Source organism: Nocardioides luteus, from assembly GCF_014648595.1.
GTDB classification, from domain to species: domain Bacteria; phylum Actinomycetota; class Actinomycetes; order Propionibacteriales; family Nocardioidaceae; genus Nocardioides; species Nocardioides luteus.
In genome coordinates this window covers 1-54299 of the sequence record NZ_BMRK01000009.1, presented here as the reverse complement: position 1 = coordinate 54299, position 54299 = coordinate 1, and the positions used below count along the sequence as shown (strand labels likewise).

Sequence of the window (54299 nt, the reverse complement as noted above, 5' to 3'; positions counted from 1 at the left end):
GCCATGCCCTGGAGCACGCGGCCGACGAGCACCGGACCGACGGCGTCGGAGAGCGCCACGATGAGGGACCCGAGGACGAGCACGATGCCGGAGATCACCAGCACGGGCTTCTTGCCGTAGAGGTCGGCGAGACGGCCGGTGACCGGCATCGTCACACCGGCACCGAGCAGCGTCGCGGTGACCACCCAGGAGGAGGTGCTGGCGGTGGTGGAGAGCAGCTCGGGGAGCTCGCTCTGGATCGGGATGACCAGCGACTGCATCAGTGCGGCGCAGAGGCTGCCGAAGCAGAGCACCACGATGACGGCCACGGCGCCACTCGTCGAGCGCACGGTGGGCTCGTCGGCGGGGGAGGAGGAACTCAAGACATACCCCTGATGTGTAATCTACATATTGACTTATGTATGGTACACATCATGTGGTCTCAGCGACAGCGCCCGGAGATGTGATGCCGTCCACAACACCTTCGTCCGACGACCCGATCTTCAAGCCGGTCAGCCCCGACCTGTCCCCGGACCGCCGGGTCGCCTCGCTGGTCGGTCGGCTCGAGGTGCACCGACGGCTGGCCGAGGACCGTAGCGCGCTCAACCACGCCGACGGCCGGCTGCTGTGGTTCCTCTCCGACGGTCGGCCGCGCACGCTCCGGGAGATCGCCGAGGGGCTCAACCTCGAGCAGTCCACCGTGAACCGGCAGGTCAATGCGGCGCTCGCCGCCGGTCACCTGCGGAGGTTCTCCGAGCCGGGCCGCTCGGCGCGACTGATCGAGCCGACCGAGGTGGGGTTGGCGATCTATGAGTCGGCCTCTGCGCGAGCGCTCGGCGCCTATGCCGACGGGCTGGCCGCGCTCGGCGGTGAGTCCGAGAAGTTCCTCGAGCTGCTCGAGCGCTTCGTCGGCGCCTATGGCGAGGCCGTCCGGGAGTGAGCCTCGGTCGACGGCGGGAGCTCGTCGAGGAGGGGTGCTGCGGACGCTGCTGCAGCGACGATGTGACTCTCGGAAATGCCGCAGGCGCGTAGGCAGGTGGAAGCGATGGCGTCGGCAGCGGTTTCGTCGATCGGCAGGCCGATGCTTCGCATGGAGGTGGTGACCTCGACCAGGTGGATGAGCATCTCGCCGAGGTGGCGCGCCCCGGTGGTCGCGGCTACCCCGGGCGAGGCGACTCGGGCGGCGATGCGGGCGTAGGCGGAGGCGAGCTCGGCGCGGGTGCTGCGGAAGGCGTCGAAGGCCTCGCTGCTGGCCACGTCCGGATGAGTCGCCAGGGCGCCGATGTTGTCCGGGGCCTCGGCGAGCGTGCGGACGTCGATGACGGCGAGCAGGTAGAGCGTCACCTCCGGGCCGTCGGCGGCGGTGAGCTGCTCGACCTGCTCGATCCGATCCATGGTGGGACGCACGGAGCGCTCGAGGAGCTCGGCGAGGATCTCGTCCTTCCCTGCGAAGTGGTAGTAGAGGGAGGCCTGCCTGATCCCCACCTTCTCGGCGATCTCCCGGGTCGAGGTGGCTGCGAAACCTCGGGTCACGAACAGCTGCGCCGCCGCGTGCAGCACCTGCTCGCGGGGCGGCGCCGTGGTCTGTGAGGGGACGAGACGTGGTCGCCCGGGCCGGTTGTGTCGGATGCTCATCGGTCCTGCCTTCCTCTCGACGGCGACCCCGACATCAGTAGAGCATAATATCTTGAATCTGCCAATCATGATGTGCATCTGGACGTGAAGTATGCCCATGCGACACGATGGGGCTCGTCAGGTCCGTCGAAGGAGGTCGTTGTGTCCCGCGCCAACCGTCGAGCCCGTGAAGCACTCACCGAGGCGCTCCGGGAGGTCCGCCGCGCCGCCGGCCTGACCGGTGCTGGTCTCGCCGACGTGCTGGGCGGTGGCTGGTCGCAGCCGAAGGTGTCCAAGATCGAGTCCGGCCGCCAGTGGGTCTCCGAGGACGAGGTGCGTGCCTGGGCCGCCGCTGTGGGCGCCGACCGCGACATGCTGCTCGCGCTGTGGTCCCGTGCCGACCTGGAGCAGACGGCGCTGCGCGACGCGCACCCGACCGGCGGCGCGGAGCAGCAGCAGGAGATCTTCGCGGCGACGGAGGTGGCCGCGAAGGTGCTCACCAGCTTCCAGCCCCACAGCGTGCCCGAGCTGCTGCAGACCCCCGACTACGCCCGTGCCCTGCTCGCCCTGGCCGGCTCGCGTGATCAGGACGCCGACCCGGAGGAGATCGCCGGCATGATCGCCGCGCGACTGCGGCGGTCGGCGATCCTCTACGAGGCGGGCCGGTCGATCACCATCCTGGTCGGTGAGGCGGCGCTCCATCACCTGGTTGGCTCGCCGGACATCATGCGTGCCCAGATCGAGCACGTCGCCAAGCTGGCGACCACCACCGAGGCGACCATCGGGATCGTCCCCTTCGAGAGCTTCCCCGTGCTGGTCCAGCACGGCTGGGACCAGCGCGACCGGGTCGTCACCCTCGAGACCAGTGCCGGCGACCTCGAGATCGCCGACCCCGTGGAGGTCGCCCGCTACGAGCGCTGGGCCGAGCTCCTGCTCGAGCACGCCCTGACCGGGACCGCCGCCGCCGAGCGTTGCGAGCGGATCATCAGCGAGCGAGGCGGGTCGCCAACGCCGTCCGACGACCGCGAATAGGAGCAGGCGCCTGCTCCGGTAGACTCCCGGCGGGCCGTTAGCTCAGTTGGTAGAGCAGTGGACTTTTAATCCTTTCTACGGGGCGCTCCGTTGTGAGTGGTGACAGCGCCATCTGGTCATGTTATTCCAGGTCGCAATGCCTTTGATTCTGTCCGACTCGCTCTGGTGTTCGATGGCGTTCTACGGCTGACTGTCCCCTATTTCTCCCCTAAGATTCGGTCGACAAATGCTCCGAGGGAGCCGAGCCGTGCCCCGCCGACGCTGTCCGAAGGGCAGGGCGGGTCTGGACGGTGAGCACTACGACGAGAGGCCATGTGCCTTCGCCAGCAGGTCTGCTGCCCAGTCGTAGCCCCGTTGCCGAAGGATCGGGATGAACGTCTCTAGGGGCGGGATGTTGCTCGTGTGCCGGTGCTTAGACCGCCACCCGGGCCTGTTGAGAGGCCTCCTCCGGGGCCGGTGCTAAGGCCGCCACCCGGGCCTGTTGAGAGGCCTCCTCCGGGGCCAGTGCTTAGACCGCCACCCGGGCCCGTCGATGCTCCACCGCCGGGCCCGGTGCTCAGACCTCCGCCGGGACCTGTGCTTAGACCTCCGCCGGGTCCGGTCGATCGATCGCGAGGCCATCCCTTGTAAGTCATGCGAGCACGCTACTGCGGCGTGCACACCTCACGCCCTCCCTCAGAATGGGTACGTCGGGTCGCCAAACCGTCCCTGCTCGGCCAGCTCGCGGGGCAGACTTGTTGGTATGCCGACTACCCGGTTCGAGGACTTCGCCGAGGCCAACGAGGTCACCTACGCCCGGGGTCGGCTGACGACACGCACGTACGTGAGCAGGAGTTTCACAGCGGCGATCGGACAGGACGTTGGGCATCCATCGCGCTACATCTACCGCGTGTTCGACGAGGTCGAGGCCAAGGACAGCGAAGGCTGGGAATGGACGAACCACGTGGTGCTTGAGACGCATGGAGGGCGCAAGCAACTGCAGTTGCAGATCGCACGGTCACAGGGAGCGGTCCGACGACTGCGCATCCAGAGGGTGCCCGCCAATGGGGACGAGACCAAGTTAGAGAGAGTCCTTGATCTGAACCGAACGCAAGCCAGGTCCCTGATCGACCTGTTGCGGGCAGTCGACGATATTCCGATCGAGGGGGAGACCACCGTCCATGTCGACGACCAGTTGCTTCGGGATGTCTTTGAGGACCCTTGGGCGGTGGAGAGGATGTATTCAGGTGAGCCGGAACGATTCCGTGACCTGATCGAATCAGATGCGAATGCCGACGACGTTATTGCGCTCCAGCGACGTCGCGAGGTTGCAGCGATGATGCGCCGGTGGCTTGACGAGCCCGTGGCTTTCGACGCGGCTGCGGCTGACGCCGGAGGCCCTGAGAAGGCTTGGCAGCAGTTGTTGGAAGAGAATCCCTGGATCCTCGGGGTTGGACTCGGAGGACAAATCCTCACTTCCTGGGACGATGGCCGCCTTGAACAGACTGTCGTAGGCCCGAGTTTCACCAACGCAGGCAAACGAGCGGATGCCCTGATGAGGACTACGGGGGTTATTCAGTCCTTGGTGTTCGCCGAGATCAAGCACCACCGCACAGACCTTCTGAAGAAGGAGTACCGACCGGGATGCTGGAGTCCGTCCCCGGAGTTGGCGGGTGCGGTCGTGCAGGTGCAGCAGACCGTGCATCGAGCGTGTCAGGAAGTTGGTGACTATCTGCAAGACCAGACTGATGAGGGCGAGCTACTCACGTCTGGAACATTCCTCGTTCGGCCGCGATGCTTCGTGATCGTGGGATTACTCGACCAGTTGACTGGCGCGAGCGGTGGTCCTGTCCGGGACAAGGTTCGGAGCTTCGAGTTGTTCAGGCGCAACCTCAACGAGCCGGAGGTGCTCACGTTCGATGAACTCGTTGCGCGAGCCGAGTGGCATGTCGAGTTTGCCTCGACGACGTCGGCTGGTGCCGGTTATGTCGAAGAAGCGAGCGAAGAGGGTGAACCGGACCCTTGGAACCAGCCGAGCTGGGGACCGACAGACCCATGGGGTCCGCCGGCGCAGTCAGCCGCGAAGTGGGGGGAAGTTGGCGAGTCCGAGTAGAGGGGATGTGTCCGGTGTCGCCCGGGTTGGTCCTCGCGCTGAGCCTTGCGGCAGACTGTCCTTGGGCCGTTAGCTCAGTTGGTAGAGCAGGAGACTTTTAATCTTCGGGTCGTCGGTTCGAGCCCGACACGGCCTACCAATGTCCAGGGCTCCGAGTGCACGGTGTGCGCCCGGAGCCCTGGCTGTTTGGATGCTACTTCTCGTCGTTGAGGGCATCCTCGATGCGCTTCATCGCGGCTGGGCCTTGGCCGTCCACGGCGTGCGCGTAGACCTTCACCGCGTCCGGCAACGCGTACGACGACGGCGCAGAGCGCCGCGGCTGGCTCATCGGCCACTTCATCGACCCTGAGTCCAGCCCGCTGCACTCGACCGACGTCGAAATCAAGTGGGGCACGCACCAAGCGGGGGAGGAGCGTCACGAGTGGACTGTCGCCGAGGAGGAAGTCCGTACGACGATGGTCATGCTCCTCCGAGGTCACTTCGCTGTGCGTCTGCCGGATGGTGAGCAAGAGATGAAGCGAGAGGGCGACTTCGTGGTTTTCGGGCCGGGCACACCTCATTCTTGGCAGGCGTTCGATGACTCGGTCGTACTCACGGTGCGGTGGCCGTCGGTCGTCTGATTAGGGACGTGACCTCATTTGTTGGGTCCTCATTATTCGGTAAGCCACCGAGGCGGGAGTTGATTCGGCGTACACGCAGGGCACGCTGAGCGGGTGAGTCAACTCGATGACCGTCGCTTCTATCCGGTATCGCCTGATGTCGCCTATGCCGCTCTCGTGGAAGCGGTACGGGACGTGCGATTCACGCTCAAAGCGAAGGACGATTTCGGAAAAGCCGTCCGCGTCGGTACGCCGATGAGCGGCTTTTCATGGGGTGCGACGCTGTCCCTATCTGTGACGCCCGAGCCGTCGGGTTCGTCCATACAGGTCTCCGGGGGCGCCAACATGAAGGCGAACCTGACCGCGCGCGGACCTGAGGCCAAGAACGTAACCAGACTTCTCGCCGCGGTCTCCGCAAGGGTTCAAAAGTACGTTGAGTCCGGCGGCACTGTCGAGGCGAACGATGCGGCAGGCCCAAGGCGTTCAAGTTTGCCCGACGAATTGGCTCGGCTCGGTGACCTCAAGGCGCGAGGGCTCATCACTAACTCCGAGTTCCAGACTGCCAAGGCCAAGCTTTTGGCGGACTGATCGGGGGACCCGGCGCGCTAGTTGCCCTCGGAGTCTTGGCGCCATTTGCAGCGTGCTCGGGCTACGCCATGCAAGAACTTGCGAATAGGGCCAATTCGGCGCGGAGCTTCTGTGTTGGCTATGTCTTCCAGCGCACTGACGAGACGCGCCCGGCTCTCGGATAGTGATGCGTACGCATGCGCGCCGATGCTAGATGTTCTTCGCCTTCATCAGACCCGGACCCTGGTCCGACTAGGCCCCTGAGACCACGCTTGCGTCGCCGGTAGTCCAGACCGTGTGCAGTTCGCGGCGACGGATGCGCCAGCCGTCCTTGGTTCGAACGAAGTAGTCCGTGTATGTACCGCCGGTGTGGTAATGGCCCCCGCCACGATGGTGATGGGCGATGACCTGCGTACGCGTTCGTACGCCGTCGTCGGTGAGGTCGAACCACATGGCGCCCAAGAAGTGTTGGGTCGCGTCGATCCGCCCCATGAGGCCGCCGACAGACTCCGCGATGGCGTGCGCGCCGCGGGCGAGCACCCCAGTGAACGCGTCAGCGCCCGGGATGTATGCCTCGAAGGTGTTCTCGAGTTCTGCGGTGTCCGTGAACACGCTGGCGATCCGGTCGAAGTCCCGACCGTCGAGCGCCTCGACGTAGTCGAGGATCACTGACTTGATCTCGGCCTCGTCGTGAGTGTCCACCTGCTGAGTGCTGTCTGTCATTCTTCTTGTCCTTGCCGTGCTTCCGTTATCCGCCCGGTCTCAGTGGCCGGAGCGGGTTATGTATAGCGCGAGCGCGTTGTGGAGCACGTCCGCGACTGTGACTTTCTCCAGTTCCTCGCACAATGCGCGCTGCGCGTCGCGGTAGGTCTTGGTCAACACGTCGTGGATGCCGTAGCCCACGTAGCACTCGGGGTCAGGTGGCGCGGATGGGAGGGCAAAGATTTCGCCCTCTCCCACTGCGCGGTAGACGTCTAAGAGGGTGATGGTCGCCGCGTCGCGTGCGAGCTGCCAGCCGCCCGATCGTCCACGGCTTCCTTCCACGAGGCCTGCGGTCTTGAGTTGTCCGAGTGTCCGGCGGATCACCACGGCGTTGGTGTTCACGCTGGTGGCGATTCGTTCTGACGTGCCGACCTCCTTGTCGGTCCCACGGCGGTCGTAGGCGATCCATGCCAGGACGTGGACCGCAACACTCATCCGGCTGTTCGTACTCATAAGTGAGACCACCATCCTCGTTTGACGTAACTGCAACAGTTACATATGTTATCACGTAACAGTCGCAGTTACATTAGACCTTGCGGGGTCGATGGATGGGAGTTCCTCGTGGAAAGCAGGCTCAAGGAGAAGCGCGCACTGGTCACGGGAGGCGCGCGTGGGATCGGCGCCGCTGTGGTCGAGAATCTGGCGGCCGAAGGCGCGGACGTGACGTTTACCTACGCGACGTCGCACGCGGCCGCCGAGCGGCTGGTCAAGCGGGTGCAGGAGACTGGAGGGAGGGCCAGTGCAGTGGCCGTGGACAGCTCTGACCGGGATCAGCTGCGCCGCCTCGTGGAGGACGTCTCGTCCTCGGCTGGCCTAGATATCGTGGTGGCCAATGCGGGGGGTGGAACCATCAAGCCGCTGGCTGAGCTCGACGATGCGGCGATTGATCGCATGATCGATGTGAACGTTCGCGGCACGGTCGATCTCATTCGGTTCGCGAGCCCTCACCTTCGTCCCGGAGGCCGGGTCATCACAATCGGCAGTGCCAGCGCGCACTACATGCCAGACGACGGGACGTCCGTCTACGGCATGACCAAGGCTGCCGTGGCGGGTCTGGTTCAGGGTTTGGCGCGCGAGTTCGGGCCTCGGCAGATCACCGTGAACAACGTCCAGCCCGGACCGGTGAACACGGATGCGAACCCGGCCGACGGCCCAGTCTCAGACCGGCTGCGTTCACTGATTCCAATTGGGCGCTTCGGTCGCGTGGGTGAGGTCGCCTCCCTGGTGACCTACCTCGCCAGCGACGCGGCGACCCTCGTCAACGGAGCCTCTATCGACGTCGACGGCGGCTACAGCTCGTGACGGCCGGCACAGGCAGAAAGACACCCAAGATCGCACGGGAAGAAGAGAAGTGAACAAGCCAGTACTGATCTACGGTGCCACCGGATATACCGGCCAGCTCATAGCCGCCCACGCACGCGACCGCGGATTGGCTATCGTCGTCGCTGGGCGAAGCCACGACCGCGTCGATAAGCTTGCCGCTTCGCTGGGTGTACCTGGCCGAGTGTTCGACCTGCTCGACCCAGAACAGACCGTCGCGGGACTGGATGGGGTGGTCGCCGTCTTGAACGTGGCGGGGCCGTTTCGTGAGACCGCCGAGCCGCTTATGCGGGCCGCGGTAGCCGCGGGCGTGCACTACCTGGACACAACCGCAGAGTTCTCGGTGTACGCCTTGGCAGAGTCTATGGGACCCCGTGCCGCACGCGCTGGAGTCATGGTGATGTCCGGAGTCGGGTGGGACGTCGTGCCAACGGACTCTCTTGCCGTCCACACCGCGGCCCGGGTCACCAACCCTGACCGCATCGCGATAGCGCTGCGAATCACTGGTGGATTCTCGCGGGGGTCGCTCGCTAGCGCGGCGGGAATCGGCGACCTAGGAGCCCTGGTTCGCGAGGCCGGAGACCTCATCACACTGCCGGTTCCCGAGGCCCGAACGTTCGACCTGGGCAACGGCCAGGAGGACTACACGCTCGCACCGATGGGCGACTTGATTACCGCCCGGCGCTCGACCGGGATCGGAAACATTCGCGTTTACATGCGCACCGACGCGGGCTTTCCCTCCGTCGACGACGACGCGAGCGGGCCCACGCCCGAGGAACGCGCTCAGGGGCGCTATTCGGCCCTGGTCGAGGCGTTTGGGCAGCAGGGGGAGGTGGCTCGGTCGGTGATCAGCACGCCGACCGGCTACACCTTCACGCAGCACAGCTCCGTCGAGATAGCCAGCCGCGTCGCGGCCGGTGACTTCCAGCCGGGTTTTCAGAGCCCGGCCTCGGCGTACGGGCAGCTGGCGACAGCCATCGAGGGCACGCTCATCACCGACCTCTGAGGGCAGAGGATCCCGCGTTGTCCGGGCCGCCGGCCGCAGCCCGGACAACGCGGGGAGCGCAGACGACACGCTCGCGCCTACCGGCGCAGGTCGGCCCTCACGTGCTGGATCAGATGGTCGGCTGTCAGGGTGATGTCGAAGATCCCGCCGATACGCCGCTCAGGAAATGTGCCGGTGAACTCGACCTCGACGTGGAGGTAGCCGTCGCGCGGCTCGGTGCTGATTAGACGGGTCTGGGTGTTGTATCCGATGAAGTAAGACCGAAAGTATTCGCCGATCCCTGCATGCCCCTCGAAGACGTCCCCAACCGAGGGATCGTCGAGGACGGCATCGGCGGCAAAGAACGCCAGGTAACCGGTCGGATCATGTGCGTTGGTCGCGGCAATCCAGTCGGTGATGGTGGTGTTCTCAGGACTGCTCTGCATGTGTCGTCTCCTTGGGTGGTGGTGTGCCGATTGATCGGGAGATGGGTTGGACGCCAGAGGTGGGCCGTCGTCCCGACTCAGGTTTGTGTTGGGATGGACGAACTGGCGTTCGCGGCTATGAGGTGGCGTAGTCGACGTCTGTGGGCGCCTCTGTCAATGCCTCGGGGCGGACGAGACATTGCGGACGTGCGGAGTCCGGTGGCGACGGGTGGCCGACAGTGCGGCGGCGTTCATCGCTGGAAAGCTCTCGAGGTGAGGCCGTTGATGGTCGTGGGTCCGTACTGGAAGGGTAGGGCGATGCTGTCCATCACCGTCATCGGATAGTCGAGCGTTGGCGTGGTCATCGCGGACAGCCGGGCCAGATGCTCGGCGTTGAGGTCGATGTCGATCGAAGCGAGGTTGTCGTTCAGTTGGTCGACGGTGCGCGGCCCGATCAGTGTGGACGTGACGGCGTCCTGCTGTCGCACCCATGCCAGGGCGACGCCGGCAACCGTGCCGCCCGCGTCATCGGCGATCTCTTCCATGACCTCGACCAGGTCGAACAGCGCGTCGCCGACGTGGGGCGCAACATGCGCACCGCGACGACTGTCGCCGGCGGTCGGCGTCGCTCGCGTGTACTTACCGGATAGTGCCCCGCTAGCCAAGGGGCTCCATGGAACGATGGCGAGGCCGAGTTCCTTCGCGAGACCGAACTGTTCGCCCTCCGGAGTCCGGGCCAGCAGGGAGTACTCGTCCTGAAGCGCCGCGATCGGAGTCCGGTCTCGCCATTCAGCGAGTGTGACCGCGCGGGCGACCCACCAGGCGGGCGTGTTGGACACGCCGATCGCCCGAACCTTCCCGGCCCGGACGAGGTCGTCGAGCGTGGACAGTGTCTCCTCCATTGGGGTGTGCCGGTCCCACTGGTGCATCCAGTACAGGTCGACGTAGTCCGTTCGCAGGCGTCGCAAGGAAGCGTCGATCTCCTCGTGAATCGCCTTGCGGCTGGCCCCGCCCGCATTCGGGTCGTCTGGACGCATGGTCCCGCCGAACTTCGTGGCGAGCACTGCCCGCTGGCGGCGCTCTGGCCGCTCCGCGAAGTAGCGGCCCAGCACCTCCTCGGACTGGCCCCCGTTGTAGGCGTTAGCTGTGTCGACGAAGTTGCCGCCGAGGTCGAAGTAGCGGTCCAGGATGCTGAAGGCGTCCGCGGGTGCGGTGCCCCAGCTGCCGTCGTCGAAGTTCATGGCGCCGAGCGCTAGGGGACTGACCCGCAGTCCGCTGCGGCCCAGGGTGCGGTAGTGGTCAAGAGGCACGGTTGTTCACCTTCCTGGTCGGAGGAGTGGCCCCCGGTGGGGGCGACGCACGGCCAGCCTGCGCCGCTGCAGCCAGGCGAGGAAGGGTGCGCGAGGCAGGGAGCACTGCACCCCCTTTCGGCTCATGGTCGGCCGTGACAGGGCCGCGGCCCTGTGGCACAATATTTTGTACCAAGCGTTATGAAAACCAGAAGTGATGACGGAGTGTGACCATGGCTGGACCAGGAAGACCTCGCAGGTTCGACGCTGACGAGGTACTGGATGCCGCGGTGGAAGTTTTCTGGAGACGCGGCTTTGAAGGCGCCAGCCTGTCGGAGTTGTCGGCCACGATGGGCATCAACAAGCCGAGCATCTATGCAGCATTCGGCGACAAGGCCCAACTGTTCCAGTCTGCGCTACGCCGCTATGTCGAGCGCAACATGGAGTACGTCACTGAGGCCCTGCAGCAGCCGACGGCACGAACGTGCGCGGAGGCCTTCCTCACTGGCAATGCCCGTGCCGTGACCGTCCCCGGGCAGCCGGCAGGCTGCTTGTCCGTGCAGGCCGTCTCCGCCCCGGCCGAGTCGGGCGAGTACGCCGTGCTCGCCCAGAACCGCGCGACGGTCCAGCAGCTTTTCGCCGACCGGTTCCGTCGCGCGATCACCGACGGCGATCTGCCTGCGGACGAGGACCCTGACGATCTCGCCGCCTTTCTCATCACGCTCAGCAGCGGCTTCGCAATCCGTGCCGCCGACGGGACGCCGCGAAGGTCTCTGCTGGCCAGCGTCAACAGGGCGATGTCTGCCTTCCCGGCGCCCCCTGATAACCGACCCACCAACTCGAAGGAGAGCACCCATGCCTGAGCCCACCGCATCACTCGACACCGCCCGCGAGCAGGCGCTGGCCGTCCGCGCCCTCTATGAAGTACTGGAGGAGCGCTTCAACGGCAAGACCTGGTCGATGCACGAGTTGATGATCGGCTTCACCAACGACGTTGGGTACATCGGGCGCCTTTTGCTCGCCAACGAGGGCACCTGGGGCATCGACGGCGACCCGCGCGCGGAGCTTGAGCACAAGCTCGCTGAGTCGATGTGGTGGACGTTCGTCCTGGCCGACAAGCTCGGCATCGACCTCGATGAGGCCTACGCCCGGACCATGAATCGGATTGGGGCTGGGCTGAAGTCCACGATCGCGCGGACCGCCCCCGCCGGGCCCGAGTCCGACTGATTTCACACGGCACTACACCTCCCGCCACGCCTCCGCAACACCGGAAAGAGGATCCATGTCTGTCTCGCAGCCCACCCACCACCTGCACGCCGCCGACGAGCCCGAGCACGTCCTGGCGCCTGCGGCCACCTACGTCGCTGTCTTGGGCGCCGGGTCACCGGGAACCGACGAGTTCTACCGGAAGAAGACCCTGGTCACCGAAATCGCCCGACACCTAAACGAGTCCGGCACCGTGCCGGCCGAAGAGATTCAGTACTGGTATCCGCAGGATTCCGAGCCCGTCGAGATCGCCGACTTCTATAGTGTGAACCCGGTCCCCTCCCTGCTTTACCGAGTGCTGGCGCAGGTGCCCCCTGGAACCACTAGGCAGGACATCGAGGACGCCCGGGCCAGAGCGGCCAGCGCCGCGGACACGATGTCGGATGAAGTCGCCGTCTTCGCCATTCCCGAACAAGACGTCGTACAGGTCATGCACCACGGCCCCTTCGCCGAGGAGTTCACCACGCTCGGGCGACTTGGCGACTTCGCGCGGCAGCGCGGTCTTCACCGGAGTGGCCCTCATCACGAGATTCATCTGGACGCCTTCACCCGCGACACGCCCCAACACTCCTTGCGCACGATCCTGCGCGACCCGGTCACATGAACGGCCCGTTGCACGGACACTGCGGTGGCAAGGCCTCGCCGCGAGGCAGGGAGCGCCGCACCCTGCCTGTGCTGGATGAGTGCGGTTAGCGTGAAGCACATGGCGACATCACCTGGCCCGCTGGGCGAGTTCCTGAGCGCGCAGCGCGCCCGCATCACGCCCGCCGACGTCGGCTTGCCCGACGTCGGCGGGCGGCGGGTGGCCGGGCTGCGCCGCGAGGAGGTAGCCGTACTGGCCGGCGTCAGCGTCGACTACTACACCAGACTCGAACAGGGCCGGGAGCGGAGCCCGTCGGCCCAGGTGGTCGACGCCCTGTGCACCGCGTTGCGACTCAGCCCCGACGCGCGGGAGCACACCTTCCGCCTCGCAAGGCTCGCGCCCGCGATCCAACCTGAGCCAGGACCGGTCAGCCCCGAGTTGCTCCAGCTCATGGACGCCTTCCCTCATGCCGCGGCCTACGTCGTGGAGCCCGGATTCCAGATCCTGGCCGCCAATACCACGGCCAAGGCACTCCTCGGCCCGTCGCAGCTGTCCCTCGGTGCATTTGACTACCTCTTCGTCGACCCCGCTGCGCGAACCTACTTCGAACACTGGGACCAAGTCGCACGCTCGGCGGTCAGCGCTCTCCGCCTGGCTGCTGGCTTCACCAAGCCACATCCGGCCGTCCCTCCCCTCGTGTCCCGCATGCTCGTCGCGTCGTCGGAGTTCGCGTCGTTCTGGGCCGACCAGACAGTGGCGGGTCTCACTTTGACCGAGAAGATCATCAACCACCCCGACGTCGGCCGGTTGACCCTGAGCTACCAGACCCTTGACGTCCGCGACGCCCCCGGCCAGCAACTCACCGTCGCCACGGCGGCGGCTGGATCAACTAGCGCCGATGCCCTCGCGCTTCTCGGCACACTCGAGGCCACTCGAACGTCGCGCCCGGGAGGACACCATTGATGGCGCGAATGACCCGCGAAGGCGATGCGATCGATACGTCACACGCTGCGAGTCCGGTCGGGGCCCTCATCCCGATGACGGCCGTTAGCACTTAGGACCGCTAGTCGCGCTCCAAGATTGGCCGTTCGTAAGGGATGAGCATGGCACCCGGTGACCCAGGTTGGCTCGGGTTTTCCGTGGTCTGACCGGGGAGGGCCCTCCCTATTCCTCCCCGGGAACAAACATCTTGGGATGTTTGGGCTGGTCAGAGCCTGCGGGGCTGTCCACTTTTAATCCATGGGTCGTCGGTTCGAGACCGACACGGCCTACCGCGACAAGACCCTCGCCCGGGCTCCGGGTGAGGGTCTTCTGTCCTCGTCGTCGGCGTCCGATCCCTCCGGAAACACGCCCGGACGGAGGCGCGGCGAGAGGCTGCGTACGTGCCGCTGAGCGGCTCTTTCGCAGCTTTGTTGCGGAACCTTCACCGCTTCGCACGTAAAACGATCGGTCAAGGGGGGTTCCCCCAGGCGCGGGAGTTGCTAATGTCACTCCCGCAACAGGAGCAAGTTCCAGAAGGTCTGACGCCTGCGGAGTTTGTGATCCAACGGCGTTTCTGCTCTGTGCTCGCCCGGGCCCCGGTTCGGGAACACAGGTCGGAGCGACGTGTCACCCGCCCCTGATGCGGGGCTACCGAACCTGGTGGCCTCTCGCCCCGACTAAGGAGTAACGAGCAGATGGCTCAGGGCACCGTTAAGTGGTTCAACGCCGAGAAGGGTTTCGGCTTCATCGCGCAGGAGGACGGCGGCGACGACGTCTTCGTGCACTACTCGGCGATCCAGACGCAGGGCTACAAGTCCCTGGACGAGAACCAGAAGGTCGAGTTCGACGTCACTCAGGGCCCGAAGGGTCCGCAGGCGGAGAACGTTCGTCCTCTCTGATCAATCAAGGCGATCTCGGGTTCGGCGTCAGCCGACACTGATCATCTGCAACGAGGCCCCAGCCGTTCGGCTGGGGCCTCGTGGTCTGATTGGAGCCCTCTCAGGCTTCTGTGTCACGCTTGATGTGACAACTTTTGATGGTTCTTGACGGATCAGCGCGCAGATCGACCACAACTGGGCGATGATGGGACGACGAGCTTGTGGGTGACGTGAGGAGGCGGCGGGCGTGGCGGATCAGTTCGATGTGACGCTGGAAGATCCCGAGCTGCTCCTCGAGGTCGAGCTCACCACCAACCTCATCGTCGCGGCCAGCGAGTCCGAGGACCATCTCTCCCAGGAGGAGATCGACCGGATCCTCGGGATCCTTCCGTAGGGCGCCTCAGCAGGTCGCGAAGAGCAGCGGCCCGTTCGCCAGGTCGGAGAGCACGGCCGCGTCGTCCTTCGGCCGCAGCTGCATGGTGACGACCTCGTCCTCGGCGGCGACCTTGCCGAGCGCGAACCGCTCGTCGAAGGTGCCGCCCTGGCCCGGCGCGGGTCCGACGGCGAGCTTGGCCCGGGTGTCGGCATTCGTACGCGCCTGGTCGTCGTTCTCGAACGACATCGCGACGCGTACGTCGCCGCTCTTCTCGGCGGCCATCGCGAAGCCCGCGATCGGGTTGATGTCGCCGGCGGCGTCGACGAGACCGTCGGCCTGATCCTGGTCGGCGGCCGACGCGCTGCCCAGACCGATCTCGCCGCAGGTGAAGTCACCGTCGTAGACGTAGGCCGAGAGCGGGTCCTCGAGCCGCTCGGCCGCCTGCGTCATCGGGTCGTTCAGGTGGCCGTCACCGAGGGTCTCGACCTGGTCGCTGAGATAGCGCCGGCCGTCGGAGGCGAGGACGAGATCGTGCTCGGGCACGAACGCGATGTAGGTGACCTGCGGGGTGATCGTGGAGTCGATGCCGGAGTCGGTGAAGGTGGAGAACGGCACCAGCGAGCCGTCCCAGACGCCGCCGTCGGCGGGGTCGTCCTCCGGAGCGGTGAAGCCCATCGAGGTGAGCTGGTCGGCGAGGTGCTCGGCGTCCATGTCCGAGAGATGTCCCATCATGAGCGCGCCCTCGGTCGACTGGGTGTAGAGCTCCCAGTCGAGGGTCGCCGGCGACCAGCCGAAGTGCTGCTGGAGCAGCCCGGACGCGTCGGGCAGCACGGAGGTCGAGGTGAGGTCCTTGGTGTAGGCCTCGTCGATCATCTCGTGCACCTCCTCCGGGGAGGAGTCGGCGTCGAGGTCGGCCCCGAGGCTCTGTCGGATGCCCGACCAGTCGGTGAACGAGACACGGGTCGCCTCGTCCGGAGCCAGCCTCAACGCCTTGTCGAGATCGTCCCCGCGGGCCGCCCACGCCCGGGCCAGGAAGATGACGAGCGCGAGCACCACGACGCCCACCGCGACGGTGACGACGGGGTGGGCGCGTACGACTCGGGACGAGCGGTCTGCCCACATCCTGGGGCGTTCGAGAAGCTGGGGGGAGGGCGGCATCCCGACGAACCTTAGACGAACGGGTCGTCTTCTCGACATACCCTGTGTCCATGCCCGAGATCCCGGCCGCCGGCGTGGTGGTCTTTCGTGAGCACGGTGGCCGGGCCGAGGTGGCACTGGTCCACAGACCCAAGTACGACGACTGGTCCTTCCCCAAGGGCAAGGTCGACCCGGGGGAGAGCCTGCCGGTGACCGCGATCCGCGAGGCCTTGGAGGAGACCGGCCTGCGGGTCGCGCTCGGCCGTCCGCTGCGGCCGCAGCGGTATCCGGTCGAGGCCGGCACGAAGGTGGTCCACTACTGGGTGGCCCGCACCGCGGCCGGCACCAGCGACGTGGTCGACGACTACCCGGCCAACGACGAGATCGACCGGGTCGAGTGGCTCTCGGTGAAGAAGGCGCGCAAGCGGCTCAGCTATCTGCACGACCGCGAGACGCTGCAGCAGGCCGAGGACGTACGCCACCCCTCCACGCCCCTCATCGTCCTGCGCCACGCGGTGGCCGTCCGTCGTTCTGCCTGGGAGGGTGAGGACGCGGCGCGGCCGCTCGACGACTCCGGGCGCACCCAGGCGGTCACGCTGGCCGGGCTGCTGACGGCCTACGACGTGCGCCGGGTGATCACCTCGAGCAGCACCCGCTGCGTGCAGTCGGTGGCTCCCTACGCCGGGCTCGCCGAGATCGTGCCGGAGCAGACGAGCCTGCTGAGCGAGGAGGGCGCCGACAGGGAAAGCGCGTCCGCGCTGGCCGCGAAGGTCCTGGGCGACCTGACGGTCCCGACCGTGATCTGCACGCACCGTCCGGTGCTGCCGTGGCTCTTCGAAGGGCTGGGCGTGCGTGACCCGAAGCTGGCGAAGGGTGGACTGGCGGTGCTCCACGTCGCCGCCAGCGAGATCCGTGCGGTGGAGGAGCTCGAGGCCTGACCGGGCCTGAATCGAGCCTGTTCATCTTCTGTGTCTGCGACTGACACCGAGTTGCCATCGACTCTGCGCCCCGCGTTCAGGCTGTGTTCACCTACGCCGATCTTCCTGTCCACCTCGGCTCCCTACGGTCGTCACGACAACTCCGAATCGACTGTTTCATCAGGAGACTTGCGTGAACACCACCTCGCTGCGCCGGGCACTCGTCCCGGGCATCACGGCTGCGACTCTTGCTCTTGCGATCAGCGCCTGCGGCGCCGCCAACGAGCAGAACAGCGGCAGCGACGGGGAAGGCACCCTCTCGGGCACCATCAAGGGTGGCGGAGCCTCCTCGCAGGAGAAGGGCCAGGCGGCATGGGTCGCCGGCATCCAGGACGCGAACCCCGACCTCAGCGTCGTCTACGAGCCCGTCGGCTCGGGTTCGGGTCGTGAGGGCTTCGTCTCCGGCGGCTACCTCTTCGCCGGCACCGACTCCGCCCTCAACGACGACGAGGGCGAGCTGAGCAAGGCCAAGGAGAAGTGCGGCGCCGACCCGATCCAGGTCCCGGCGTACGTCTCGCCGATCGCCGTCGCCTTCAACGTCGAGGGTGTCGACGAGCTGAACCTCGACGCCGAGACGCTCAGTGCGATCTTCTCGGGAAAGATCACGAAGTGGAACGACGAGGCGATCACCGCGCTCAACTCGGAGGCCGACCTCCCGGACACCGCGATCACCCCGGTCCACCGCTCCGACGACTCGGGCACCCAGGAGAACTTCACCGACTACCTCTCCCAGGCCGGTGGCTGGTCCGAGAAGCCGGACGGTGAATGGCCTGCCGGCATCAAGGTTGGCGAGGGCGCCGACGGCACCGCCGGCGTCGTGACCGCGCTCCAGGGCGCCGGCTACATCGGCTTCCTGGACGAGTCCGCCGCGCGCGAGAACGACCTCACCACCGTCAAGGTCAAGGTCGGCGAGGACTTCGTCGAGCCGACCCCCGAGGCCGCCGCGAAGATCCTGGCCGCCTCGAAGCCGGCCGGGCTGAGCGACAACGACCTGGCCGTCGAGGTCGCCCGCACCACCACCGAGGCCGGCGTCTACCCGGTCGTGCTGGTCTCCTACCTGCTGGCCTGCCCGTCCTACGAGAACGCCGAGGACGCGGCCAACGTGAAGGGCTACCTCGAGTACGTCCTCTCCGAGGAGGGCCAGCAGGCCTCCGCCGACGAGGCCGGCTCTGCGCCGCTCGACCGGGAGATCGCCGACAAGGCCCTCGAGCTCGTCTCCGGGATCAAGTGAGTCTCCAGAGCTCTGAGATGGTAGCCGTCCGAGACGAAGCAGTGGGCGAAGCCGCGGACGGATCCGTGGCCGGAGCCGCGGTCGGGATCTCCGGCCGCGGCTCGGTCGGCGACATCGTCTTCCGCGGCTTCGCGGTCGCCGCTGCCGCGCTGATCCTGGTGGCCCTGGCCGCCGTCTTCATCTTCCTCGGCATCGAGGGCATCCCGGGCTTCGACGTGGACGAGCAGCACTATGCCGGCCAGGGCTCGTTCCTGGGGCTGGTCGTCCCGCTGCTGTTCGCCACGATGTACGCAGCCGTGCTGGCGCTGATCATCGCGGTGCCGTTCTCGGTGGCGATCGCGCTGTTCATCAGCCACTACGCGCCGAGGCGGATCGCCGTCCCGGTGGCGTACGTCATCGACCTGCTCGCGGCGGTGCCGTCGGTCGTCTTCGGGCTCTGGGGCGCGGTCGCGCTCGGTCCCTACCTGGTGCCGGCGCACGGGTGGCTGGCCGAGAACCTGGCCTGGCTGCCGTTCTTCGACGGCCAGCCCTCGGGCAACGGGCGCACGCTGTTCACCGCTGCGATCGTGCTGGCGGTGATGATCCTGCCGATCATCACCTCGATCTGCCGCGAGGTCTTCGCGCAGACGCCGCGGCTGCACGAGGAGGCGGCACTGGCGCTGGGCGCCACGCGCTGGGAGATGGTCCGCTACGCGGTCTTCCCCTACGCCCGCTCCGGCATGGTCTCCGCCGTCATGCTCGGTCTCGGCCGTGCGCTCGGCGAGACCATGGCGATCGCGATGATCGCCTCGCCGAAGGTGGTCGTCTCGCTGTTCGTCATCGGCACCCAGAACCCGCAGACCATCGCGGCCCACATCGCGCAGGGCTACAAGGAGAGCACGCCCGACCGGTTGTCCGTGCTGATCGCGACCGGCCTGGTGCTGTTCGCCTTCACGTTCCTGGTCAACGCGCTCGCCCGCTGGATCGTCGCCCGAGGGAGGGCCAAGTGACCGATATCGACCTCTCCGCGCAAGAGACGGAGCTGTCCCACGCCACGCTCCCGCGAGGAGCCCAGTGGCTGGTCGCGATCGCGGCAGCTGCGCTGGGCGGGTTGAGCCTGGTGCTCGGCGCCGGCATCGTGGGTGCCGTCGCCGTCGGGGGGCTCGCCTTCGTCCTCGGCTACCCGCTGTGGGCGCTGCTCGTGGAGAACCGGCGCTCGGCGACCGACAAGCTCGTCACCGGGCTCGTCTGGACGGCCTTCGGCGTCGCGGTGATCCCGCTGATCTGGCTGATCTACATGGTCGTCGCCCGCGGCACCGCCGCGATCAGCCCGGAGTTCCTCACCTACTCGATGCGCTCGGTCACCGGCGACGAGCAGGGCGGCCTCTACCACGCGCTGATGGGCACCCTGATCGTCACCGGCATCGCCGCGCTGATCTCGATCCCGATCGGCATCATGACCGCGATCTACCTGATCGAGTACGGCAAGGGCAGCCGCCTCGCCAAGGCGATCACCTTCCTGGTCGACGTGATGACCGGGATCCCGTCGATCGTCGCGGGCCTCTTCGCGTTCGCGCTCTTCACCCTGGTCGTCGGCCCCGGGACCCGCTTCGGGTTCGGCGGCGGAGTCGCGCTCTCGCTGCTGATGATCCCAACCGTCGTCCGCTCGACCGAGGAGATGCTCAAGCTGGTCCCCGACGACCTGCGGGAGGCGGCGTACGCCCTCGGGGTGCCGAAGTGGCGCACCATCACCAAGATGGTGCTCCCGACCGCCGTCGGCGGCATCGTCACCGGCGTCGTGCTCTCCATCTCGCGGGTGATCGGCGAGACCGCACCGCTGCTGGTCGCCTCCGGCTTCAACCCCAACATGAACACCAACGCCCTCGAGGACAGCCCGATGATGACCGTGCCGGTCTTCATCTACACCCAGCTGTCCGAGGCCACGGCGAAGGGCGTCGAGTACGCCTGGGGCGGGGCGCTGGTGCTCTTCGTCCTCGTCATGGCCCTCAACCTCATCGCCCGCATCGTCGGCACGATCTTCGCCCCCAAGACCGGGCGCTAGGAGAACCCCATGTCCATCAGCGTCAAGGACGCCAGCATCTTCTACGGCGACTTCAAGGCCGTCGAGGACGTCACCATGTCCATCAAGCCGAAGTCGGTCACCGCCTTCATCGGCCCCTCCGGCTGCGGCAAGTCGACCTTCCTGCGCACCCTCAACCGGATGCACGAGGTCATCCCCGGCGCGTACGTCGAGGGGAAGATCTCGATCGCCGGCCAGGACATCTACGGCTCCGGCGTGGACCCGGTGGCCGTACGCCGCAAGGTCGGCATGGTCTTCCAGCGGCCCAACCCGTTCCCGACGATGTCGATCTACGACAACGTGCTCGCCGGCAACAGGCTCAACTCCAAGCGGATCAAGAAGGCCGAGGCGGACGAGATCGTCGAGGACGCGCTGCGCGGCGCCAACCTCTGGAACGAGGTCAAGGACCGTCTGGGAAAGCCCGGCATGGGCCTCTCCGGCGGCCAGCAGCAGCGGCTCTGCATCGCCCGCGCGATCGCCGTCCAGCCCGAGGTGCTGCTGATGGACGAGCCGTGCTCGGCCCTCGACCCGATCTCCACCGCCGCGATCGAGGACCTCATCCATGAGCTGAAGTCCGACTACACGATCGTGATCGTCACCCACAACATGCAGCAGGCTGCCCGGGTCTCCGACGAGACCGGGTTCTTCAACCTGAAGGCTGCTGGTCAGCCTGGGCATCTGGTGGAGTTCAACCCCACCAAGCAGATGTTCACGAACCCGGACAACCCGGACACCGAGGCTTATATCTCGGGGCGGTTCGGGTGACTGGTCTTCGGCTGGTGTAGGTGATCACGCGCCGAGTCGGCGCATCCGACCCCTCTCGCTCGCTTCGCTTCGCGAGGCACGGGGTCAGATGCGCCGACTCGGCTGTACCAGGATCGCGCCGACTCGGGCTGTACCAGCACCGCGCCGACTCGGCTGTTTTACGGGAGCTGGAAGACGAAGTGGCAGATGAGGTAGGTCAGGGCCGCTACGCCGCCGGCGGCGGGGAAGGTGAAGACCCAGGCCGCGACGATCGACTTCGCGATGCCCCAGCGGACCGCTGAGAACCGCTTGGTCGCGCCGACACCCATGATCGCCGAGGTGATCGTGTGGGTGGTCGAGATCGGGGCCTCCCAGACGTACGCCGTGGTGTAGAGCACCGAGGCGGCGACCGACTCGGCGGCGAAGCCGCGCGAGGGGTCCAGGTGGATGATGCGGCGGCCGAGGGTGCGCATGATGCGCCAGCCGCCGGACATGGTGCCCAGCGAGATCGCGGTGGCGGCTGCGGCGATGACCCAGAACGGGAGACCGTCGCTCTCGGAGAGGAAGCCGCCGGTGACGAGGGCCAGGAAGATGACACCCATCGTCTTCTGGGCGTCCTGGAGGCCGTGGCCGAGGGCCATCGCGGCGGCCGAGATCGTCTGCGCGATCCGGAAGCCCTTCTGGGCCCGGTGCTGGTTGGTGCGGCGGAAGAGCCACATCACCGCGAGCATGACGCCGAAGCCGAGCCCGAAGGCGACCACCGGCGAGACGAACATCGGGATGACGACCTTCTCCAGCACCGTCCACCAGTTGACGAACGCGCCGGCGGCGATGGCCGAGCCGGCCAGGCCACCGATGAGCGCGTGCGAGGAGGACGAGGGGAGACCGAAGTACCAGGTGATCAGGTTCCAGGCGATCGCGCCGAGCAGACCTGCCATGACGACGGTCAGCCCGTGGGCGCCTGATGGTGGGGTGATGGTGTCGGAGACCGTGTGGGCGACCTTCTGGCCCAGGAAGGCACCGACGAAGTTCATCACCGCGGCGAGCAGGAGGGCGATGCGCGGAGTGAGTGCGCGTGTGGACACCGATGTCGCGATCGCGTTGGCGGCGTCGTGGAAGCCGTTGGTGTAGTCGAAGACCAGGGCGACGACGACCACCCCGATGACAATGGCGAGTTCCATCAGGCGGTGCTTTCAGGCTTCCAGACGTTGCGAGCGGCGGCGCCGCCGCCGGCATGCGTGATGGCAGGCGCGTGGTAGCGCGGAATGTCGGAGATCACGGGGGCTCAGGATTCCTTGACGGCGATCTGTTCGACTGTGTTGGCGACCTTCTCCATACCGTCGATCGCGTCCTCGAGCGACTCGACGATGTCCTTCAGCTTGAGGACCTCCATCGCGTCGTACTCACCGGAGAAGAGCTTGGCGAGGATGCGACGGTGGTTCTTGTCGCCCTGGTTCTCGAGACGGTTGATCTCGATCCAGTATTCCGAGAGCTCGGTCATCGAGCGCAGGTTGGGCATCGCGGCGGCGGTGAGCTCCGCGCAGCGCTGGAGCACGGTGACCTGGTCGGAGAGCTCGGGGGGAATGGTCTCGACGCCGTAGACGAAGATCTGGTCGACGACCTCGTCCATCGAGTCCATCACGTCGTCGAGACCGGAGCCGAGGGCGTAGATGTCCTCGCGGTCGAACGGCGTGACGAAGGTCGAGTTGACCTTCTTGACCAGCGCGTGGGTGGTCTCGTCAGCGGCATGCTCGGCGTCACGCATGCGACGCGCGACGTCCTCACGATCGGCGGTGTCGCTGAGCATCTCTGCCAGCAGCGCTACGCCGCCGACGAGGTGGGTGGCTGACTCGGTGAACAGGTCGTAGAACGACGTGTCGACCGGTCGGATACGGAAACGCACGAGGGGCTCCTGGCTGGATGAGGCAGACCTGCGGGCTCATGTTAGGCGAGTCCGCTTGACACAACGCAAGCCAGGGCGTGTTCAGCCAGTCGCGGCGCGCCTGCGCTGGCGCTGTCGTGTGATCAACATCGCCTGCAGATGGTTCGCAGCGTGGTTGCGGGTCCAGGTGCCGTCGGGCTCGAGGACCCACGCGTCGGTGGTCGGTTCGAAAGCCATGTCGAAGAGTGCGCCGACCTCGGCGACCAGCTCCGGCGTGGGCAGGCGTACGAGGGCCTCGACCCGGCGGTCGAGGTTGCGATGCATCATGTCGGCCGACCCGATCCAGGCGACCGGCCCCTCCCCGTCCTCGGCGGTGGCGTTCTCGAACCAGAAGATCCGCGAGTGCTCCAGGAACCGTCCCAGGATCGAGCGCACCTCAATGGTCTCGCTCAGCCCCTCCACGCCCGGGCGGAGCGCGCAGATGCCGCGCACCAGCAGCTGCACCGGCACGCCGGCCTGCGAGGCCAGGTAGAGCGCGTCGATGATCGCCTCGTCGACCACCGAGTTGGCCTTCAGGCGGATCCTGGCCGGCCGTCCCGCCCGGTGGTGGGCGATCTCGGCGTGGATCTGCTCGATCAGGCCGCTGCGTACGTTGCCTGGGGCGACCAGCAGCTGCTCGTACGTCGCCTGGCGGCTCCAGCCGGAGAGGTTGTTGAAGAGGTGGGCGACGTCCTCGCCGATGGCCTCGTTGGTGGTGATCAGCCCCATGTCCTCGTAGAGCCGGGAGGTCTTGGGGTTGTAGTTGCCGGTGCCGATGTGGGTGTAGCGGCGGATCGTGCCGTCGGGCTCCTCGCGCACCACCATCGCCAGCTTGCAGTGGGTCTTCAGGCCGACCAGGCCGTAGACCACGTGGCAGCCGGCCTGCTCGAGCTTGCGCGCCCAGCGGATGTTGGCGACCTCGTCGAAGCGGGCCTTGATCTCGACCAGCACCAGCACCTGCTTGCCGGCCTCGGCGGCGTCGATGAGGGCGTCGATGATGGGGGAGTCGCCGGAGGTGCGGTAGAGCGTCTGCTTGATCGCCAGCACCCGCGGGTCGGCCGCCGCCTGCTCGATGAAGCGCTGCACGCTGGTCGCGAACGAGTCGTAGGGGTGCTGGAGGAGCACGTCGTCGCGGCGGGCCACCTTGAACACGTCGACGGGCGCGGCGCTCTCGACCGGGGCCAGCGCGGGGTGGGTGCTCGGCACGAACGCCGGGTACTTCAGCTGCTCCCGGTCGATGTCGGCGATGCCGTGCAGGCCGCGCAGGTCCAGCGGGCCGGGCAGCCGGAACACCTCCTTGTCGGAGATGCCGAGCTCGGAGACGAGCAGGTCGAGCGTGGAGTCGGTCATCGACTCCTGCACCTCGAGGCGTACCGGCGGGCCGAAGCGGCGGCGGAGCAGCTCCTTCTCGAGCGCGGTGAGAAGGTTCTCGGCGTCGTCCTCCTCGACCTCGAGGTCCTCGTTGCGGGTCACCCGGAACGTGTGCACCTCGAGGATCTCCATGCCCGGGAAGAGCTTGGAGAGGCGCTCGGCCATGACCTCCTCGAGGGGTACGAAGCGGTCGTTGCCGAGCGGCACGAAGCGGGTGAAGATCGGCGGCACCTTCACCCGGGCGAAGTGCTTCTTCTTCGTCTTCGGGTCACGCAGCCGCACCGCGAGGTTGAGCGAGAGCCCGGAGATGTAGGGGAAGGGGTGGGCCGGGTCGACCGCGAGCGGCGTCAGCACCGGGTAGACCCGCTCCTTGAAGAGCTTCTTGCACGCCTTGACCTCCTCCGGCGAGAGGTCCTCCCAGTGGAGCAGCTGGATGCCCTCCTCGAGCAGCGCCGGCTTCACCTGGTCGCGGAAGACCCGGGCGTGGCGCTCGGAGAGCTCCCGGGCCGTCCGCCAGATCGTGTCGAGCACCTCGCGCGGCATCAGCCCGGACGCGGCCCGCACCGCGACCCCCGCCGCGATCCGCCGCTTCAGGCCGGCGACGCGGACCATGAAGAACTCGTCGAGGTTGGAGGTGAAGATCGCCAGGAAACGTACGCGCTCCAGCAGCGGCAGCGACTCGTCCTCGGCCAGCTCCAGCACCCGCTCGTTGAACCGCAGCCAGGAGAGCTCCCGGTCGAGGAACCTGTCCTCGTACTTCTCGACCTCGGCCAGCGCCTCGTGATCGGGGATGTACTCGGGCTCGACGTCGAACGGCTGGTCGGGGACCGCGGTCAGGCTGACGGTGTCCTCGGCCGAGCGCGTGGGGGCTTGCGGGTCGAGACTCATGACACCAGTCTTCCACCCGCAGCCGGGTTCGCGACGGCCGATTTCAAGGTACGTCCGGCGACCGTCCGATGAACTACCTGTTACACGATGTCTCTGGTAACAGGTAGTTTGTGCGCATGTCGATTCTCGCGCGTGCGTCGTCCCTGATCGATCCGCTGCTGGTGCCGGTGAAGAAGCCTGCGTTCACAGCCGCGATGAACCTGCCGGCGGCGGTGCAGCGCCGGATCGTCGGCAAGCCGGTGACGTACGACGGGCAGACGCTCGCCGTGGACACGCAGACCATGCTCGCGCTGATGAAGGTGTCGGGGGAGCCGGACCCGTCGACGCTGCCGATCCCGAAGGGGCGGGCGGCGATGCTGCGGCAGACGCGGCTCGGTGGCGGCCGTCAGGAGATCGGGTCGGTGCGTGAGCTGTGGGTCGCCGGGCTCAAGGCACGGCTCTACGTCCCCGAGAGCGCCTCGGGCGACGCGCCGCTCCTGGTCTTCCTGCACGGCGGCGGCTTCATCTTCGGCGACCTCGACAGCCACGACGCACCGTGCCGGCTCATCGCCCGTGAGTCCGGGGTCAAGGTGCTCTCGGTCGACTACCGGCTCGCGCCGGAGGCACCGTTCCCCGCCGCCTACGACGACTCGCTCGCGGCCTTCCGGTGGGCGGTCGACCACGCGTCCGAGCTCGGTGTCGACCCGTCCCGGATCGGGGTCGGCGGCGACTCCGCCGGCGGCAACCTGGCTGCCGGCGTCGCGCTCGCGGTCGGTGAGGCCTGCGCGTTCCAGCTGCTCATCTACCCGGTCACCCAGTCCGAGGGGAACACCCGCAGCCGCCAGGAGCTCGGCGAGGGGTTCTACCTGACCTCGGAGTTCATCGCCGCGGCCACCGGCAACTACCTGCCCGAGGGCACGGACCCGCGCGACCCGCGGCACGCGCCGCTCTACGCCGACATCCCGGCGACCGGGGTCGCGCCGGCGTACGTCGCGACCGCTGGCTTCGACCCGCTGCGGGACGAGGGCGAGGCGTACGTGGCCAAGCTCGAGGAGGCCGGGGTCAAGGTCGTCCACAAGCGCTTCGACGACCAGATCCACGGGTTCTTCAACGTGGTCGGCGCCGGACGTACGTCACGGGCGGCCGTGCTCGAGATCGCTCGGGTGCTGCGCGAGAACCTGTAGCGGCTAAGGGGTCTCGACAGGCTCGACCACCGGGTCTGGAGGTCGAGCCTGTCGAGACCGTGTGCTCGGGGTCAGCCGGCCATGTCCGGGCGCCAGCGCAGAACCTCGCGCTGGAACGCCTCGGCGTCGACCATCGACTTGTCGACCTGGACCGCACCGGCCTCGTCGGTGTTGAAGACGACGACCCACTCGTCGGTGGCCGGCTCACCCTTGATGGTGATGTCGGTCTGGGTGTCGTAGAGGTCGTAGGTGTGGGTCTGCTCGTCCTTGCGGACGTCGAGCACACCCTCCTCGGTGACCGTGACGGTGCTCTCGGTCATGAGCGAGCCGTCCTCCGGCTTGAAGGTGCGGACGGTCAGCTTCTTGGCGCCGATCTCCTCGGCTTCCGGCGCCGGAGCGGCGCTGTCGGCACCGGGGATCTTGGCGCCGGGGAACTTGCCGGACTCGGCGAGCTTCACCGCGGCCAGCCAGCCGCTCGACCGCTGGGGGAGGGCATCGCTCGGGGTGTCGGGCAGGTCCGCGTTGCGGCCGCCTCCGTTCGGGCCCTGCCGCTTGCCGGTGGGCCGCTCGGGCAGCGCCACGGGTGCGGTCGGAGGGTTGGCGGTCGGGGCTGAGTCGACCGGCGCGGGCGCGGTGGCCTGGGAGGTCTCGGGCTCGGGCTCAGCAGGCTCGGGCCCAGCAGGCTCGGTCTCGGCGGGCTCGGTGGAGTCCGCAGGCTCGGCGGGCTCGTTCGGGACCGGCTCGAAGCTGCCGGCCGGCTTGAACGGGCCGGGGTCGGACAACGGCTGGGCCGGGGCGTCCGGGATCGGCAGCTTCGCCTCGGGCGGCTCCGGGGTCGCGGCGAGGGTGAGCTCGAGAGCCTGCATCGCCCGCTTGTTGGTGCTGCCGCCCTTCACCGCCAGCATGACGGCCTCGCGCAGGTCGGCGAGCTGCTTGGCCAGCTGGGCGCTGCGGCGCTCGGCGGACTGGCGGTCGACGATCGCCTGCTCGACCAGCTCGGTGTGGTGCAGGATCGAGGCCTCGACGGCCTGACGGTCGATCGCCTTCTGACCGGCGACCTCCTCGGCCTCGGCCCGGAGGCGTACGGCCTCGGCGGCCTGCTCCTGGACGTCGGCGAGACGGTTCATCATCTCGGTCATCCGGCGCTCGGCCTCTTCGCGCTCACGCGACTGCGTGGTGACGACCTCGGCCATCGACTCGTGGGCAGCGCGGAGCGCGACCTCCGCGGCCCGGCGGCCCTCGTTGGCCTCGGTCGCGGCTCGCTCGGCGGCGCGCCGGCCCTCGAGGGCCTGCACGGCGAGGTCGGCGTGCTCGGAGGCGCGCTGGTCGGCGGCCATCCGGGCGAGATTGGCAGCCTCGGCGGCCTGCTCGGCCTGGGAGGCGAGCTCGGTGAGCTGGCGGTAGCGCTCCTCGTTCTCGTTGGCCTCGTGCGCGGCGGCAGCTGCGAACTCGGCGTACTGCTTCGCGCTCTTCTCGGCCTCGAGACGGGCGTCGTTGGCGGCGTCGGCGGCCTTGAAGGCGCGCAGCGCGGCCTCCTCGGCCTCGGTGCGCGCGGCGAGGGCCTCGGCCGCGACGGCGTACTGGTCGGCTGCCGCCGCCTCGGCCGCGGCGCGCGTCATCGCGTGGTCCTCGGCGTTGGCGTCGGCGGACTTGCGCTCCTCGTAGGCCTCCTTCGCCGCCTCCTCGGCCTCGGCACGGGCGGTCGCAGCGGCCTCGGCCGCGGCGTAGGCGGCCTCGGCGGCGGCCTCGGCCTCCTTGCGGAGCCGCTCGGCCTCCTCGGCCTGCGTCGCCATGGCGACCGCCGACTCCTCGGCGGTGATCCGCGCGGCAACGGCCTTCTCGGCCTCGGTGGCGCGGTCGTTGGCGGCCTGCTCGGCGGCCTGGCGGGCGGTGAACGCGGCCAGCGCCTCGTCGGCACGGCCGGCCGCAGCCGCGTCGGCCTCCGCGCGCATCCGCGCGAGCTCCTCGGAGCGGTTGTCGGCGTCGGTGCGGGCGGCGTAGGCGGCCTCGGCGGCGGCCTCGGCCTCGCTGCGGGCCTCGTGGGCGGCACGCGCCTCGTCGGCCGCCTTGCGGGCGGCCTTCTCGGCCGCGGCCAGAGCGTCGCGGAGCTCGTCCATCTCCTCGAGACGGTCCTCGGCGGCGGCTTCGGCCACGCTGCGGGCGGCGTAGGCGGCCTTGGCCAGCTCGGCGTGCTCGGCTGCCTTCTCGTGAGCCTCGGCTGCGGAGGCGGCCGCAGCGGCAGCCTCCTCGGCGCGGAGTCGAGCGGCCTCCTCGGCCTCGGCGCGAGCGGTGGTCTGCTCCTCGGCGGCGCGGGAGGCCTCCAGGTAGCGACGCTCGGCCTCCTCGAGCTCCTTCGCGCGGGCGACCGCGGCCTCCTCGGCCTCGGCGCGCTCCTTGGCGCGGCTGTCGGCGAGCTTCTCGGCCTCGACCCTGGCCCGGGCGTACTCCTCCGCGGCCTTCTCGGCGGCCTCGCGCGCCTGGTGGGCGTCGGCGGCGAGCTCGGCGTGGAGCTTGGCGGTCTCGTCTGCCTTCTCGCGGGCGGCAGCGTGCTTGGCAGCGGACTCCTCCGCCACCAGCCGCTCGGCCGCCTGCTCGGCGGCTGCTTGCTCGGCGGAGATGCGGAGCGACTCGGCTGCCGCGGCAGCGCGGGCCAACTCGGCAGCGCGCGCCGTCAGGTCCTCGTCGTCACCCGGCTGGGCGGCCGAATCCCGGCTCCACCACTTGCCACTGGGGGTCTGCGTGCTCACGGGGGTGAATGCTAACGGCGAAGTAGGTGGTATGTGGAGTCTCCGAGATGATTAACACGTCCGCCAGGTGGAACTACAACGGCGTAATTCTGACAGTCGTCCAAAGACTGCCGTCGGCTCAGTAGACGAGCGCCTGCACACCGTCGCGCAGGATCTCCTCGGCGAAGACGAAGGCACCCTTGATGACGACGCCGTCGATGAGGTCGTCCTCGGAGAGGTCGCGCCGGGAGGCGCACTGGCTGCACACGGTCACCTGGCCGGACTCGAGGACCAGCGCGATCAGGTCCTGCAGCGGCGCGGCGTTCTCCAGCGTGAACTCCTCGGCGCGACCCGGCACGGCGAACCAGGTCGCTTCGCCGGTGAGCCACAGCGACACCTTCGCGCCGGCGGTCGCGGCCGCGGAGGCGACCGTGAAGGCCTGATTCGTACGCTCGGGCGTCTCGGCGCCCACGGTCACCTTCACCACGAGTTCTCGCATGCTGCGACACTAGCGCCTCGTCTCGGCCGTGCGGTTCGAACCCGGCGGGATGGCGCTTGCGTTTCGGGCCGTGAGCGGCGTACGGCCTAAACTCGATGTGTGGCTTTCGAACTTCCGGAGAACCTTCACCCCGATGCCGGCCCGTGCGCGTGGATGCTCGGCACCTGGCAGGGCAACGGACACGGCGACTACCCGACGATCGACAAGTTCGAGTTCGGGCAGGAGCTGATCTTCACCCATGACGGGCGACCGTTCTTCCACTACTTCGCCCGCTCGTGGATCGTCGACCCCGAGACCGGCGAGAAGGTGCGTGACGCCGCTCTGGAGACCGGCTTCCTCCGCTTCCGTCCTGAGGGCGAGGTCGAGTGGGTGATGACGCACAACACCGGCATCATCGAGGTCTGGTACGGCAAGGCCGAGGGCGGCAAGCTCGACATCACCACCGACGCGGTCGGTCGCACCCAGACCGCCAAGGAGTACACCGCCGGCAAGCGCCTCTACGGCAACGTCGAGGGCGACCTCCTCTACGCCTTCGACATGGCCGCGATGGGTCAGGCCCTGCAGCCGCACCTGTGGGCGCGCCTCAAGCGGGTCGCCAAGTAGCAGCCATGACCGAGGCGGCTGAGGACTGGCGCGAAGCCCTTCGGGCGAAGGGCTACCGGCTCACGCCCCAGCGCGAGCTGGTCCTCGCCGCGGTCGAGCGGCTGCGCCACGCCACCCCCGAGGAGGTGCTCGCGGTCGTACGCGAGTCGTCCTCTGCCATCAACCTCTCCACCGTCTACCGCAACCTCGAGGTCCTCGAGGAACTCGGCCTGGTGCGCCACGCCCACCTCGGCGAGCGGGCCTCGACCTACCACTCCGTCTCGGGCCGTCCGCATTTTCATGCGGTGTGCAGGAAGTGTCAGAAGGTCACGAGCGTTGACCCCTCTGTGGCCGACGGAATCTGCGAGCGGCTGCGCGAGGAGTACGCCTTCGAGGTCGATGTCGCTCATCTGACCGTCTTCGGGGCGTGCGTCGATTGTTCTTCCGAGGAGTCAGAGTGACCGAGACCAGCCCCACCAGCCCGCTGTTGTCCCTGCCCGGCGCCGTCGCCGGCGACGGTGTGGACGCGCCGGTCGCGGCCCACTACGGGTCGTTCAACCTGGAGCAGCGCACGCTCGCCTCCGGCGAGGGGTTCGTCGACCTCTCCCACCGCGACGTGGTGCGGATCGCCGGCCCGGACCGGCTGACCTGGCTCCACTCGCTCACCTCGCAGGCGTTCGAGGGCCTGGCTCCGGGAGCCTGGACCTCCGCCCTGATCCTCTCCCCGCAGGGCCACGTCGAGCACTTCTTCTCCGGTGTCGACGACGGCGCCTCCTTCCTGGCGTGGACCGAGCCCGGCGCCGGGTCCGCCCTGGCCGGCTACCTCGAGCGGATGAAGTTCTGGTCCGACGTGACGGTGACGGCGGAGCCGTCGACCGCCGTCGTGTGGCGGGGCGGCGCCTACTCGTTCGTGCCGCGCGAGTCCCTGGAGGCGTACGCCGCCGCCGCGGGCCCCGCCTGCGGCTTCTGGGCCTTCGAGGCTCTCCGGATCGAGCGCGGTGAGCCGCGTTTCGGCGTCGACACCGACGCCCGCACGATCCCCAACGAGGTCGGCTGGGTGCCCGGCGCCGCCGATGTCGTCGGACCCGACTACGCCGTCCACCTCGACAAGGGCTGCTACCGCGGCCAGGAGACCGTCGCCCGCGTCCACACCCTCGGCCGCCCGCCCCGTCGCCTCGTCCTCCTCCACCTCGACGGCTCCGAGAACCGCCTCCCCGCCCCCGGCTCGGAGCTGGTCCTCGGCGAGAAGACCGTCGGCTTCCTCGGCTCCTCGGCCCGCCACCACGAGCTCGGCCCGATCGCCCTGGGACTGGTCAAGCGCAACGTCCCCCTCGACGCGCAGCTCGTCGTCGACGGCATGCCGGTCGCCCAGGAGGTCCTCGTCGACCCCGAGATCGGCCTGCACATCCGGCCGCTTCGGAAGTGACCTGCTCCTCGGGTGAAAGAAATGCTTCTTTCACCCGAGGGCCAGACGATGTCGCCGACGAACGTCCCGGTCGACTCATCTCGGTCTGTGAAGCCCGTCAGGGTCGGGACCGCAGCCCCGCCCTGACCGCGTCGTGGACGAGGGTGATGAGGAAGTCGCCGGGGATGCCGGGGTAGCCGTGGCTGAGGGCGCGCCACTCGGTGGGGACGGCGGAGGCGCCCCAGCGGGCGCCGAGGAGGCCGCCGGCGATGGCGGCGACGGTGTCGGTGTCGTTGCCGATCCGGATGGCGGTGTTGAGGGCCTCGACGTAGTGGGTGCCCGGGTCGTGCTCGGGCACGGGGGTCTGTGCGATCGCCGACCACGCCGCTTGGAGGGCGGTGACGACCCAGCCGTTGGGGTTGAACTTCCCCGGCGCCTCGGTCTCGGCCTCGTCGAGCTTCTCGGCCCAGAAGGAGGCTTCGGCGGGGGAGAGGTGGGCGAGGCCGGAGCGTACGTCGATCTCGCCGTGCACCACCGCGTGCTCGATCGCCAGCGACCACAGCGCGCAGCCCGACCGGGCGTGCTCGTCCCAGTGGGTCAGGGCGCTCACCGCGGCGGCGGCCTCGGCGACGGCGGGGCGGTCGCCGAGGTAACGGAGCGGGACCGCGGCGGTACGCATCAGGGAGCCGTTGCCGCCGGTGTGGCGGGTCATCTCGTGGAGCTTCTCGGAGACGTGGCGCAGCTGGGCAGCGGTCGGCGCGGGGCCGGCGGTGTTGAGGACGCGGGCGGTCTGGTTGCCGATGTCCTTCGGCTCCGTCTCCGACCACTCCCGGAAGTTGCGGCTGACCGCGGTCAGGCCCTCCTCGGTGCGCAGGTCGAGGCCGCTGGCGGCGACGTCGAGGATGCACCACGCCATGGTGGTGTCGTCCGTCCACTCACCAGGGGCGAACGGGCCGAGCCCGCCGCCGAGCATCTGCGCCCGCTCGTCGTCGCCGAGAGGAGGCCGGTCGAACTCGTAGTGCGCCCCGAGCGCGTCCGCCACCGCGGTCCCGACGATGGCCCCGACGGCCCGGTCGCTCTGAGCCTCTGTGAGTTGGGATCGGTTCAGCTGCACGCGATGACACTAGCGGCGGGTGTACTGCACATGGGTGTCCGCCGCGGCGCGGGTGAAACCGAGTCCTTCGTAGAGCTTCACGGCCGGGGTGTTGTCGCCCTCGACGTAGAGATGGATCGCGCTGATCCCGACCTCGGCCAGATGGTTCAGGCCGAGGAGCGTGACCAGCTTGCCGAGCCCGCGGCCCTGCGCGGCGGGGTCGACCCCGACGACGTAGACCTCGCCCTCGGTCTCGCTGTGCCGCTTGGTCCAGTGGAACGCCAGAAGCCTTCCCCCGGTGGTCGAGCTTGTCGAGACCTCCCCGTTGGTCGAGACCCCCCATGCAGTGATCAGCCCCTCCGGATCGAACCACGGCTCCGACATCCGCTCCCGCAGCCCGGCCTCGTCCAGCGAGCCCTGCTCGGGGTGGTGGGCGAACGCGGCCGCATTGACCCGGAGCAGCTCCGCCTCGTCGCCGGGTTCGAAGCCGCGGACGACGACGCCGTCGGGGGCCTCGGGAGCGGGCGGGAGATCGGTGGACGGGCGGCGCATCACCCACAGCTCACGGGTGCGCTCCCAGCCGTGCCTCTCGGCCAGCGCGGCGGCCGCGGGACTGTCGCCATGGGACCACGCCGTCGTGCCGGCCGGGAGCTCGCCGGCCTGCAGCAGCAGTTGTCGGCCGAGGCCGACCCCACGGTGCTGGGTCAGTACGACGAGCGACAGCTCTCCAACGGTGGTCGAGCCTGTCGAGACCAACAGCCCGAAGCCGCGTACGTCTCCCCAGATCGTCACGTCCTGCGGACGGTTGCGCAGCGTGAGGAGGGTCGCTTCGTCGAGCGGTGCCACCCCGTCGTACGCCTCGGTCGCTTTCGCGATGGCCAGGACCTGCTCGACGCTGAGTGCCATGTGGTCAGCCTAGGGTGCGCGGCCTAGGGTGCGCCGGCTAGGCGTCGGCCCCCAGCCGGGGCGACGGGGCGAGGCGCGCGCCGTCGGCGGCGGCCTCGTTGTTCTTCGAGGGGAGGACGAAGCGGTAGCCGACGTTGCGGACGGTGCCGATGAGGGTTTCGTTCTCCGGGCCGAGCTTGGCGCGGAGGCGGCGTACGTGGACGTCGACGGTGCGGGTGCCACCGAAGTAGTCATAGCCCCAGACCTCCTGCAGCAGCTGCTGGCGGGAGAAGACGCGGCCGGGGTGCTGGGCGAGGAACTTCAGGAGCTCGAACTCCTTGAAGGTCAGGTCGAGCGGGCGGCGGCCGATCTTCGCGGTGTAGGTGGCGTCGTCGACGACGACCTCGCCGGAGCGGATGACATGGGCCTCGGGGTCGGAGGCGTCGCGCGCCGCGGAGGTGCGGCCGATCGCGAGCTTGATCCGGGCCTCGAGCTCGGCCGGGCCGCAGGTGTGCAGCACGACGTCGTCCATCCCCCAGTCGTGGGAGACGACGGCGAGACCGCCTTCGGTGGCGACCAGGAGGACGGGGACGTCGGTGCCGGTCGTGCGGATCAGGCGGCACAGGTCACGAGCCTGCGCGAGGTCCTGGCGACCGTCGACGAGCAGCAGGTCGGAGTCGGGCGCTTCGAGGAGCGCGCTACCTTCAGCAGGAAGGATCTTCACCTGGTGACCGAGGAGCGCGAGCCCGGGGAGGACCTCGGCCGATGGCTGGAGCGAACTGGTCAACATCACGAGCGAGCTCATGGAGGGTGCCTCTCGGTCTATGAAAGAGGAGCACCGAAACGCAACATTGAGCCTCGGTGAGGTGATCGTTGCACCATATTAACGAAACCTCGCGGTGACATAGGAAGGTTGTCCACGAGAAAGTGACGAACGTTATAGAGGTCCGCTACTGGGCGGCGGCCAAGTCTGCGGCCGGGACGGCCGGAGACCGCCTGGAGTTCGACGGGACGATCACCATGGCCGATGTCGTACGCCGTGCCGCAGAGCTGCACCCCGGCACTCGGCTCCGCGAGGTCCTCGCGGTCTGCTCGGCTCTGATCGGCGACCAGCCCGTGGGTACGGCGGACCCCGGCGGGATCGAGGTCCCGCCGGGGTCCACAGTGGAGTTCCTCCCGCCGTTCGCGGGGGGATAGGTCCCGCCCCGACGACTCACCTGCGTAAGGGCCTGACGGGGCGGGCCACGATCAGCTCTCGATCGCTGCGGGCTCCTGCTTGGGGGCCGTGGCGATCTCGATCTTGCGCGGCTTGGCCTTCTCGGCGACCGGGATGACCAGACGCAGCACGCCGGCGTCGTACGCAGCCTCGATCTTCTCGAGGTCGAGGTTGTCGCCGAGCACGAGCTGACGGCTGAAGCTGCCGCGGACGCGCTCGTTGGCGAGCATCTGCCAGTCGCCGTTCTTCGCGACCCGCTCGGCCTTCACGGTGAGCACGTTGCGCTCGACGTCGAGGTCGATGGTGTCCGGGCTGACCCCGGGAAGGTCGAACTCGATGACGAACCGGTCGCCCTCGCGCCAGGCGTCCATCGGCATCACGGCCGGACGGTTGGTGGTCCCGCCGCCCAGGAGCTGCTGGGTGAGACGGTCGAACTCGCGGAACGGATCGGTGCTTCGGATCAGCATGATTCCCTCCTCACGGGATCTATATTTGGTGTTACAGGTTTTATATATGCCATCGACTACAAGATTTCAAGTCGTCGTGTCAGAATCTTTGGCGTGAGCGAGCGAACCAGGGCCGTCTACGCCATCTCGGTGGCCGCCGACATGGCTGAGATGCAGATCCAGAACCTCCGCGTCTACGAGCGGCGTGGACTGGTCGACCCTGCACGTACGTCGGGGGGTACCCGCCTCTACTCGATCGCAGACATCGAGCGGCTGATCCGTATCCGCGACCTGCTCGCCGACGGCCTCAACCTGGCCGGGATCGCCCGTGTGCTGGCTCTGGAGGAGGACGTACGTCGCCTCGAGGACGCCAACGAGGAGCTCCGGAACGCCTCGCGAAAGTGACCGGCGGGAATGATCAGGGCCGGGTTCCGGTTCAATAGGTATATGAGCACCGGAGCCTGGATCGCTGTCGTCGCGATCGTCGCCGCCCTCGCGTTCGGCCTGTTCCGGCTGTTCACCGATGGACGGTTCAGAGGTACGAAGGAGCTGCCTGTGTCCGGTGAGCCCGCCGAGACGAGCGCCGCCTCCGCATGGGGAGCGGTCGCCGACGCGCTGGGTGACCAGGTGCTTGGCGAGCGGGCCACCCTGGTGCAGTTCTCCAGCGCCTTCTGCGCCCCGTGCCGGGCGACCCGCCGCATCCTGGGCGAGGTGGCCGAGCTGGTCCCGGGAGTGGTGCACCTCGAGGTCGACGCCGAGCATCACCTCGACCTGGTGCGCCGCCTCGACATCCTGCGTACGCCGACGACGCTGGTGATCGACGCCGCCGGCAACGAGGTCGCGCGCGCCTCCGGAGCGCCCCGCAAGGAGCAGGTCCTGAGCGTGATCCCTGCTGTGGGTCTCGAATCCTGATACGCGTGTCCATATTTCGGGACATTGATTTCGCCGCCGCCCAGCGGTCGCGCTACTGTCTTGGCATGTTCTCGACCATGCTGACCAAGCGCCGCGCAGTGGATCACTGCCGCGTGCGCTCGGCGCTGTGTCGTTCCTGCATCTGATTCCTTGAGATTGTCGGCTGAGTCGGCCCTCGGGATCGCTTTCGCCTGTCAGGCTCGTCCTGACGACCCTTCCTCCACTCTCGCAGGAGCACACCCATGTCCGAGACCTCGCGCCAGACGTCTACCCAGACCGGAATCGACCCCCGTGGCCCGCAGTTCGCTGCGGCGCTGACGGTCGTCGTGCTCGTCCTGGCGCTGCTGCTCCCACAACCGTGGGCGCTCGTGGTGACGGCCATCCAGACGGTGCTCTTTGCGATCGGAGCGGGTCTCGGCGTTCAGCGAACCCCGCATGCCTGGCTCTTCAAGAAGCTCGTACGTCCGCGCCTCGGTGCGCCGAGCGAGCTCGAGGACCCGGCGCCGCCCAGGTTCGCCCAGGGTGTCGGCCTCGCATTCCTCGTGGTCGCGCTCGTGGCGCACCTGCTCGACGCCACTCTCGTGGCGCAGATCGCCCTCGGCCTCGCGCTGGTGGCGGCTGTGCTCAACGCGGTCTTCCGCTTCTGCCTCGGCTGCGAGATCTACCTGCTGATCAGGCGACTGGGTCCCACCCCGTCGGCCTGACCCCTGAACGCAAGAAACACCAACGAAAGGTACCTAGATGACCCGCGAGAACTCCCTCGTCTCCGCCCAGTGGGTGGAGGAGCACCTCGACGACCCGAAGGTCGTGCTGATCGAGGTCGACGAAGACACCACCGCCTACGACAAGGGCCACATCAAGGGCGCCATCAAGCTCGACTGGACCACCGATCTGCAGGACCAGGTCCGTCGCGACTTCGTCAACAAGGACCAGTTCTCCGCTCTGCTCTCCGAGCGCGGCGTCGCCAACGACGACACCGTGGTGCTCTACGGCGGCAACAACAACTGGTTCGCCGCGTACGCCTTCTGGTACTTCAAGCTCTACGGCCACCAGGACGTCAAGCTCCTCGACGGCGGCCGCAAGAAGTGGGAGCTCGACTCCCGCGAGCTGACCGATGAGGCCGTCACCCGCGAGGCGACGACCTACACCGCCAAGGACCAGGACCTCTCGATCCGCGCGTTCCGCGACGAGACCGTCGAGGCCATCGGCGTGAAGAACCTCGTCGACGTGCGATCGCCTGACGAGTACGCCGGCCGCCTCCTCGCGCCGGCCCACCTCCCGCAGGAGCAGGCCCAGCGTGCCGGTCACGTGCCGACCTCGATCAACGTGCCGTGGAGCAAGGCGGCCAACGACGACGGCACCTTCCGCTCCGACGAGGAGCTGCGCGAGATCTACGGCGCGGCCGGCCTCGACGACAGCAAGGAGACCATCGCCCTGTGCCGCATCGGTGAGCGCTCCTCGCACACCTGGTTCGTGCTCAAGGAGCTCCTCGGTCACGAGAGCGTGAAGAACTACGACGGTTCCTGGACCGAATACGGCTCGCTCGTCGGCGTCCCCGTGGCCGTCGGTGACGAGCCTGGGGAGGCCTGAGATGTGCGGAGCGACTGAGGGCGGGCTCTCGCTCGCCGGTGTCGACGTCGCCAAGGAGGCCGTCATCCAGGGTCAGGTGACCCGCGACGGCTCGCCGGTCCATGGTGCCTACGTCCGGCTGCTCGACCGCAGCGGCGAGTTCACCGCCGAGGTGCCGACCTCTGCGACCGGCCACTTCCGGTTCTTCGCCGGCAACGGCGAGTGGACCCTGCGTACCCTCGCGCCGAAGGCGGACCCGGTGGACAAGAAGGTCCACGCCGCGGTCGGCAACGTCGCCGAGGTGACGATCCCGATCGGCTGATCCTTCACCGATCACCGTCGACCGGCCCGTCCTGCTCCGGCAGGGCGGGCCGGTCGCGTTGTGTCGGCTGTTGCTCAGGTCTCGTCCGAGGTGCCGGGCGGGAGTCGTCGGTTCAGCGAGAACAGCCGGCCGAGCACCGGCATCAGCACGATGTTCATCGCGTGCAGGAAACCGATGGTGAACAGGATCCCCGCGACCCGGGCGAAGGTGTCGCCGAGCTGGCCGGCGGTGATGTCGCCGTACGTGCCGTACCAGTCGCGTGACGGCTCGAAGCGGGTCGTGGCGAGGATGTAGGCGGCGAAGATCAGGTAGTAGACGATGTCGGTCAGCACGATGTAGCTCTTGCCGGTCCGCGGGTTGTCGTGGAACACGTCGGCGGCGTACGCGCGACCGAACCGTTTGATCAGCGGGCCGAGCCAGAGCGCTATCGCGACGAGCAGCGCCGTGGTCGCGATCTCGAGAGTCCACCAGGGCATGGTTGCCTCCCCGTTCAGTTGACGGATCTTGTTGAGTGCGGCCACGGCGCCGATCGCCGCGACCGCGACGGTGACGGCCGCAGCGATCTGCCGGCCTCGGCGACGGCGGGCACGGTCGTCCGCGATGCTGTCGACGACCCGGGAGAAGAGATCGGCCGAGGCCTGCGGTGGACGCTCTGCGTCGCCCATCGCCTCCCGCAGGAGCTCGTCGAGCCGACTCATCGGGTGTCCTCCAGGGCTGAGGCCAGAGCCTTGCGTCCGCGCCGCAGGTGGGTCTTCACGGAGTTCTCCGAAAGGCCGAGCGCTGCGGCGGTGGCAGCGACGCCGAGGTCGTAGTAGTAGTGCAGGGTGAGGCACTCCCGCTGACGCATCGGCAGCGCCCGCAGAGCCTCGATCACCTCCGCCCGCGCGGCCCGACCGTCCGCGATCTCCTCGGTGGACGGTTCGTCGGGATCGGCGGGCGGCCGGTGACGGAACGAGACGAAGCCGCGCCGGTTGTGGTCGCGCGCGAGATTGATGACGGTCCGCCGAAGGTACGCCGTCGCCTTGCTCGGGTCGCGCAGGCGGTGGATGTGCCTGGACAGCCGGATGAAGGCCTCCTGGACGAGGTCCTCGGCCGCTGTCTTGTCGTCGACGTACCACCGAGCCATGTGCACCAGAGCAGCTCCCTCGTCCGCGAACAGCGCCCCGAGGAAGCCGTTGTCAGCGCTCTCGTCGGCGCCGATCCGTACGTCCATGGCACTCGTCCCATCACCTCGTTGACGAGTGAGACGGGTCTGGGGGTGACAGCCCCCGAGCAGAAAAGAAACTCCTTCGGCCGGTCACCCTCCGTGGCCGGCACAGACGTCTTCGAAGCGATTCTACGAATTCGTCACGTCCGAAGGAGGGGACAAATGTCCTATGTGCATGACCCCCATACGGCTCAGCAGCTCGCGGCTGAGCACCGTGATCGCGAGATCGCCGCGTGCCAGGCCGGGCATCGCGTCGAGATCGCCAGACAGGCTCGCCGGCAGGAGAAGTTCGCCCAGCAGATCGCACGTCAGGCCGAGATCTACGAGCAGATCCCACAGCCGCAACCGGCCGTGGAGTGGCTCCCGAAGCCCCGGCATCAGCACACCGACAGCATCTTCGTCCTGGTGAGGCGGATCGGCGAAGCCGTACGCCACCTGGTCGGCCGCGACGGTAGGACTCCGGGTGTCCAGGCGCGGTGATCTCGGGCGCTCGCTCCTGCTCTATGCCGGGCTCGGGCTCGGCTGGGCCATCGCCGCCCGCCTCTTCATGCGGCTCTTCACCGACGACCCCACGTTCACCCTCTCGGGGACCGGTCTGATCGTCGCGCTCGTCCTGCTGGCGTTCGTCGGGCTGGGTGCGGTCCGCGGCGCCCGTCTCTCAGGACGTACGCGTTGGTGGAGGCTCGCGCCGGTGCCGGGGCTGCTGCTCGTCCTCGGCCCCGGGATGCTGCTCCTGCCGTGTCTTCTCGCAGGCGTCATCGCCGGCCGCTGCCGCAGGTCGTCGGTCCAGGTGGTGATCGCTCTGGTCGGGGCCGCTGCGTCTCTTGCCCCGCTCGTCATCCTGGCGGCAGACGCGACGGACAACCCACCGCTCCTGTCGTTCGTCATGGGGATCGTCCTCTACTCCGGCTGCGGGCTGGCGCTCGTCGCTGCGGCGCGGGAGTGGTCTCGACCTTGGCTGGATTCACCGGATTCGAAAGGAAATATTGCGGTCCAACAGGGAGCTGACGATAGGTTGTCCTCATGTCTGGACTCCTTGTGACCGTTGCCCCGACCGGAGCAGAAACCGCGAAGGAAGACTGTCCGCAGCTGCCGACGACGCTCGAGGAGCTGGTCGCGACGGCGGTGGAGTGCGAGGCGGCCGGCGCCCGGATGATCCACGTACACATCCGCGACGACGACCACGCCCCCACTCTCGACCTCGGCCGGCTGACCGACACGGTCGACGCGCTGCACGAGAAGACCGACCTGATCGTCCAGCTCTCCACGGGCGGCTCGGTGCACGACCCGCTCGACCAGCGGTTGAAGGTGCTCGACGCCGGCCCGGACTCGTGCTCGCTGACCATGGGCACCACCAACTTCGGCGACGACGTCTTCTCCAACCCGTGGCCGTTCATCACCGAGCTCTATCAGCTCACCCAGGAACGCGGTGTCGTGCCCGAGTTCGAGCTCTTCGACCTGGGGCACGTGGCGTCGCTGCAGCGGTTGCTCGGGAAGTACGGGCTGCCCGCAGGCGGCAAGGTCCACGTCGACTTCGTCATGGGCGTACCCGGCGGCATGCCCGGCACCTCCGCCGCCCTCGTCGCGGCCGTCGCGGCACTGCCCGACGAGGTGACCTCGTGGTCGGCCACCGGCATCGGCCGCTCGACCCTCCCTGTCATGCTCACCTCGTTGGCGATGGGTGGACACCTGCGCGTCGGCATGGAGGACGTGCTCACCCTCGCCAAGGGCGTCCCCGTCGAGGCCAACCGCCAGCTCGTCGAGCGCGCCGTCGAGGCCGCCGCCGTAGCCCAGCGCACGCCCCTGAGTGCCGAAGAAGCCTGGGCCCTGCTCGGCCTGAAGCTCTAACCCCCAACCCCGACTCGGCGCATCTGCCTCAAAATCTGACGCCGAGTCGGCGCATCTGCCCCGGAATCTGACGCCGAGTCGGCGCGTCTGCCCCACGTACGAGTGACGTCTCGGGGCAGTTGCGCCGACTCGACGTCTCTGGGTGGGGCAGTTGCGCCGACTCGGCGTCTATTTCTGGGGCAGATGCGCCGGGTCGGCGGTGAGGTAGCGGTCGATGGTGGGCGCTACCCAGGTGACGATCTCGTCGGGGGTCATCTCGACGATGGGCGGGAGGCGGAGTACGTAGCGGCCGAGGGCTACGCCGAGGAGCTGGGTCGCGACGAGGGCGGCGCGGCGTGGGGCTTCGGTGGGGTCGTGGCACAACGGGGCGACGGCGGCGGCCACCTGGCTGGCGAAGATGCCCCGCATCTGCTCGGCGGCCTGGGGGTCGGAGGCGGCGCGGCGGAGGAGGGCCATGAGGGTGCCTTCGGCGTCCCAGGTGCGTACGAAATGGGCGGCCATGACCCGGCCGGCCTCACCTGGTGCGGCGGTGGTGAGGTCGGGGAGGGCGAGGTCGATCGAGGCGGCGACCTTGAAGAGCTCCTCCTTGTTGCCGAAGTAGCGCATCACCATCGACGGGTCGATCTGCGCCTCCGCGGCGATGGCGCGGATGGTGGTGCGGTCGTATCCCTGGCGCGCGAAGTGCTCGCGGGCGACGGCGAGGATGCGTTCTCGGGTCTCGGCCCCGGACCGGCGCGTGTCAGGCATGTCAACGATTGTAGGCCAACACCTGTTGACGTCAAGATCGAGTGCGCGCTACCTTGGTCAACATCAGTTGGCCAACACTTGTTGACCTAGCCGAGAGCAAGGAGTGCATCATGTCCACCATCACCACTGATGTCCTCGTCGCCGGCGCTGGCCCCACCGGGCTGGCGGTGGCGGCCACGCTGGCCGCGGCCGGCCTCGACGTCACCGTCATCGACAACCAGGCCACCGGGGACAACACCTCCCGCGCCGCCGTCGTCCACGCCCGCACCCTCGAGGTCCTCGCCGATCTCGGCGTCTCCTCGCGGCTCGTCGACGAGGGGATCGAAGCACCGCGGTTCACCATCCGTGACCGCGACAAGGTCCTGGTGCCGATCCGCTTCGACGGTCTCCCCACCGCCTTCCCCTACGCGCTCATGGTCTCCCAGGCGGTCACCGAGCGCGTCCTCCTCGAGCGCCTCACCGAGCTCGGCGGCCACGTCCGCCGACCCCTCACCCTCGTCGACCTCACCCAGGACGACGACGGCGTCACCGCCACCACCGGGGACGGCACCGAGATCCGCGCCCGTTACCTCGTCGGTGCCGATGGCATGCACTCCACCGTGCGCGAGCGCGCGGGCATCGGCTTCCCGGGCGGGAAGTACGCCGAGTCGTTCAGCCTCGCCGACGTACGCATCGAGGGCGACCTGCCGCACGACGAGGTCATCCTCTATTTCTCGCCGGAGGGCACCCTGGTCTCCGCGCCGCTGCCGGACGGCTCCTTCCGCTTCGTCGCCCCGGTCGAGGACGCCCCGGCCGACCCCGATATCTCCTACGTCCAGGGCCTGGTCGACCGCCGCGGCGGTACGAAGGGGCCGGTCAAGGTCACCGAGGTCGTGTGGGGGTCGCGGTTCCGGGTGCATCACCGGGTGGCCGACACCTACCGCGCCGGCCGGGTGCTGATCGCCGGCGACGCCGCCCACGTGCACAGCCCGGCCGGAGGCCAGGGCATGAACACCGGCCTCCAGGACGCCGTCGTCCTCGGCGCGGCCCTGGTCGCCGTCATCACGACGGGTGACGAGGAAGCGCTCGACGACTACGCCGCCCGCCGACGCCCGGTCGCCGAGAAGGTCATCGCGCTCTCCGACCGGCTGACCCGGTTCGGCATCGCGCGGGGAGCCCGCCGGAGCGTACGCAACCTGGCGCTCTCCACGCTCGCCCGGCTCCCGCGCTTCCGCCGCGCGCTGGCCTGGCGGCTCTCCGGCCTCGTCTACCGCGACCGCTAGACCCGGCGGTCCCGAAGGGCGCGGAGTGCTGAGTCGATCGAGCCGCCGGACGGGACGACGCTCACCGACCGCACCCCGTCGGAGATGTAGATGCCTCGACGGTAGATCGGGAGAGGTGCGATGCTCAGGATGTCCTGGCGGCCGACGACCACGAGCGCCGTGTCGACCTCGGCATCCGCGCGGTCGACGTGCCAGCGCGGCGCGGTGTCGCGGTGGCCCCAGATCTCGAAGCGATCCGGCCGCACGAGCACCGCGAACACGTCGTTCCTACCCAGTCGGCGCGAGCTGGCCCGTGCGCGTCTCGCGGCCTTCCGAACGTCCACGGACCCGAAGCTGTAGACGATCCACGAGTCCGGCGCGTCGACGTCGAGCACGAAGTCGAGCGACGACGACAGCGTGCGGCGCGCCGCCAGGACCCCGGTGACCAGCATCGGCACGCCGAGGACGAGAGCGATGAGACCGGCGTCGTTCACTGCCCAAGCGTGACAGGTCGCGTGCGGTCATAGAAGCGAACGGTCGCTCAGAGGTCGAGGTAGCCCGCCTCGCGCAGGCCCTCGATGACGTCGTCGAGCGCGTCGTCGATCGAGCGGCCGGTGGTGTCGACGCGTACGTCGGCGTCGGCCGGCTCCTCGTAGGGCGAGGAGATCCCGGTGAACTCGGGGATCTCGCCGCGGCGGGCCTTCGCGTAGAGCCCCTTGCGGTCGCGCCGCTCGCACTCCTCCAGCGGCGTGGCCACATGAACCAGGAAGAAGGCGCCGCCGGCGTCGTCGACGTAGCGGCGTACGTCCTGGCGGGTCGAGTCGAACGGCGCGATCGGGGAGCAGACCGCGAGGCCGCCGTGGCGGGAGATCTCCGCGGCCACCCAGCCGATGCGACGGATGTTGGTCTCCCGGTCCTCCTTGGAGAAGGTCAGCCCGGCCGACAGGTTGCGGCGCACCACGTCGCCGTCGAGCGAGGTGACCGTACGCGCGCCCTGCTCGAGGATCCGGTCCATCAGCGCACGGGCGAGCGTCGACTTGCCGGAGCCGGAGAGCCCGGTGAAGAAGACGACCAGGCCCTGCTCCGCGGGCGCGGGCTGGTCGCGGTCGATGACCGCGGCGATGGCGTCGGGGTAGTCGTCGGAGTCCGCCGCCAGCGCGTGCACCTCGTCCTCACCCGCGTACGCAGCCACGACCGCCACGCCGAGGGCGTGGTCGGCCTCGGGGTCGTCGTGGGCGGCCAGCGGGACCGCGACGACCGCGGCGTCGGGCAGTGTGTCGGCGGCCAGCAGGGTGGCGCGCAGCAGCGCGACGGGGGAGAGCGAAGGCGTACCGTGGCCGACGAGGGCGAGCAGCAGCACCGGGCCCAGCGCCGCGATCTCGTCGATCTCGGTGGTGGTGAGTGCGTCGGCGACCGGGACGACCGTCCGCCCGGCGTACTCCGTCCGGGTCTGCTCCGGCGTGAGGTAGAGCCGCCGGAAGGGACCGTAGGCGGGGGAGGAGAGGCCGGTGACCTCGCCGGCGGGCCAGGTGACGCGGGCCAGCGGAAGGCCCTCGGGATCGACGATCTCCACCGAGCCGTCCACCGTCGCCGCCGAAGCGACTGCATCGGGCAGGGCGAGCGTCAGCGGGGAGCCGGGAGCGTTCAGCGGGCCCGGGAGGGCGCCGGAGACGATCAGCTCGATGTCGTCGAGCTCGCGGGGGGACGGGGAGTGTTGCGGCACAGGCACGTCCCGCACTCTAACGTCGGCGGGGAGGAGGGCTGGAACTGCTCTCGCGGGTTGTCGGGGCGGGGGGAAATTCCCGCCATGGCGGGAAAATGCCCCCGCCCCACCCACCGCGACAACCCGCCCACCACAACGAAAGCGGCGACCCCCGACAGGGAGCCGCCGCTTCGTACGAGCTTGAGCGAGTCAGTCGTTGATCATGCCTGCACCGACGGTGACGCCGGTGGCCTCGTCGATGAGGATGAAGGAGCCGGTGGTGCGGTTCTTCGAGTAGGGGTCGCACAGCAGCGGCTTGGTGGTGCGCAGCTGGACGCGGCCGATCTCGTTGAGGCCGAGCTCCTTGGTGTCGAGGTCGCGGTGGAGAGAGTTGACGTCCAGGCGGTACTGGATGTCCTTGACCAGCGCGCGCGCCGAGTTGGAGGTGTGCTTGATGGCCAGCTTCTGCCGCGGACGCAGCGGAGCGTTGGTCATCCAGCAGATCATCGCGTCGATGTCCTGGCTGGGCTCCGGAGCGTTCTTGATCCGGGAGATCATGTCCCCACGGCTGACGTCGACGTCGTCCTCGAGCCGCACCGTGACCGACATCGGCGGGAACGCCTCGGGGATCTCCTTGTCGAAGAGATCGATCGCGGCGATCTTCGACGTCATGCCGGAGGGAAGGACCATGACCTCGTCGCCCGGCTTGAGTACGCCACCGGCGACCTGACCCGCGTAGCCGCGGTAGTCGTGGTGCTCGTCGGACTTCGGGCGCACGACGTACTGCACCGGGAAGCGCACGTCGACCAGGTCGCGGTCGGAGGCGACGTGGACGTGCTCGAGGTGGTGGATCAGGGTCGGGCCGGAGTACCAGTCCATGTTGGTGGACCGGGTCACCACGTTGTCGCCCTGGAGCGCCGAGATCGGGATGATCTCGAGGTCGGGGATGTTGAGCTTGGTCGCGAACGCGGTGAACTCGGCCGAGATCTGCTTGTAGACGTCGGCGGAGTAGTCCACGAGGTCCATCTTGTTGATGCACAGCACCAGGTGGGGCACGCGCAGCAGCGAGAGGAGCACCGCGTGGCGGCGCGACTGCTCGGTCAGCCCGTGACGCGCGTCGACCAGGACGAGCCCGAGATCGGCCGTCGAGGCACCGGTGACCATGTTGCGCGTGTACTGCACGTGGCCAGGGGTGTCGGCGATGATGAACTTGCGGTTGGGCGTCGCGAAGTAGCGGTAGGCCACGTCGATGGTGATGCCCTGCTCGCGCTCGGAGCGCAGGCCGTCGGTCAGCAGCGAGAGGTCCACGTAGCCGTGGCCCTTGTCCTGCGAGGTCTTCTCGACCGACTCGAGCTGGTCGTTGAAGATCGACTTCGAGTCGAACAGCAGCCGCCCGATGAGGGTGGACTTGCCGTCGTCGACGGAGCCCGCGGTGGCGAACCGCAGAAGGTCCATGTCCATCAGAAGTAGCCTTCCTTCTTGCGGTCCTCCATGGCGGCCTCGGAGAACCGGTCGTCACCGCGGGTCGCACCACGCTCGGTGACCCGGGCGGCGGCGACCTCCTCGATGATCTCGGGGATGGTGGCGGCGGTCGACTCGACGCAGCCGGTCAGGGTCATGTCACCGCAGGTGCGGTAGCGGACCGTGCGCTCGGTGACGACCTCGCCCTCGCGCAGGGGGTTGAACGGCGTCTCGGTCAGCAGCAGACCGTCGCGCTCGAAGACCCGGCGCTGGTGGGCGAAGTAGACCGACGGGATCTCGATGCCCTCGCGGCCGATGTAGTCCCAGATGTCCAGCTCGGTCCAGTTGGAGATCGGGAAGACCCGCATGTGCTCGCCCTCGTGGAGGCGGCCGTTGTAGAGAGACCAGAGCTCGGGGCGCTGGTTCTTCGGGTCCCACTGGCCGAACTCGTCGCGGTGGGAGTAGACGCGCTCCTTGGCGCGGGCCTTCTCCTCGTCGCGGCGACCGCCACCGAAGGCGGCGGTGAAACCGTTCTCCTCGATCGCGTTGAGCAGCGTCGGCGTCTGGAGCCGGTTGCGCGAGGTCTTGCCGTCGTCGACGACGATGCCACGCTCGATGGCGTCGTCGATGCTCGCGATCACCAGGCGTACGCCCAGACGGCTGACCCAGCGGTCACGGGTCTCGGCGACCTCGGGGAAGTCGAGTCCGTTGTCGATCTGAAGGACCGGGAAGGGGATCTTGGCGGGGAAGAAGGCCTTCTCCGCCAGTCGCAGCATCACGATGCTGTCCTTGCCGCCCGAGAACATCAGGACGGGCTTCTCGAACTCAGCCGCGGCCTCGCGGAAGATGTGGATCGACTCGGCTTCCAGCTGGTCGAGCTGGCTGAGCCGGTAGTCGGCGTGTGTTGCAGTCATTACGGAACCAGAGGACCTCTCCGTCAGGTTGAGGCGCCCATGCTAGTGGCGGCTTCCACGGCACGGCGAAATGTCCCATCCCCGCCTGGGCTGGAATCCGAGTGTACGCAGACCGGCCGAGGCGCCCTGGCAGGCTCATCGAACGCTGAGACGCCGCCCGTCACTTCTTGTAGAACATGGTGCCGACCTGCAGGTCGGAGGCCTTCTGGGCAACCCGGAAGCTGAGCCGCCGCATCACGTCGAAGGCGTGAGCGTCCTTCCCGACCACGACCCGCTGCTTCCCCCTCAGCGTCGCCTCGACCATCCGCTTCGCGACACCCTCGGGCTTCGCCGCGAAGGCCTTGGTGAGCTTCTCGGAGACGCCCAGGTCGGCCGAGGTGCCGCGCACCAGGTTGGTCCAGACGGTGCCTGGGAGCACGGTGGTGACGGTGACGTTGCTGGTGCGCCGCAGGTCCTGGGCCATCCCGTAGCCGAACAGGGCGAGCGCCGCCTTCGAGGCGCCGTAGACCGCTGCGCCCGGGAACGGCGCGATCGCGGAGAGGCTCGAGGTCATCATGATCACCGCCTCGGGCCGCTCCAGCAGGTGGGGCAGGAACGCCCGGGTCAGCCACACCGCGCCGAAGAAGTTGACCCGCATCAGGACCTCGATGCGCTCGTCGGTGATCTCGGCCGTCGTCTCCGGCCGCTGGGCGATGCCGGCGACGTTGAAGAGCCCGTCGACCTTCCCGTACGCAGCGACCACCGATGCCGCGAACGAGGTCACGCTCGCCTGGTCGGCGATGTCGAGCACCCGGCCCTGGAACCGTGCCGGGTCCTCGGCGGCGGCCGCGGTCTCGGCCAGACCCGGCTCGTCGAGGTCCGCGCCGATGACCGACGCGCCGCGGCGGACCAGCTCCAGGGCGACGCTGCGGCCGATGCCGTTGCCGGCTCCGGTGACGACGAACACGTTGCCTGCGACCTGCATCGGGAACTCCTGGGGTGGCGGGCCTGGCAGCGTACCGGGCTACAAAGGGGCCGGCGCGACCCGGGAGCCGGCGAGCAGGAACGACGAGCCGGCCTCGGGGCCTCGCCGGATCGTCTCGGCATGGATGCGCTGTCCACCGAGGCGGTCCCAGCGCTCGACGACGAGCGCCGGCTGCCCGCCGATGGTGACCAGCTCGGTGCGGGCAGCCGGGACGCCGCGGGCGCGGGCCCGGTCCAGCTCGGCGATCCGCTCGGCCGCAGCCTCGGGCGTGGTCGGGCGCAGGATGTGGGTCGAGGGGTGCTCGTAGGTCGGCCAGAACCACTTCCCGGAAGCCCGGCGCAGCGTGAACTTCCCCGAGCGGCCGCCCAAAGAGAACCGCGGCCGGGCCCGCTGGTCGAGCCACGAGGTGGGCTGGTTGCGCAGCGCGGCGAGCCGGGTGGCGATGTCGTGGGTGGTGGCCTCGACCGGGCTGGGAGCGCGTCGCCAGGGCAGGTCGGGATCGGCGGACAGACTGATCGCGCCGGCGAGGTCGTCGCCATAGGAGGCGAGCAGCGTCATCGGCTCGATGTCCGGCAGCCCACGCTCTCGGGCCCATCTGCGGCGTACGTCCTCCCGGGTGGGCAGGAGACCGTCCAACCAGGCGTACGCAGCGCCCGGCTGTGCCGGGCGGGCACGGGGGAGCGCGAGCGAGACGGGGGTCGGGCCGGCGTCGGGTGCGTACTCGAAGTCGACCTCTTCTCGGCGAGGACCGGCGACGAAGGTGCCGACGTGCCGACGGCCGGCGAAGGCGTACAGCCGCCTCACGGTTGCCTCATAGATGCCGCGCCAGGACGGCGTCGAGGTCGACGTCCTCCAGCGGTGGCGCGATCGGCGAGAGCTGGGTGGGATAGAGGTAGACGTCGAGGGCCTCGAGGAGGGCGAGCGCCTTGCCGAGCTCGGCGCGCGGGTGTCCGGACTCGACGTCGACCACGAACCGCCTGCCCACGCCTGCCCGGTGGGCGAGGTCGCTCTGGGTGAGCCCGGCGCGCTGCCGCGCCGAACGGACCATCGACCCGAAGGCGGCCGGAGAGGTCAGGTACGGCGACGGCACGATGAACACTCTACGCGATGTTCCCGTACGGGAACATGGTCCTGGGAAGTTGCTGACATCGGCCTCAAACCGCCGCTTACAGTGCCGAACATGAAGATCACCGTTGTCGGCGTGGGCTACGTCGGGATGTCGCTCGCGGTCCTGCTCGCCCAGAAGCACGACGTCGTCGTCCTGGACATCAGCCAGGAGCGCGTCGACCTGGTCAACTCCGCCAGGACGCCGATCGAGGACGCCGAGATCACTCGCTTCCTGGCCACCGAGGAGCTCGGCCTGCGCGCGACCCTCGACAAGGAGGACGCCTACGCCGGCGCCGACTACGTCATCATCGCGACCCCGACGAACTACGACGAGGCCTCGAACTACTTCGACACCTCCAGCGTCGACGGCGTGATCGCCGACGCGGTGACGTACGCCCCGGGCGCGGCGATCGTGGTGAAGTCGACGATCCCGGTCGGCTACATCACGGCCAAGCGCGCCGAGCATCCCGACGCGACGCTCTTCTTCAGTCCCGAGTTCCTCCGTGAGGGCCGGGCGCTCCACGACAACCTGCACCCCTCGCGCATCGTGGTCGGCGACGACTCCCCGGCCGCGAAGGGCTTCGCCGAGCTGCTGATCGAGGGCTCGCTCGACCCGGACGTGCCCGTGCTGATGACCGGCGCCACCGAGGCCGAGGCGATCAAGCTCTTCGCCAACACCTACCTCGCCCTGCGGGTCGCCTACTTCAACGAGCTCGACACCTACGCCGCCACCCACGGCCTCAACACGACCCAGATCATCGAGGGCGTCGGCCTGGACCCGCGGATCGGTCGCCACTACAACAACCCGAGCTTCGGCTACGGCGGCTACTGCCTGCCCAAGGACACCCGGCAGCTGCAGGCCAACTACCAGGACGTCCCGCAGAACCTCATCTCGGCGATCGTCGAGGCCAACACCACGCGCAAGGACTTCGTCGCCGCCGACATCCTGCGGCGCGAGCCCAAGGTGGTCGGCGTCTACCGGCTGATCATGAAGTCCGGCTCCGACAACTTCCGCGACTCCTCCGTGCAGGGCGTGATGAAGCGGATCAAGGCCAAGGGTGTCGAGGTGGTCATCTACGAGCCCGAGCTCGACGAAGCCACCTTCTTCAACTCCGAGATCATCAAGGACCTCGCCGAGTTCAAGGCCCGCGCCGACGTGATCATCGCCAACCGGCGCACCGACGTCCTCGCCGACGTCGCCGACAAGGTCTACACGCGCGACATCTACGGGCGCGACTGAGCCGGCACTGCCGTCGTTCTGCACCACTCGGTTACTGGTCAGTAACCGAGTGGTGAACATTGACTGGCAATGAACCGCGAGCCGCTGCGTACAGTTATGGTCGCGTCTTCTGCTCAGTGTCTAGGAATGAGGGCAAACATCATGGCTGGTGACTCCGAGACCCGCCCTTGGGGTTCGTGGCACGTCATCGACGTGGGTCCGGGCTACAAGGTCAAGCGGATCGAGGTGCTGCCCCACAGCCGCCTCTCCTACCAGACCCACACCCACCGTTCCGAGCACTGGGTCGTCATCTACGGCAAGGCGACCTGCATCATCGACGGCGTCACCACCGTCGCCGGCCCGGGGGAGTCCGTCGACGTCGCCGTCGGCCAGGCCCACCGGATCTGCAACGAGACCGACGAGCCGCTCTCGATCATCGAGGTCCAGCGCGGCGGCTACACCGGCGAGGACGACATCGTGCGCCTCGAGGACGACTTCGGGCGGGCCGAGCAGAAGGTCGTCGCGGAGGCCTGAGGCCGGGCTCGAGGCGAGGCCAGGCGTTACATCAGGCCAGCAGGCCGAGCAGATACTTCCCGTAGCCGCTCTTCAGCAGCGGCTGGGCGAGCTCGGAGAGCTCCTCGTCGGAGAGCCAGCCCTGACGCCAGGCGACCTCCTCGGGGGCACCGATCTTGGTGCCCTGGCGGTGCTCGATCGCGCGGATGAAGTTGGCGGCCTCGTTGAGGTCCTCGAGAGTGCCGGTGTCGAGCCAGGCGGTGCCGCGCGGCAGCACCTCGACCTGCAGGGTGCCGGCCTCGAGATAGATCCGGTTGAGATCGGTGATCTCCAGCTCGCCGCGCGCCGATGGGGTCAGGTTGCGGGCGTGATCGATGACCGAGCTGTCGTAGAAGTAGAGGCCGGGGACGGCGTACGGGCTCTTCGGCATCGTAGGCTTCTCCTCCAGGGAGATCGCCCGGAAGGAGTCGTCGAACTCGACCACGCCGTAGGCGCGCGGGTCGGCGACGCGGTAGCCGAAGACGGCGCCGCCGGTGATCTTCTCGAAGCGGGCCAGCTGGGTGCCGAGGCCGGGGCCGTAGAAGATGTTGTCGCCCAGGACGAGGCCCACGCCGTCGTCGGACTCGTCGAGGAAGCCGACGTCGGCGCCGATGGTGAAGGCCTGGGCGAGGCCGTCGGGGGAGGGCTGCTCGGCGTAGCTGATGTTCACGCCGAGATGGCTGCCGTCGCCCAGCAGCCGGTGGAAGGCGGAGGCCTCGTGGGGCGTGGTGATCACCAGGATGTCTCGGATCCCGGCCAGCATCAGCGTGGTCAGCGGGTAGTAGATCATCGGCTTGTCGTAGATCGGCATCAGCTGCTTGCTGATCGCGAGCGTGATCGGATGCAGACGTGAGCCGGTGCCGCCGGCAAGGATGATGCCTTTCATGGTGCACCGATCCTACGGATGTTCACCGTACGTTATGGGTAACTTGCCGGGGCGAGGCGACGGCCCGGCGGTTAATTCTGCCTACGATGACCCGGTGCAGATTCTTGTGACCGGCGGTGCCGGGTTCATCGGCTCCAACTTCGTCCACCACCTCGTGGCCAACACCGATGCGTACGTCACGGTGCTCGACAAGCTGACCTACGCCTCGTCCGAGGCGTCGCTGCGGGGGCTTCCGGAGGACCGGGTGCGGCTGGTCGTCGGCGACATCGCCGACGCCGCGGTCGTCGAGCCGCTGGTGGCGGAGTCGGACGCGGTCGTGCACTACGCGGCCGAGTCCCACAACGACAACTCGCTCTCCGACCCGGCGCCGTTCGTGCAGACCAACATCGTCGGCACCTTCGTGCTCCTCGAGGCGGTCCGTCGCCATGACGTCAGGTTCCATCACGTCTCCACCGACGAGGTCTACGGCGACCTCGACCTCGACGACCTGAAGCGCTTCACCGAGGACACCCCCTACCAGCCGTCCTCGCCCTACTCCGCCTCCAAGGCCGGCTCCGACCACCTCGTCCGCGCCTGGGTGCGCTCCTTCGGCGTGCGCGCGACGATCTCCAACTGCTCCAACAACTACGGCCCCTGGCAGCACGTGGAGAAGTTCATCCCGCGCCAGATCACCGAGGTCATCGAGGGCCGCCGCCCGCGCGTCTACGGCGACGGGCTCAACGTCCGCGACTGGATCCACACCGACGACCACTCCTCGGCCGTCTGGGCGATCCTGTCGCACGGTCGGATCGGGGAGACCTACCTGATCGGCGCCGACGGGGAGAAGTCCAACGTCGACGTCGTCCGCGCGATCCTGCGCCACTTCGGCCGTCCCGAGGACGACATCGAGTGGGTCACCGACCGCGCGGGCCACGACCGCCGCTACGCCATCGAGTCCGGCAAGCTGCGCAGCGAGCTCGGCTGGGAGCCGAAGTATCAGGACTTCGACAAGGGCCTGGCCGCGACCATCGCCTGGTACCAGGAGAACGCGGCCTGGTGGTCGCCGATGAAGCACGAGACCGAAGCCAAGTACGCAGCGAAGGGGCAGTGACACCGGTGGAGCTTCGCATCGAGGAGACGCCGATCCCGGGCCTGCTGGTCGCCCACCTGCCGGTGCACGGCGATGCCCGCGGCTGGTTCAAGGAGAACTGGCAGCGCGCCAAGATGACCGAGCTCGGCCTGCCCGACTTCGGTCCGGTGCAGAACAACATGTCCTTCAATGCCTCCCGCGGCGCCACCCGGGGCATTCACACCGAGCCGTGGGACAAGTTCGTATCGGTCGCCTGCGGGCGGGTCTTCGCGGCCTGGGTCGACATGCGCGAGGGCGACTCCTTCGGCGCCACCTTCTGGGTCGAGATCGGCCCGGAGACCGCGGTCTTCGTCCCGCGCGGGGTCGGCAACTCCTACCAGGCGCTCGAGGACGGCACCGTCTACTCCTACCTGGTCAACGACCACTGGCGACCCGGCTTCGCCTACCCGGCGCTCAACCTCGCCGACGAGACCGCCGCGATCCCGTGGCCGATCCCGCTGGACTCCGCGGAGATCTCCGAGAAGGACCTGGCCAACCCGCGGCTGGGCGAGGTCGCCCCGATGAAGCCGAAGAAGACGCTGATCCTCGGCGCCAACGGCCAGCTCGGCCGGGCGCTGGCGGCCGGCTTCCCCGAGGCGGAGGCGGTCGGCCGCGACGAGCTGGACATCTGCGACGAGAAGTCGGTCGCGGCCTGGCCGTGGAACGACTACCAGGTCGTCCTCAACGCCGCCGCCTACACCGCGGTCGACGAGGCCGAGACCCCCGAGGGGCGCCGCGCGGCCTGGGCCGCCAACGCCACCGCGCCGGCGCTGCTCGCCCGGGCCGCGACCGATCACCGGCTGACCCTGGTGCACTACTCCAGCGAGTACGTCTTCGACGGCACCGCCGCCGAGCACACCGAGACCGAGCCGGTCTCCCCGCTCGGGGTCTACGCGCAGACCAAGGCCGCCGGTGACATCGCCGTCGCCGGCACCCCGCGCCACTACATCCTGCGCACCTCCTGGGTCGTCGGCGACGGCAAGAACTTCGTCCGCACCATGGCCGCGCTCGCCGAGAAGGGCGTCTCGCCCACCGTGGTCGACGACCAGATCGGCCGGCTCACCTTCACCGACACGCTCGCCGCAGCCACCGCTCACCTGCTGCGGTCCGGGGCTGCGTACGGGGTCTACAACTGCACCAACGCCGGCGACCCGTGCTCGTGGCGCGACATCGCCGCCGAGGTCTTCGCCCTCTCCGGCCGCGACCGCGCCGACGTCGCCGCCACCTCCACCGAGGCGTACTTCGCCGGCAAGCAGAACATCGCCCCCCGCCCGCTCAGCTCGGTGATGTCCCTCGACAAGCTCACCGCCACCGGCTTCACCCCCGACGACCACCTCGACGCCCTCCGCCGCCACCTCACCCCCTGACCGCCGAGTCGGCGCATCTGCCCCGCCCCAGAACGTCGAGTCGGCGCGTTTGCTCCGGCTGAGGGCGTCGAGTCGGCGCGTT

At 68.4% G+C, this 54299-nt stretch carries 63 protein-coding genes and 1 tRNA gene (1 of these 64 running past the window's edge); 36 read left to right on the top strand and 28 right to left on the bottom strand.

Features of this window, described 5'->3' with window-relative positions; genetic code table 11:
- Positions 1-362, bottom strand: partial view of an MFS transporter gene (locus IEY81_RS12850; RefSeq protein WP_189118872.1) — the 5' portion only. It extends 1108 nt beyond the left edge of the window; only the first 362 of its 1470 coding nucleotides appear in the window; its start codon is at positions 360-362; the stop codon falls past the left edge of the window.
- Between the two features lie 83 nt (positions 363-445).
- On the opposite strand from IEY81_RS12850, the gene IEY81_RS12845 reads away from it, so the two are divergent.
- Positions 446-919, top strand: a complete 474-nt coding sequence (locus tag IEY81_RS12845) for a MarR family winged helix-turn-helix transcriptional regulator (protein ID WP_189118871.1) — start codon at positions 446-448, stop codon at positions 917-919.
- Here the strand turns inward: IEY81_RS12845 and IEY81_RS12840 are convergent.
- Positions 895-1614 (bottom strand): TetR/AcrR family transcriptional regulator, encoded by a 720-nt coding sequence (locus IEY81_RS12840; protein ID WP_189118870.1) that lies wholly within the window; start codon positions 1612-1614, stop codon positions 895-897. The genes IEY81_RS12845 and IEY81_RS12840 overlap by 25 nt on opposite strands.
- 141 nt (positions 1615-1755) lie before the next feature.
- Between IEY81_RS12840 and IEY81_RS12835 the strand changes: the two genes are divergently transcribed.
- The 3 genes from IEY81_RS12835 to IEY81_RS12825 all read left to right on the top strand — a co-directional run bounded on the left by IEY81_RS12835 (position 1756) and on the right by IEY81_RS12825 (position 4856).
- Positions 1756-2625 (top strand): helix-turn-helix domain-containing protein, encoded by an 870-nt coding sequence (locus IEY81_RS12835; protein WP_189118869.1) that lies wholly within the window; start codon positions 1756-1758, stop codon positions 2623-2625.
- A 742-nt stretch (positions 2626-3367) separates the two neighbouring features.
- Positions 3368-4717 (top strand): Shedu immune nuclease family protein, encoded by a 1350-nt coding sequence (locus tag IEY81_RS12830; RefSeq protein WP_189118868.1) that lies wholly within the window; start codon positions 3368-3370, stop codon positions 4715-4717.
- A 63-nt stretch (positions 4718-4780) separates the two neighbouring features.
- Positions 4781-4856 (top strand) — tRNA-Lys (locus IEY81_RS12825).
- A gap of 54 nt (positions 4857-4910) precedes the next feature.
- Here IEY81_RS12825 and IEY81_RS12820 read toward each other — a convergent pair.
- The gene (locus IEY81_RS12820) at positions 4911-5057 is read right to left on the bottom strand and encodes a hypothetical protein (RefSeq protein WP_189118867.1); all 147 of its coding nucleotides are present in this window, start codon (positions 5055-5057) and stop codon (positions 4911-4913) included.
- 373 nt (positions 5058-5430) lie between these two features.
- Between IEY81_RS12820 and IEY81_RS12815 the strand changes: the two genes are divergently transcribed.
- A complete protein-coding gene (locus IEY81_RS12815) occupies positions 5431-5904 on the top strand; it encodes an SHOCT domain-containing protein (RefSeq protein ID WP_229787802.1) in 474 nt (157 codons plus the stop codon).
- A gap of 231 nt (positions 5905-6135) precedes the next feature.
- Here the strand turns inward: IEY81_RS12815 and IEY81_RS12810 are convergent, their stop codons facing one another.
- Together IEY81_RS12810 and IEY81_RS12805 are read right to left on the bottom strand one after the other, a co-directional pair.
- Positions 6136-6585: a nuclear transport factor 2 family protein gene (locus tag IEY81_RS12810; protein WP_189118866.1), complete on the bottom strand. Its 450-nt coding sequence runs from the start codon at positions 6583-6585 to the stop codon at positions 6136-6138.
- A gap of 60 nt (positions 6586-6645) precedes the next feature.
- Entirely contained in the window at positions 6646-7098 is a 453-nt protein-coding gene (locus IEY81_RS12805) for an Rrf2 family transcriptional regulator (RefSeq protein WP_189118865.1), read from the bottom strand.
- Positions 7099-7206: 108 nt separating this feature from the next.
- Here IEY81_RS12805 and IEY81_RS12800 point away from each other — a divergent pair, with 108 nt between their 5' ends.
- Positions 7207-7947, top strand: coding sequence for an SDR family NAD(P)-dependent oxidoreductase (locus IEY81_RS12800; RefSeq protein WP_189118864.1), 741 nt, complete (start codon positions 7207-7209; stop codon positions 7945-7947).
- Between the two features lie 49 nt (positions 7948-7996).
- Complete coding sequence (locus tag IEY81_RS12795) at positions 7997-8971, top strand: saccharopine dehydrogenase family protein (protein ID WP_189118863.1); 975 nt, start codon at positions 7997-7999, stop codon at positions 8969-8971.
- Between the two features lie 77 nt (positions 8972-9048).
- Here the strand turns inward: IEY81_RS12795 and IEY81_RS12790 are convergent, their stop codons facing one another.
- Together IEY81_RS12790 and IEY81_RS12785 are read right to left on the bottom strand one after the other, a co-directional pair.
- Positions 9049-9396: a YybH family protein gene (locus IEY81_RS12790; RefSeq protein WP_189118862.1), complete on the bottom strand. Its 348-nt coding sequence runs from the start codon at positions 9394-9396 to the stop codon at positions 9049-9051.
- 230 nt (positions 9397-9626) lie between these two features.
- Positions 9627-10685, bottom strand: coding sequence for an aldo/keto reductase (locus IEY81_RS12785; protein ID WP_189118861.1), 1059 nt, complete (start codon positions 10683-10685; stop codon positions 9627-9629).
- A gap of 269 nt (positions 10686-10954) precedes the next feature.
- On the opposite strand from IEY81_RS12785, the gene IEY81_RS12780 reads away from it, so the two are divergent.
- From IEY81_RS12780 to IEY81_RS12755, 6 genes are all read left to right on the top strand, one after another.
- A complete protein-coding gene (locus IEY81_RS12780; protein ID WP_229787800.1) occupies positions 10955-11527 on the top strand; it encodes a TetR/AcrR family transcriptional regulator in 573 nt (190 codons plus the stop codon).
- Positions 11520-11891, top strand: a complete 372-nt coding sequence (locus IEY81_RS12775) for a nucleoside triphosphate pyrophosphohydrolase family protein (RefSeq protein WP_189118859.1) — start codon at positions 11520-11522, stop codon at positions 11889-11891. The genes IEY81_RS12780 and IEY81_RS12775 overlap by 8 nt, the downstream gene beginning before the upstream one ends.
- Positions 11892-11946: 55 nt before the next feature.
- The gene (locus IEY81_RS12770) at positions 11947-12534 is read left to right on the top strand and encodes a GyrI-like domain-containing protein (RefSeq protein WP_189118858.1); all 588 of its coding nucleotides are present in this window, start codon (positions 11947-11949) and stop codon (positions 12532-12534) included.
- A gap of 99 nt (positions 12535-12633) precedes the next feature.
- Positions 12634-13476 carry a helix-turn-helix transcriptional regulator gene (locus IEY81_RS12765; RefSeq protein ID WP_189118857.1) on the top strand — a complete coding sequence of 281 codons (843 nt, stop codon included), beginning with the start codon at positions 12634-12636 and terminating at the stop codon, positions 13474-13476.
- Between the two features lie 713 nt (positions 13477-14189).
- A complete protein-coding gene (locus IEY81_RS12760) occupies positions 14190-14393 on the top strand; it encodes a cold-shock protein (protein ID WP_134720686.1) in 204 nt (67 codons plus the stop codon).
- 226 nt (positions 14394-14619) lie between these two features.
- The gene (locus tag IEY81_RS12755; protein ID WP_189118856.1) at positions 14620-14766 is read left to right on the top strand and encodes a hypothetical protein; all 147 of its coding nucleotides are present in this window, start codon (positions 14620-14622) and stop codon (positions 14764-14766) included.
- 6 nt (positions 14767-14772) lie between these two features.
- Here the strand turns inward: IEY81_RS12755 and IEY81_RS12750 are convergent, their stop codons facing one another.
- A complete protein-coding gene (locus IEY81_RS12750) occupies positions 14773-15906 on the bottom strand; it encodes a hypothetical protein (RefSeq protein ID WP_189118855.1) in 1134 nt (377 codons plus the stop codon).
- Between the two features lie 50 nt (positions 15907-15956).
- Here IEY81_RS12750 and IEY81_RS12745 point away from each other — a divergent pair, with 50 nt between their 5' ends.
- From IEY81_RS12745 to pstB, 5 genes are all read left to right on the top strand, one after another.
- Positions 15957-16823, top strand: a complete 867-nt coding sequence (locus tag IEY81_RS12745) for an NUDIX hydrolase (RefSeq protein ID WP_189118854.1) — start codon at positions 15957-15959, stop codon at positions 16821-16823.
- 172 nt (positions 16824-16995) lie between these two features.
- Positions 16996-18093: a phosphate ABC transporter substrate-binding protein PstS gene (locus tag IEY81_RS12740; protein ID WP_189118853.1), complete on the top strand. Its 1098-nt coding sequence runs from the start codon at positions 16996-16998 to the stop codon at positions 18091-18093.
- Between the two features lie 41 nt (positions 18094-18134).
- Positions 18135-19082, top strand: coding sequence for a phosphate ABC transporter permease subunit PstC (pstC, locus tag IEY81_RS12735; RefSeq protein WP_229787798.1), 948 nt, complete (start codon positions 18135-18137; stop codon positions 19080-19082).
- Positions 19079-20134 (top strand): phosphate ABC transporter permease PstA, encoded by a 1056-nt coding sequence (pstA, locus tag IEY81_RS12730; protein WP_189118852.1) that lies wholly within the window; start codon positions 19079-19081, stop codon positions 20132-20134. The genes pstC and pstA overlap by 4 nt, the downstream gene beginning before the upstream one ends.
- 9 nt (positions 20135-20143) lie before the next feature.
- Positions 20144-20917: a phosphate ABC transporter ATP-binding protein PstB gene (pstB, locus tag IEY81_RS12725; RefSeq protein ID WP_189118851.1), complete on the top strand. Its 774-nt coding sequence runs from the start codon at positions 20144-20146 to the stop codon at positions 20915-20917.
- A 158-nt stretch (positions 20918-21075) separates the two neighbouring features.
- Here the strand turns inward: pstB and IEY81_RS12720 are convergent, their stop codons facing one another.
- From IEY81_RS12720 to IEY81_RS12710, 3 genes are all read right to left on the bottom strand, one after another.
- On the bottom strand, positions 21076-22077 hold the full coding sequence (locus IEY81_RS12720; protein ID WP_189118850.1) for an inorganic phosphate transporter: 1002 nt from the start codon (positions 22075-22077) through the stop codon (positions 21076-21078).
- Between the two features lie 104 nt (positions 22078-22181).
- Entirely contained in the window at positions 22182-22799 is a 618-nt protein-coding gene (locus tag IEY81_RS12715) for a DUF47 domain-containing protein (protein WP_189118849.1), read from the bottom strand.
- 81 nt (positions 22800-22880) lie between these two features.
- Positions 22881-25076, bottom strand: a complete 2196-nt coding sequence (locus tag IEY81_RS12710) for an RNA degradosome polyphosphate kinase (RefSeq protein WP_189118848.1) — start codon at positions 25074-25076, stop codon at positions 22881-22883.
- Positions 25077-25192: 116 nt separating this feature from the next.
- Between IEY81_RS12710 and IEY81_RS12705 the strand changes: the two genes are divergently transcribed.
- Entirely contained in the window at positions 25193-26239 is a 1047-nt protein-coding gene (locus IEY81_RS12705) for an alpha/beta hydrolase (protein WP_189118847.1), read from the top strand.
- Between the two features lie 71 nt (positions 26240-26310).
- On the opposite strand, the gene IEY81_RS12700 is transcribed toward IEY81_RS12705, so the two are convergent.
- Together IEY81_RS12700 and IEY81_RS12695 are read right to left on the bottom strand one after the other, a co-directional pair.
- Complete coding sequence (locus tag IEY81_RS12700) at positions 26311-28986, bottom strand: coiled-coil domain-containing protein (protein WP_189118846.1); 2676 nt, start codon at positions 28984-28986, stop codon at positions 26311-26313.
- Positions 28987-29104: 118 nt separating this feature from the next.
- Complete coding sequence (locus tag IEY81_RS12695; RefSeq protein ID WP_189118845.1) at positions 29105-29464, bottom strand: DsrE family protein; 360 nt, start codon at positions 29462-29464, stop codon at positions 29105-29107.
- Positions 29465-29563: 99 nt separating this feature from the next.
- Between IEY81_RS12695 and IEY81_RS12690 the strand changes: the two genes are divergently transcribed.
- The 3 genes from IEY81_RS12690 to ygfZ are packed head-to-tail and all read left to right on the top strand — an operon-like array spanning position 29564 to position 31472.
- On the top strand, positions 29564-30067 hold the full coding sequence (locus IEY81_RS12690; RefSeq protein ID WP_189118844.1) for a heme-binding beta-barrel domain-containing protein: 504 nt from the start codon (positions 29564-29566) through the stop codon (positions 30065-30067).
- 5 nt (positions 30068-30072) lie between these two features.
- Positions 30073-30507 (top strand): Fur family transcriptional regulator, encoded by a 435-nt coding sequence (locus tag IEY81_RS12685; protein WP_189118843.1) that lies wholly within the window; start codon positions 30073-30075, stop codon positions 30505-30507.
- Positions 30504-31472, top strand: a complete 969-nt coding sequence (gene ygfZ / locus IEY81_RS12680; RefSeq protein WP_189118842.1) for a CAF17-like 4Fe-4S cluster assembly/insertion protein YgfZ — start codon at positions 30504-30506, stop codon at positions 31470-31472. Before IEY81_RS12685 ends, ygfZ begins: the two co-directional genes overlap by 4 nt.
- Positions 31473-31569: 97 nt before the next feature.
- Here ygfZ and IEY81_RS12675 read toward each other — a convergent pair whose 3' ends face one another.
- From IEY81_RS12675 to IEY81_RS12665, 3 genes are read right to left on the bottom strand one after another with little or no spacing between them, the layout of a single operon-like run.
- Entirely contained in the window at positions 31570-32565 is a 996-nt protein-coding gene (locus IEY81_RS12675; protein ID WP_229787796.1) for an ADP-ribosylglycohydrolase family protein, read from the bottom strand.
- A 9-nt stretch (positions 32566-32574) separates the two neighbouring features.
- Complete coding sequence (mshD, locus tag IEY81_RS12670) at positions 32575-33450, bottom strand: mycothiol synthase (RefSeq protein WP_189118841.1); 876 nt, start codon at positions 33448-33450, stop codon at positions 32575-32577.
- Positions 33451-33487: 37 nt separating this feature from the next.
- Positions 33488-34234 (bottom strand): response regulator transcription factor, encoded by a 747-nt coding sequence (locus tag IEY81_RS12665; RefSeq protein WP_189118840.1) that lies wholly within the window; start codon positions 34232-34234, stop codon positions 33488-33490.
- 122 nt (positions 34235-34356) lie between these two features.
- On the opposite strand from IEY81_RS12665, the gene IEY81_RS12660 reads away from it, so the two are divergent.
- Positions 34357-34626 (top strand): MoaD/ThiS family protein, encoded by a 270-nt coding sequence (locus tag IEY81_RS12660; RefSeq protein ID WP_189118839.1) that lies wholly within the window; start codon positions 34357-34359, stop codon positions 34624-34626.
- Positions 34627-34677: 51 nt separating this feature from the next.
- Here IEY81_RS12660 and IEY81_RS12655 read toward each other — a convergent pair whose 3' ends face one another.
- Positions 34678-35112 carry an Hsp20/alpha crystallin family protein gene (locus tag IEY81_RS12655; protein ID WP_189118838.1) on the bottom strand — a complete coding sequence of 145 codons (435 nt, stop codon included), beginning with the start codon at positions 35110-35112 and terminating at the stop codon, positions 34678-34680.
- A 93-nt stretch (positions 35113-35205) separates the two neighbouring features.
- Between IEY81_RS12655 and IEY81_RS12650 the strand changes: the two genes are divergently transcribed.
- The 5 genes from IEY81_RS12650 to IEY81_RS12630 all read left to right on the top strand — a co-directional run bounded on the left by IEY81_RS12650 (position 35206) and on the right by IEY81_RS12630 (position 37894).
- Positions 35206-35496 carry a MerR family transcriptional regulator gene (locus IEY81_RS12650; protein WP_189118837.1) on the top strand — a complete coding sequence of 97 codons (291 nt, stop codon included), beginning with the start codon at positions 35206-35208 and terminating at the stop codon, positions 35494-35496.
- A gap of 42 nt (positions 35497-35538) precedes the next feature.
- A complete protein-coding gene (locus IEY81_RS12645; protein WP_189118836.1) occupies positions 35539-36003 on the top strand; it encodes a thioredoxin family protein in 465 nt (154 codons plus the stop codon).
- A gap of 242 nt (positions 36004-36245) precedes the next feature.
- On the top strand, positions 36246-36707 hold the full coding sequence (locus tag IEY81_RS12640) for a DUF4395 domain-containing protein (protein ID WP_189118835.1): 462 nt from the start codon (positions 36246-36248) through the stop codon (positions 36705-36707).
- A gap of 37 nt (positions 36708-36744) precedes the next feature.
- Positions 36745-37593, top strand: a complete 849-nt coding sequence (locus tag IEY81_RS12635) for a sulfurtransferase (RefSeq protein WP_189118834.1) — start codon at positions 36745-36747, stop codon at positions 37591-37593.
- A gap of 1 nt (position 37594) precedes the next feature.
- A complete protein-coding gene (locus IEY81_RS12630; protein ID WP_189118833.1) occupies positions 37595-37894 on the top strand; it encodes a DUF1416 domain-containing protein in 300 nt (99 codons plus the stop codon).
- A 74-nt stretch (positions 37895-37968) separates the two neighbouring features.
- On the opposite strand, the gene IEY81_RS12625 is transcribed toward IEY81_RS12630, so the two are convergent.
- Complete coding sequence (locus IEY81_RS12625; protein WP_189118832.1) at positions 37969-38592, bottom strand: hypothetical protein; 624 nt, start codon at positions 38590-38592, stop codon at positions 37969-37971.
- Positions 38589-39107 (bottom strand): RNA polymerase sigma factor, encoded by a 519-nt coding sequence (locus IEY81_RS12620; protein ID WP_189118831.1) that lies wholly within the window; start codon positions 39105-39107, stop codon positions 38589-38591. Before IEY81_RS12620 ends, IEY81_RS12625 begins: the two co-directional genes overlap by 4 nt.
- Before the next feature lie 156 nt (positions 39108-39263).
- On the opposite strand from IEY81_RS12620, the gene IEY81_RS12615 reads away from it, so the two are divergent.
- Genes IEY81_RS12615 through IEY81_RS12605 form a run of 3 tightly spaced genes read left to right on the top strand, consistent with a single transcriptional unit; the run spans position 39264 to position 40949 of the window.
- Positions 39264-39581 (top strand): hypothetical protein, encoded by a 318-nt coding sequence (locus IEY81_RS12615; RefSeq protein WP_189118830.1) that lies wholly within the window; start codon positions 39264-39266, stop codon positions 39579-39581.
- The gene (locus IEY81_RS12610) at positions 39565-40143 is read left to right on the top strand and encodes a hypothetical protein (RefSeq protein ID WP_189118829.1); all 579 of its coding nucleotides are present in this window, start codon (positions 39565-39567) and stop codon (positions 40141-40143) included. The genes IEY81_RS12615 and IEY81_RS12610 overlap by 17 nt, the downstream gene beginning before the upstream one ends.
- Positions 40125-40949 (top strand): beta-keto acid cleavage family enzyme, encoded by an 825-nt coding sequence (locus IEY81_RS12605; protein WP_189118828.1) that lies wholly within the window; start codon positions 40125-40127, stop codon positions 40947-40949. The genes IEY81_RS12610 and IEY81_RS12605 overlap by 19 nt, the downstream gene beginning before the upstream one ends.
- Before the next feature lie 168 nt (positions 40950-41117).
- Here the strand turns inward: IEY81_RS12605 and IEY81_RS12600 are convergent, their stop codons facing one another.
- Positions 41118-41696, bottom strand: coding sequence for a TetR/AcrR family transcriptional regulator (locus IEY81_RS12600; RefSeq protein WP_189118827.1), 579 nt, complete (start codon positions 41694-41696; stop codon positions 41118-41120).
- Positions 41697-41806: 110 nt separating this feature from the next.
- Here IEY81_RS12600 and IEY81_RS12595 point away from each other — a divergent pair, with 110 nt between their 5' ends.
- On the top strand, positions 41807-42958 hold the full coding sequence (locus IEY81_RS12595; protein WP_189118826.1) for an FAD-dependent monooxygenase: 1152 nt from the start codon (positions 41807-41809) through the stop codon (positions 42956-42958).
- Here IEY81_RS12595 and IEY81_RS12590 read toward each other — a convergent pair.
- The 7 genes from IEY81_RS12590 to IEY81_RS12560 form a co-directional block, all read right to left on the bottom strand.
- Complete coding sequence (locus IEY81_RS12590) at positions 42955-43431, bottom strand: hypothetical protein (RefSeq protein ID WP_189118825.1); 477 nt, start codon at positions 43429-43431, stop codon at positions 42955-42957. The genes IEY81_RS12595 and IEY81_RS12590 overlap by 4 nt on opposite strands.
- 47 nt (positions 43432-43478) lie before the next feature.
- Positions 43479-44666: an adenylyl-sulfate kinase gene (cysC, locus tag IEY81_RS12585; protein WP_189118824.1), complete on the bottom strand. Its 1188-nt coding sequence runs from the start codon at positions 44664-44666 to the stop codon at positions 43479-43481.
- A 183-nt stretch (positions 44667-44849) separates the two neighbouring features.
- On the bottom strand, positions 44850-46100 hold the full coding sequence (locus IEY81_RS12580; protein WP_229787794.1) for a sulfate adenylyltransferase subunit 1: 1251 nt from the start codon (positions 46098-46100) through the stop codon (positions 44850-44852).
- Positions 46100-47014, bottom strand: a complete 915-nt coding sequence (gene cysD, locus IEY81_RS12575) for a sulfate adenylyltransferase subunit CysD (protein ID WP_189118823.1) — start codon at positions 47012-47014, stop codon at positions 46100-46102. Before cysD ends, IEY81_RS12580 begins: the two co-directional genes overlap by 1 nt.
- Positions 47015-47174: 160 nt before the next feature.
- Positions 47175-47978 carry an SDR family NAD(P)-dependent oxidoreductase gene (locus tag IEY81_RS12570; RefSeq protein WP_189118822.1) on the bottom strand — a complete coding sequence of 268 codons (804 nt, stop codon included), beginning with the start codon at positions 47976-47978 and terminating at the stop codon, positions 47175-47177.
- 39 nt (positions 47979-48017) lie between these two features.
- Complete coding sequence (locus tag IEY81_RS12565) at positions 48018-48782, bottom strand: HipA N-terminal domain-containing protein (RefSeq protein ID WP_189118821.1); 765 nt, start codon at positions 48780-48782, stop codon at positions 48018-48020.
- A gap of 7 nt (positions 48783-48789) precedes the next feature.
- On the bottom strand, positions 48790-49068 hold the full coding sequence (locus IEY81_RS12560) for a helix-turn-helix transcriptional regulator (RefSeq protein WP_229787792.1): 279 nt from the start codon (positions 49066-49068) through the stop codon (positions 48790-48792).
- A gap of 90 nt (positions 49069-49158) precedes the next feature.
- Between IEY81_RS12560 and IEY81_RS12555 the strand changes: the two genes are divergently transcribed.
- Positions 49159-50325, top strand: a complete 1167-nt coding sequence (locus IEY81_RS12555; protein ID WP_189118820.1) for a nucleotide sugar dehydrogenase — start codon at positions 49159-49161, stop codon at positions 50323-50325.
- Positions 50326-50451: 126 nt separating this feature from the next.
- Positions 50452-50838: a phosphomannose isomerase type II C-terminal cupin domain gene (locus IEY81_RS12550; protein ID WP_229787790.1), complete on the top strand. Its 387-nt coding sequence runs from the start codon at positions 50452-50454 to the stop codon at positions 50836-50838.
- Positions 50839-50869: 31 nt separating this feature from the next.
- Here the strand turns inward: IEY81_RS12550 and rfbA are convergent, their stop codons facing one another.
- Positions 50870-51742 (bottom strand): glucose-1-phosphate thymidylyltransferase RfbA, encoded by an 873-nt coding sequence (gene rfbA, locus IEY81_RS12545; protein WP_189118819.1) that lies wholly within the window; start codon positions 51740-51742, stop codon positions 50870-50872.
- A 100-nt stretch (positions 51743-51842) separates the two neighbouring features.
- On the opposite strand from rfbA, the gene rfbB reads away from it, so the two are divergent.
- Complete coding sequence (gene rfbB, locus IEY81_RS12540) at positions 51843-52832, top strand: dTDP-glucose 4,6-dehydratase (protein WP_444544153.1); 990 nt, start codon at positions 51843-51845, stop codon at positions 52830-52832.
- 5 nt (positions 52833-52837) lie between these two features.
- The gene (locus IEY81_RS12535) at positions 52838-54217 is read left to right on the top strand and encodes a sugar nucleotide-binding protein (RefSeq protein WP_229787786.1); all 1380 of its coding nucleotides are present in this window, start codon (positions 52838-52840) and stop codon (positions 54215-54217) included.
- Positions 54218-54299 lie beyond the last annotated feature (82 nt).

Excerpts from the sequence above, each read along its gene's own strand:
- IEY81_RS12845 (WP_189118871.1), top strand. The coding sequence starts at position 446 with ATGCCGTCCACAACACCTTCGTCCGACGACCCGATCTTCAAGCCGGTC.
- IEY81_RS12840 (WP_189118870.1), bottom strand. The coding sequence starts at position 1,614 with ATGAGCATCCGACACAACCGGCCCGGGCGACCACGTCTCGTCCCCTCA.
- IEY81_RS12830 (WP_189118868.1), top strand. The coding sequence starts at position 3,368 with ATGCCGACTACCCGGTTCGAGGACTTCGCCGAGGCCAACGAGGTCACC.
- IEY81_RS12820 (WP_189118867.1), bottom strand. The coding sequence starts at position 5,057 with ATGAAGTGGCCGATGAGCCAGCCGCGGCGCTCTGCGCCGTCGTCGTAC.
- IEY81_RS12805 (WP_189118865.1), bottom strand. The coding sequence starts at position 7,098 with ATGAGTACGAACAGCCGGATGAGTGTTGCGGTCCACGTCCTGGCATGG.
- IEY81_RS12790 (WP_189118862.1), bottom strand. The coding sequence starts at position 9,396 with ATGCAGAGCAGTCCTGAGAACACCACCATCACCGACTGGATTGCCGCG.
- IEY81_RS12775 (WP_189118859.1), top strand. The coding sequence starts at position 11,520 with ATGCCTGAGCCCACCGCATCACTCGACACCGCCCGCGAGCAGGCGCTG.
- IEY81_RS12770 (WP_189118858.1), top strand. The coding sequence starts at position 11,947 with ATGTCTGTCTCGCAGCCCACCCACCACCTGCACGCCGCCGACGAGCCC.
- IEY81_RS12765 (WP_189118857.1), top strand. The coding sequence starts at position 12,634 with ATGGCGACATCACCTGGCCCGCTGGGCGAGTTCCTGAGCGCGCAGCGC.
- IEY81_RS12760 (WP_134720686.1), top strand. The coding sequence starts at position 14,190 with ATGGCTCAGGGCACCGTTAAGTGGTTCAACGCCGAGAAGGGTTTCGGC.
- IEY81_RS12750 (WP_189118855.1), bottom strand. The coding sequence starts at position 15,906 with ATGCCGCCCTCCCCCCAGCTTCTCGAACGCCCCAGGATGTGGGCAGAC.
- IEY81_RS12745 (WP_189118854.1), top strand. The coding sequence starts at position 15,957 with ATGCCCGAGATCCCGGCCGCCGGCGTGGTGGTCTTTCGTGAGCACGGT.
- pstB (WP_189118851.1), top strand. The coding sequence starts at position 20,144 with ATGTCCATCAGCGTCAAGGACGCCAGCATCTTCTACGGCGACTTCAAG.
- IEY81_RS12720 (WP_189118850.1), bottom strand. The coding sequence starts at position 22,077 with ATGGAACTCGCCATTGTCATCGGGGTGGTCGTCGTCGCCCTGGTCTTC.
- IEY81_RS12710 (WP_189118848.1), bottom strand. The coding sequence starts at position 25,076 with ATGAGTCTCGACCCGCAAGCCCCCACGCGCTCGGCCGAGGACACCGTC.
- IEY81_RS12705 (WP_189118847.1), top strand. The coding sequence starts at position 25,193 with ATGTCGATTCTCGCGCGTGCGTCGTCCCTGATCGATCCGCTGCTGGTG.
- IEY81_RS12695 (WP_189118845.1), bottom strand. The coding sequence starts at position 29,464 with ATGCGAGAACTCGTGGTGAAGGTGACCGTGGGCGCCGAGACGCCCGAG.
- IEY81_RS12685 (WP_189118843.1), top strand. The coding sequence starts at position 30,073 with ATGACCGAGGCGGCTGAGGACTGGCGCGAAGCCCTTCGGGCGAAGGGC.
- mshD (WP_189118841.1), bottom strand. The coding sequence starts at position 33,450 with ATGGCACTCAGCGTCGAGCAGGTCCTGGCCATCGCGAAAGCGACCGAG.
- IEY81_RS12665 (WP_189118840.1), bottom strand. The coding sequence starts at position 34,234 with ATGAGCTCGCTCGTGATGTTGACCAGTTCGCTCCAGCCATCGGCCGAG.
- IEY81_RS12655 (WP_189118838.1), bottom strand. The coding sequence starts at position 35,112 with ATGCTGATCCGAAGCACCGATCCGTTCCGCGAGTTCGACCGTCTCACC.
- IEY81_RS12645 (WP_189118836.1), top strand. The coding sequence starts at position 35,539 with ATGAGCACCGGAGCCTGGATCGCTGTCGTCGCGATCGTCGCCGCCCTC.
- IEY81_RS12640 (WP_189118835.1), top strand. The coding sequence starts at position 36,246 with ATGTCCGAGACCTCGCGCCAGACGTCTACCCAGACCGGAATCGACCCC.
- IEY81_RS12635 (WP_189118834.1), top strand. The coding sequence starts at position 36,745 with ATGACCCGCGAGAACTCCCTCGTCTCCGCCCAGTGGGTGGAGGAGCAC.
- IEY81_RS12630 (WP_189118833.1), top strand. The coding sequence starts at position 37,595 with ATGTGCGGAGCGACTGAGGGCGGGCTCTCGCTCGCCGGTGTCGACGTC.
- IEY81_RS12625 (WP_189118832.1), bottom strand. The coding sequence starts at position 38,592 with ATGAGTCGGCTCGACGAGCTCCTGCGGGAGGCGATGGGCGACGCAGAG.
- IEY81_RS12620 (WP_189118831.1), bottom strand. The coding sequence starts at position 39,107 with ATGGACGTACGGATCGGCGCCGACGAGAGCGCTGACAACGGCTTCCTC.
- IEY81_RS12615 (WP_189118830.1), top strand. The coding sequence starts at position 39,264 with ATGTCCTATGTGCATGACCCCCATACGGCTCAGCAGCTCGCGGCTGAG.
- IEY81_RS12605 (WP_189118828.1), top strand. The coding sequence starts at position 40,125 with ATGTCTGGACTCCTTGTGACCGTTGCCCCGACCGGAGCAGAAACCGCG.
- IEY81_RS12600 (WP_189118827.1), bottom strand. The coding sequence starts at position 41,696 with ATGCCTGACACGCGCCGGTCCGGGGCCGAGACCCGAGAACGCATCCTC.
- IEY81_RS12595 (WP_189118826.1), top strand. The coding sequence starts at position 41,807 with ATGTCCACCATCACCACTGATGTCCTCGTCGCCGGCGCTGGCCCCACC.
- IEY81_RS12580 (WP_229787794.1), bottom strand. The coding sequence starts at position 46,100 with ATGGACATGGACCTTCTGCGGTTCGCCACCGCGGGCTCCGTCGACGAC.
- cysD (WP_189118823.1), bottom strand. The coding sequence starts at position 47,014 with ATGACTGCAACACACGCCGACTACCGGCTCAGCCAGCTCGACCAGCTG.
- IEY81_RS12570 (WP_189118822.1), bottom strand. The coding sequence starts at position 47,978 with ATGCAGGTCGCAGGCAACGTGTTCGTCGTCACCGGAGCCGGCAACGGC.
- IEY81_RS12555 (WP_189118820.1), top strand. The coding sequence starts at position 49,159 with ATGAAGATCACCGTTGTCGGCGTGGGCTACGTCGGGATGTCGCTCGCG.
- IEY81_RS12550 (WP_229787790.1), top strand. The coding sequence starts at position 50,452 with ATGAGGGCAAACATCATGGCTGGTGACTCCGAGACCCGCCCTTGGGGT.
- rfbA (WP_189118819.1), bottom strand. The coding sequence starts at position 51,742 with ATGAAAGGCATCATCCTTGCCGGCGGCACCGGCTCACGTCTGCATCCG.